Source organism: Veronia nyctiphanis, assembly GCF_004116385.1.
Classification (GTDB): Bacteria; Pseudomonadota; Gammaproteobacteria; order Enterobacterales; family Vibrionaceae; genus Veronia; species Veronia nyctiphanis.
Genome location: NZ_PEIB01000005.1, coordinates 1 through 57,671 on the forward strand (window position 1 = coordinate 1; position 57,671 = coordinate 57,671).

Genomic DNA, 57,671 nt, shown 5'->3' on the forward strand with positions numbered 1-57,671 from the left:
CGGACACTAGCACCTGAAGCTAGCGCGTCTACCAATTCCGCCACCGTCGCATCGTGTTCTTTTATAAGAACGGCACTAAAAGTAAATGGTGGCTACGACGGGATTCGAACCTGTGACCCCATCATTATGAGTGATGTGCTCTAACCAACTGAGCTACGTAGCCATCGCTTTCAAAACGGGTCCTCCCCGTAAGTGCGGGGCGCATTATGCGAATATGTCTAAGAGCCGTCAACCTTTTTTCTGTGGTTTTTTTATCTTGGTGATTTTGTCGCCGCCTTTTTGTTCAAGGTGATGAGTTTTAATACGAATTGCGTCCTGTGTCACGGATAAAAGACGTTTTAGGCGGGGGAATTAGGAATGAAAAAGCCAGCAGAGTGCTGGCTTTTTGAACTCATCTGATTGGAGTCGTAATCAGCGGTTATACGTTGAAGCGGAAATGGATAACATCGCCATCTTTCACGATGTATTCTTTACCTTCAAGACGCCATTTACCTGCTTCTTTTGCACCCGACTCACCGTTGTTTTCGATGTAATCGTCATAGCCAACGATTTCAGCGCGAATAAAGCCTTTTTCGAAGTCGGTGTGAATTTTACCTGCTGCCTGTGGCGCCGTTGAGCCAACAGGAATGGTCCACGCACGTACTTCTTTTACACCCGCAGTGAAGTAAGTTTGTAGTGTCAGAAGCTCATAGCCTGAACGAATAACACGGTTCAGACCCGGCTCATCAAGGCCCATTTCTTCAAGGAAAACTTCTGCTTCATCAGCATCAAGTTCAGCAATCTCGCCTTCGATTTCTGCACAAACGGCAACCACGGTTGCACCTTCTTCAGCGGCAATTTCACGTACTTTGTCGAGGTATGGGTTATTTTCAAAGCCATCATCGTTGACGTTAGCAATGTACATGGTTGGTTTCATGGTCAGGAAGTTCAGGTAACCAACCGCCGCGCGCTCTTCTTTCGTCAGTTCAACAGAGCGGAGCATCTCGCCTTCTTCAAGCACTGGCAGTAGCTTTTCGAGCACACTGATCTCGAATTTTGCATCGCGATCGCCGCCCTTGGCTTTTTTCGCTTGACGCTGAATAGCTCGCTCACACGCTTCCAAGTCAGCCAATGCCAGTTCAGTGTTGATCACATCAATATCTTCAGCTGGGTCAACTTTACCCGCAACGTGTACGATGTTCTCGTTCTCAAAACAACGAACAACGTGACCTATCGCATCGGTTTCACGGATATTTGCCAGGAACTTGTTACCCAGCCCTTCACCTTTAGACGCACCAGCAACAAGACCGGCGATGTCAACAAATTCCATGGTTGTCGGAATGATGCGCTGCGGATTAACGATCGCAGACAGAGCGTCGAGACGTAAATCAGGAACTGGAACAACGCCTGTGTTTGGTTCAATGGTACAGAACGGGAAGTTAGCCGCTTCGATACCAGCTTTCGTCAGTGCATTGAAAAGCGTTGATTTACCGACGTTTGGCAGACCAACAATACCGCATTTAAAACCCATGAGATGGTAACCTTTTCGTTAAAAAATACTGAGCGCTTACTGCGCTTTGAACGTGTGCAGGCGGTTTTGCGCCTTGGCCAGATCGTCCTTAAGCAGGATATCAATACAGCGGACGGCTTCATCGGCCGCCTGTTCAATCATAGCCTGCTCACGGGCGGGTGCTTTCGTGAGCACAAAGCCTGCCACTTTGTCTTTGTGACCCGGGTGACCAATACCCAGTCGCAGGCGATAAAAATCTTTGTTGTTGCCCAGTTTGCTGATGATATCGCGCAAACCGTTGTGGCCACCGTGGCCGCCACCTTTTTTGAATTTGGCCACACCGGGTGGCAAATCCAACTCGTCGTGGGCCACCATAATTTCTTCCGGTTTGATTTGGAAGAATTTTGCCAACGCGGCTACCGACTTGCCAGAGAGGTTCATAAAGGTCGTAGGAACCAGCAAGCGCAGATCCTGTCCTGCATGTGTGATTCTGGCAGTCAGGCCAAAGTACTTTTTGTCCTCTTTCAGCGTCACGTTATGAATACGCGCCAGCTCTTCAACGACCCATGCTCCGGCATTATGGCGGGTTTTAGCATACTCTGGCCCGGGGTTAGCCAGACCGACTAAAAGACGAATTTGATCACTCACGGCGAGATTCTCATTGTTATGGTGAAACGTGTTTGTGCGTCTGTATCCGGCTTCTTCCTGAAGGGGAGGAGACAAAAAGCGCATTATCCTAACACTAAGTGAACGGATCGCTCAAACTTCACGGATATCTGTTGCAGGTATTGTACAGAGATGAAAAATAAAAACGCCCCGCAAAGCGAGGCGTTTATCTCTGAAAACGAAGAATTAAGATTCAAACATTGCAGAGATAGATTCTTCGTTGCTGATGCGACGAATCGCTTCTGCCAGCATGCCTGACAGAGTCAGCTGTGAAATACGGCCAGTAGCTTGCATTTCAGGGCTCAATGGAATTGAGTCAGTGACAATTACTTCATCAATGACAGAGTTTTTGATGTTATCTGGCGCATTGCCAGAGAAGACAGCGTGTGTCGCGTAAGCAAATACACGTTTTGCACCACGGTCTTTCAGTGCTTCGGCTGCTTTACATAAGGTGCCGCCAGTATCAATCATGTCATCAACGATGATGCAGTCGCGGCCTTCAACGTCACCAATCAGATGCATAACCTGAGAAACGTTTGCGCGTGGGCGACGCTTATCGATGATAGCGATATCAGTGTCGTCTAGCAGTTTTGCTGTTGCACGTGCACGAACAACACCACCGATATCCGGTGAAACAACGACTGGGTCTTGAAGATCTTTCGCCAGCATATCTTCAAGCAGTACAGGTGTACCGAAGATGTTATCTACAGGTACATCGAAGAACCCCTGAATCTGCTCAGCGTGCAGGTCGACGGTCAGCACGCGGTCAACACCTACGTTAGACAGGAAGTCTGCGATAACTTTTGCGGTGATAGGCACACGGGTTGAACGTGGACGTCTGTCCTGACGGGCGTAACCAAAATAAGGGATGACAGCAGTGATACGGCCGGCAGAGGCGCGGCGCAGGGCATCGATCATAACAACCAGTTCCATCAGGTTGTCGTTTGTCGGTGCGCAGGTAGACTGGATAATAAATACGTCGCTACCCCGTACGTTTTCGTTGATCTCTACTCGTACTTCACCGTCAGAAAAACGGCTCACATTGCGTCACCAAGAGACATATAGAGACGGTTAGCGATGCGTTGGGCGAGTACAGGCGTGGCATTACCAGCAAACAGCTTCATATCAGGCACGGTGGAAAACCTCGGGGTTGAATCCATTGAGTATTTTCTGTCTCAATCAGCATAGTCGCTAAGGGCTGATAACAGTGGTGAACGGTTGACACCCTGAGCAACAAAGCCACTGAGCCAGTCGGGCAAATTTTTGTGGACTTCGCGGGCTTCCTGTTCGCTGTCAAATTCAGCAAAAACACAGGCACCAGTTCCGGTCAGTCTCGACGGCGCGTATTCTAGCAGCCACTTGAGAGCCTTATCAACCTCTGGAAATAACTCTCTGACTATCTTTTCGCAATCGTTTTCGTGTTTTGTTGATAATAGTTCAGTTAATGAACGATAGGGGGTGTTTCTGGGTAAATCGGAATGCCCAAAAACCGCCGCAGTGGGAATACTAATTGCTGGTTTTGTGACCAGGAACCATTTCTCTGGCGCATCGGCAGGCTGAAGCTTTTCGCCGACCCCTTCCGCGAAGGCCGCTCTGCCTCTGACGAAGACCGGGACATCAGCACCTAGCGCTAAGCCCATGTTTGCTAATGTATCTTCGTCAATATTTGTCTGCCAGAGGTAATTTAACGCCACTAATGTAGTTGCGGCATTGGACGAGCCACCACCGAGTCCACCGCCCATCGGCAATACTTTTTCAACATGAATATGGGCGCCCAGTGAGGAATTGGCATGTGTTTTCAAAGCACTGGCTGCGCGATAAATCAGATTATCTTCACAAGGGATCCCCTCAATGTCAGGCGATAGGGTAATTGTGCCTGATTCGTTGGGCGTGATGGTCAGCGTGTCGCCGTAATCAACAAATTGAAACAAAGTTTGTAGGTCATGGTAGCCGTTTTCTCGGCGGCCGGTGATATAGAGGAAAAGGTTCAGTTTGGCCGGCGAAGGCCAGACTGTTGATGGTGCATTCATTCTCAAAGAACCCAGTCTTTTATTTGGATTTTCACGCGCTGCTTACCGTTGTTCATATTGATACGCGCTGGCAGGGCGACTGTGTTTTCCATCGTGTACATCAGGTAGCTTAGTGACCAGTTAGCAGATGAGTCACTGCTGGTAATACTGCCTACACGTGCTTTGTCATCAAGTTCATAGTCTTCCATTTTGCCCGGAAGCCCCTTTAACCAGCCCGGTAGATTGCTTACTGGAAGGTCTATTCCAGTGAGTTCTTTCATCAGTGATTCCGCATCGGTACCTTGGTATATGTTCCCATCTTTATCGGTCACCTCGGTGACATCGTTAGCAGATTTGAGTGTCATCAGTGTGCCAGCAAGATCTTTGTACAAACGTAATTTCACGTTCTCGCCGTTTTGCTCCCAGATGAATTTTGCCGAAATACGTTGGTTAAGGCTGATGAAACCCACGACGCCCCGTGCTTCGAATTCAGTCAGTGCTTTGAGCTTTTGTTGTTGAGTTTCCCAACTGATATCGGGTGTTTTCGGTACCGATGAACATGCGGACAGAAAAAATAGAATGAAACAGGTTATCAATGCCGATTGCTGGCGGGACATTGTGAAACTCCTTTTACTCGAGACGGCGCTAGTATGTCTCTGAATGGGAAAAATATGCAAAGTACAGACGGTTTTTTTTTCGATTTGTCTAATATCTCGACGCGAAAACGAAAGAAATGAACCGAAAACCATAAAACCTTAACATTTATTGCAGTTAGCGAGATTCCCATATCAATGTTATCTTTAATTCGACGGGCCCTTAAAGTAAAATCCACGGCTCGGATTTCATCTGGTGCTGTCGGTAACACTACTTAATGAGCTTGTTAGTTCTTGGAATAAACCACAAGACCGCTTCGGTCGATTTGCGTGAGAAAGTTGCTTTTTCACCTGAACAGCTACGAGACGCTCTCCGCCAGCTCAAAGAGCAACCTGATGTGCGGAGCGGCGTGATTTTGTCCACCTGCAACCGCACCGAAATTTATTGTGAACTGAATAATACCGGGCAAGACGCTGTCGTTAACTGGTTATCTCAATTTCATCATCTCGATATTGATTCTCTGCTCCCATACCTTTATGCCCATCATGGACAAGCTGCCGTTGAGCATTTGATGCGTGTTGCATCAGGCCTTGATTCTCTGGTGTTGGGTGAACCACAAATTCTAGGGCAGGTGAAAAACTCGTATGCTGATGCTGCCGATGAGGCCATTATTTCTGGTGCATTAGACAAGATGTTTCAGAAGTCCTTCACCGTTGCAAAGCGGGTGAGGACAGAGACAGACATCGGGGGAAATGCTGTGTCCGTTGCCTTTGCCGCATGTACCTTGGCGCGTCAGATATTTGAGTCCCTCAGTGATACCACGGTACTTTTGGTTGGTGCAGGTGAAACCATAGAGTTGGTTGCTAAGCATCTCGTTGAGCATGAATGCAAAAAACTGATTGTGGCCAACCGTACTCACGAACGCGCACGAGACCTTGCCGACAACTTTGGCGCTGAGATCATCTCACTTGAATCGATTCCAGAAAATATGCATCGGGCCGATATCGTGATAAGTTCCACTGCTGCCCCTTTGCCACTTATTGGCAAAGGGATGGTCGAGAAAGCGATAAAAGCGAGACGGCACCAACCCATGTTATTGATAGATATTGCCGTACCGCGAGATATAGAAGAAGAGGTGGGCGAGCTTAACGATGCATACCTCTACACGGTAGATGATTTACAATCTATTGTTGAACGCAATATAGAACAACGTAAACTGGCTGCGATTAAAGCGGAAGCTATCGTCGGCCAAGAAAGTGACAGCTTTATGTCTTGGGCCAGAGGTCTGGAGTCTGTTGAGACAATCAAACAGTACCGCGCACACTCTGAAATGGTCAAAGCTGACATACTCAACAAAAGCCTTCATGCGCTGGCGAATGGTGCGGATGCCGAGAAGGTATTGACCGAGCTAAGCAACAGACTAACCAACAAACTCATACATGCACCGACGCAGGCGCTGCAAGCTGCAGCAAGCAAGGGCGACACCGCGACACTCGCGATTTTACGCCGTAGCCTTGGCCTCGATGTCGACAAGTAAAGCCTGAATATCCAAATATTATGAAATCATCAATTGTTACAAAGCTAGAAACGCTGGCAGAGCGTTACGAAGAAGTTCAGCATTTGTTGGGCGATCCTGAAGTTATTGGCGATCAGGATAAATTCCGCGCATTGTCAAAAGAATACAGTCAGCTTGAAGAAGTGACCAAGTGCTTCGAGTCATATCGTCAAGCGGAAGAAGATCTTCAGGCTGCTGAGGAAATGGCCAACGAAGATGATCCTGAAATGCGTGAGATGGCGCAGGAAGAAATCAAAGAAGCCAAAGCAGAAATTCTTCGCTTGAGCGACGAACTTCAGTTGCTTCTGCTGCCAAAAGATCCCAATGATGAGCGAAACAGCTTTTTGGAGATCCGCGCTGGCGCAGGTGGCGACGAAGCGGCGATTTTTGCTGGCGACTTATTCCGTATGTACAGCCGCTATGCTGAATCGCGAGGCTGGCGTGTTGAAGTGATCAATGCTAACCATGGTGAGCATGGTGGTTACAAAGAAATGATTGCCAAAGTCAGTGGCGACGGTGCGTACGGCGTAATGAAGTTTGAATCTGGTGGTCACCGCGTTCAACGTGTTCCTGCTACCGAATCTCAGGGCCGTGTTCATACATCAGCATGTACGGTTGCGATATTGCCTGAGATCCCAGAGGCTGAGATCCCGGAAATCAACCCAGGCGATCTGAAAATTGATACTTTCCGTGCGTCGGGCGCAGGTGGTCAGCACGTTAACACCACTGACTCAGCGATTCGTATTACTCACCTTCCAACGGGTACGGTTGTTGAGTGTCAGGACGAACGTTCTCAACACAAAAACAAAGCTAAAGCGATGTCTGTATTGGCAGCGCGCTTAATCAAAGCCGAAGAGGAGAAGCGAGCAGCGGAAGAAGCCAGCACCCGTCGTAACCTTTTAGGTTCCGGTGACCGTTCTGACCGTATTCGTACCTATAACTACCCGCAAGGCAGGGTATCTGATCACCGCATTAACCTGACGCTTTATCGTCTTGATGAGGTGATGCAGGGTGATTTAAACAGCTTGATTGACCCGATTGTTCAGGAGTTTCAGGCGGACCAGCTTGCGGCACTGGCTGATCAAAACTAATGTCATTAACTGTCGAGGCAGCTTTGAAAGAGGCTGCCGAACAACTTGCGTTGTCCCAAAGTCCCTCTGCCAAAATTGATGCTGCTGTTTTGCTGTGTCATGCACTTGATAAACCCAACAGTTTTCTTTTCACTTGGCCTGACAAAACCCTCAGTAAAAGCGAGTTAGCGTTATTTCAAACCCTCATTGAGCGCCGCTGTCAAGGAGAGCCTGTTGCTTACATTACGGGAACCCGCGAGTTTTGGTCTCTTTCCCTTGAGGTGGAGCCAAGTACGCTGATTCCTCGCCCTGATACAGAGCGCCTTGTTGAACTGGCATTAGATAAAATTACGGCAGAGACACGACGTGTGCTCGACCTTGGAACGGGGACTGGTGCAATTGCACTGGCGATAGCCACTGAATGCAGCCAACTCGCTGTGACAGGTGTTGACCTCAAACCAGAAGCGGTGGCATTAGCTGCGCGGAACAGAGAGCGGCTTGGGCTCAAAAATGTCGAGTTCCGCCAAAGTAGCTGGTTTGATTCGTTCGGGATTTCGATCTCTGAAGCATTTGATGTTATCGTTAGCAATCCTCCTTACATAGATCCGGATGATCCTCACCTTGCGCAGGGCGACGTGAGATTCGAACCGTCATCGGCGTTAACGGCCGACGATCATGGTCTCGCCGATATCAAAGTGATTTGCCAGCAAAGTCCATCTTATTTGGCTTCTGGTGGGTGGTTGTTGATTGAGCATGGCTACGATCAGCGTACTGCGGTTCAGCAGATATTCTCTGACGCTGGATTTACTGAGGTGGAAACAATAAAAGATTATGCAGGCCAGGATAGGGTCACTCAAGGCCGATTCTGCCGTAAGCAATAACTGGAGCTATGGACAATGTATTCTGCGCTGAAACACATTCATCTGTTGGCGATAGCCTCAGTGTGACGTTTTTTATCGTCCGATTTTCGTTGCAACTGGCAGAAAGCCAGATCATGCAGAAAAAGTGGGTGAAAATATCTCCCCACATTATCGATACCGTTTTATTAGGAACAGGTATCGCATTAATTGTGATCACTGGCTTTATGCCGTTTACCGAGAGCGGACAGTGGCTGACAGAGAAGATTACGTGTGTACTCGCTTACATCGCATTGGGAGTTGTCGCAATGCGTGCGAATGCGGGTAAATTATTTCGATTTTTTGCTTTTGCTGGTGCACTAGGTTGGGTGTATGCCGCCGCGACGCTTGCGATAAGTAAATCGTCATATTTGCTGTGATAAATATGTTTGAATTTAATGACCAGGAGCTGGAGTCGTTGCCTCTGGTAGAAGCTGCACTGGCACTCAATGCAGCGATAGCACCCTCAACACAGGCCATCTGGGTCAAGCACCAGCTTGAGCAGATGACTGCTGATTTAAAAGATGCGTTGGCCGCAGAGCCAAATGATGCGTTGCGTCTTGAAGGACTGCTCCGGATTTTCTACAAAGAGTGGGGCTTCCAGGGTGATAATAACCAGCATTTCTCATCAGACAATACCTTTATTGACAAGGTATTAGAGAGGCGTCAGGGGATTCCTGTTAGCCTTGGTGCGCTGCTGGTGTATTTTGGCCGTATGCTTGATTTGCCGCTCAGCGCCGTAGCGTTTCCGACCCAACTTGTCGTTCGTGCTGATTGGCCGGGTCAAAAGCCTGTTTTCGTTGATCCGTTTAATGGTGAGTTTATCACTGAGCGTGTTCTGCGTGGTTGGTTGGTCGGCCACAAAGGGCCGACTGTACAGCTGATGGATGAGGACATGGAACAGTCAGACAATGCAACCATCATCGGACGCTGGTTGGCTGTAATAAAGAGTGCTTACCTGCGGGAAGAAGACTATGCTGGCGCGTTGCGCTGCAGTGAACTGGCACTTTGGTTTAGTCCAGATGACCCTTATGAAATCCGTGATCGCGGTTATATCTTCCAGCAGCTTGACTGTGACTGGGTCGCGGTAAACGACTATGAATATTTTATTGAGCAGTGCCCTGATGACCCGGCGGCTGAGCTGTTAAAGATTCAGGTGAAAGTACTCACTGCCCAAGAACCAACATTCCACTAATCAGGAACCTACCATGACAGTGCAAAAAACTGTGCAGATTGGCGATATTGATGTCGCCAACGATAAGCCTTTCGTTCTGTTTGCCGGAATGAATGTTCTCGAGTCCAGAGATCTGGCAATGCAAATCTGTGAGCATTACGTTGAAGTCACGCAGAAGCTTGGGATCCCATACGTTTTTAAAGCCTCTTTCGATAAAGCAAACCGTTCATCTGTTCACTCTTACCGTGGACCGGGTATGGAAGAGGGTATGCGTATCTTTGAAGAGCTGAAGTCAACCTTTGGCGTCAAAGTGATCACCGACATTCATGAGATTCATCAGGCGCATCCTGTTTCTGAGGTTGTTGATGTTATTCAGCTTCCGGCGTTTCTTGCCCGTCAGACTGATTTGGTCGAAGCAATGGCGAAAACCGACGCTGTGATCAACGTGAAAAAACCCCAGTTCATGAGTCCGGGTCAGGTTGGTAACATCGTTGATAAATTTGCCGAGTGCGGCAACGAGAAAGTGATTCTTTGTGAGCGTGGTTCGTGCATGGGTTACGACAATTTGGTTGTCGATATGCTCGGTTTTGAAGTCATGAAGAAAGCCAGCAAAGGTAGCCCGGTTATCTTTGATGTGACTCACGCGCTGCAGTGCCGCGATCCATTGGGCGCAGCGTCTGGTGGTCGTCGTGAGCAAACGGTAGATTTGGCGCGCGCAGGTCTTGGTACCAAGCTTGCTGGCCTGTTTATTGAAGCACACCCGGACCCTGACAATGCGCGTTGTGATGGTCCATCAGCCCTGCCATTAGATAAACTTGAGCCTTTCTTAAAGCAAATGAAAGCGCTTGACGATTTGGTGAAGAGCTTCCACGACTTGGATATTGGTTAATCTGCTTTGGTATCCAAATAAACGAAAAGCCGGCAATAGCCGGCTTTTTTGATCTCGATACGATATCGACGATATGTAAAACGAGTCCTTGCACGGCAAAGACTCGGAGGTCGCGTTACAGGCCGAAGCGTGAGATTTCTTTATTCAGCTGACCAGAGAGGTTCGAAAGCTCTGTCGCCTGTGTAGCAGCAGTTGAAGCTTCTTCCGCCAATTGGTCTGATGCATCTTTGATCCCCTGCGTGTTGCGTGTAATTTCAGAGGTCACCAGAGATTGCTCTTCAGCAGCAGAGGCAATTTGGGTCGCCATATCGCTGATGGATGAAACCGCACTGGTAATCTGTGACAGGCTTGCTGTCGCGGAATTGGCATCATCAACACTGGTGTTAGCCAAGTGTTTGCTGTCATTCATGATGTTCACGGCTGAACCTGTTGTATTCTGCAGCGTTTCAATCATTGACTGAATTTCGCGGGTAGAGTCGTGAGTGCGTTGGCTGAGAACACGAACTTCGTCTGCAACCACGGCAAAGCCACGGCCCTGCTCACCTGCACGCGCAGCTTCAATTGCTGCGTTTAGTGCCAGCAGGTTAGTTTGCTCTGCGATGTCTTGAATTGTCGCCAGAATTGAGCTGATGCTCTGTGCATGCTGATTTAGCTCAGTGATCACGCTAGTGGCCATTTCGACTTCTTGTGACAGGTTGTTGATAGAGTTCTGGCTCTGGCTCACCTGACCTGCGCCAGACTCTGAGCAGCTCACCGCTTCGTTAGAAAGGTGCGCAGTGGTTTCAGCATTACCTGCAATTTCTTGTGTTGCCGCTGACATCTGGTTGATTGCTGTGGCAACCATATTGATTTCATCTTGCTGCAAACGAATGCGTTCGCTGCTTGAACGTGTGAAGTCGGCAGACGATTTTGCTTGCTCGGCAAGTGAATCACTCACGTGCTTGACTGCACTCAGTGTGGTGAAGATATTTTCGACAAATACGTTGAAGTTCCGTGCTAAGTCGCCGATTTCGTCATTACTGTGCGGCTCAAGACGCTGTGTCAGGTCAGCGTCACCACTGGCAATTTCTTTCATTGCTTCTGATACACGTTGCAAATCCTGAAGCAGGAAGTTCACTACCCATGCAGCAGCAATGATGATCACGACAGCAACGACAATACCGATCAGCGCAAGGTCAAGCAGCAAATCATTGTAGGCCGAGAGCTCTGTTTTCTGATCGAGCTCAATACCAATGATCCAATCAGAATTTGGGAAAGCAGCAAAATAATATAGTTTCTCTTGTCCGTTAAGAGGCAGATTGAGCAGCTCGCCCGAGCTCATGGCATCGGCGACATTGTTAGCATTCAGCTCACGGTTGTATTGAGAGATTGATTTGCCAGTCAGGCTGCTGTTTGGATGCGCGAGCAGTTGGAATTTTGCATCAAGCAGCATTGCAAAGGCATTTTGCCCTACATTAATTGTGCTGATGTTCTCTAGCAGTTTGTCCAATGGCAGGTCGCCACCGACAACACCTTCGACTTTGCCATTTTTCATGACCGGGTTAGCAACGGTCACCATTAATTTACCCGTTAACGCGTCCACATACTTATCGGTCACGATAGGGTGTTTGACTTTGCTGGCTTCTTGGTACCAAGGGCGAGAGCGCGGATCAATAGGAGGTTGTTCGCCATTGGCCAGATAAATCGTGCCGTCTGCCTGACCGAAAAAGGTCATTGAGAAGTCACCAGACAGCTGCATTTGCTTCAATGCTTTGATGACATCTTGTTGTGGAGAGGTTTTCGCGAACCCTTCAACTGTACCGATTTTCGAGCGGAAGAAGTTATCAATATTCTCACTGGTCAGCGATGTCACCATGCCGATACGCTCAGAAATACTATTCAAAGTGTGAGAGTGAAGTTGAGAAGCGGCAAGCGTGGATAGTACTGCCGCCATGAGAAGCACTGCAATCAGGCAGGCTGCGATCAGCTTTTTTTTCAGAGAAATAGTCATTGTAGTTTTTCCATACATCAAACGAAGGCGGCCGAGCTTGGGAAACGGAGCCAGGGAGTTATTGGAATTATTGTTTGTCGGCCATCAGTCCTGCCGTGGCGCTGGTTAATGTATCGTCAGTCTTTGAAGATTCTTTAAAGATTATTTTTATGTGCATCATAACTCTTATTTTTCATTGCAGTATTTTTCAGAAATAGGTTGATATTCTTCAAATAACAGGTGCTTATGATGTGTATTTATACTAGGTTGTCAATTTTATTACGTGATGCTTCACAAGCAACTTTGTAACAAAATGATTCATGTTGTCACGTGTCTTGAAAATTTATCTCATTATGACAAGCACTTAGTGACTCAAAATGAACATATAGACGTTTAGACGTCTATATGTTGACGCTTATCGCCAAAGTGATTAACCTGTGCCCCACATCATGAAAAATTGCAAGAATCACAATGGATACAAATAAAAAATCAGACATAAAACCTTCCTGGGTTGCGCTACTCCCGTTGCTTCTTTTTCTGACACTATTTATCGGGACCGGATTTTACCTCACGGCGCAAAACGTTGATTTTGCCTTCTATCAATTACCTGCGCCGATTGCCATCTTGCCTGCGATTGTGCTGGCAATATTGTTGAGCAAAGACAAACTGAATACGGCAATTTCCCAGTTCATCAGCGGTGTCTCTCACCCTGATATCATAGGTATGTGTCTGATATACCTGCTCGCTGGCGCGTTTGCGGCGGTTGCCAAGGCAAGTGGAGGTGTCGACGCCACTGTAAATCTTGGTTTGACGTTACTCCCGGGGTGGCTCATTTTGCCGGGCTTATTTTTAATTGCTGCTTTCATCTCAACATCTATGGGTACCTCGATGGGTACAATTGCGGCAATTGCACCTGTGGCTTTGGGTATTGCTGAAAAAACAGGGATTGACCCGGCGCTGATGGCTGGTGTGGTAATGAGTGGCGCGATGTTTGGCGATAACCTCTCAATTATCTCAGACACCACGATTGCTGCTACTCGCTCACAAGGTTGTGAGATGAAGGATAAGTTTCGTGAAAACTTCCGAATCGCCTTTCCGGCCGCAGTAGTTGCTTTCACTATCTTTGCGTTTGCCAATGAAGCGACAGAGACTCCAGTGGTGGGTGACTTAGATATTCTGGCTGTGCTGCCTTACCTCACTATTCTGGGTCTTGCTGTCTATGGTGTGAATGTATTCGTCGTGTTAGCGCTTGGGATTATTCTTGCGGCACTGGCTGGGTTTGCTGGTTCGGGTGAATTTTCTGCCATGACGTTTGGTAAAACGGTTTACGAAGGCTTCAGCAATATGCAGGAAATCTTCCTGTTGTCGCTGATGATCGGCGGGCTGGCTGAACTGATGCGTCGTCAGGGCGGGTTAGCATTCATCACCCAGAAACTGAACAATTTGATCAGTGGCTCAGGCAAAAAGAAAGAGAGCAAAAAAGCAGGGGAACTTGGCATTGCTGCCTTGGTGAGTCTCACCAATGTTTCTACAGCCAATAACACCGTTGCCATTATTGTATCCGGCGGGGTTGCGAAATCTCTCGCGGACGACAACAGCATTGATAATAAACGCAGCGCCAGCCTTTTGGATATTTTCTCATGTGTTGTTCAGGGATTGTTGCCATACGGTGCGCAGGCATTGTTGCTGGGCTCTACTTTTGGACTGTCACCGATGGAGGTTGTTGCTCACTCGTGGTACTGCGTGTTGCTGGCTATTTCGGCTCTCGCGAGTGTTTGGATTACTGGTAAAGCCAAGTCTAACTAGGTAGACGCTATGTGAGCCTTTGTACGCATAAATGACAGAAATGAGTGATCTAAAGCGCAGGTTTTTGAATCAGTACTGTCAGTGTAACAAGGTTTATTTAGACTCTGTTCGTGTATATGACCGCCAGGTGACAAGCCTGGCTTTCTCGTAGATGACGGACTTACTAGATAGGGTAATTCAATGATGCACGTCTCTCCCTAAAAGCGGCGATCAGCGCTGCATTACTGGCCTCACTCTCTGGCTGCGCAACAACTGATTCAGCTGCTGTTCCAGGTTGGAAACCAGACACCACATATAACCTGACTATTTTGCATACCAATGACCACCACGGTCGTTTCTGGAATAACAAATACGGCGAATACGGTATGGCAGCGCGTAAAACGCTGATCGATCGTCTTCGTGCTGAAGCTGCTGCAAATGGCACTGAGGTGCTTCTGCTGTCTGGTGGCGATATCAATACGGGTGTTCCTGAGTCAGATCTTCAGGATGCTGAGCCTGATTTTAAGGGTATGACGCAAATCGGCTACGATGCAATGGCACTGGGTAACCACGAATTTGATAACCCTCTTTCAGTGCTTGAAAAGCAAATGAACTGGGCCGATTTCCCAATGCTGTCTGCCAATATCTATGACATGAAGACAGGTAAGCGTAAGTTCCAAGCGTATGAGATCTTCGAGCGTGGCGGTCTGAAAATTGCGGTCATCGGCTTAACAACCGAAGATACAGCCAAGCTGGGTAACCCAGAGTACATCAGCGAGCTGGACTTCCGCGATCCGAAAGAAGAAGCCAAGAAAGTTATTGCTGAACTAAAGAAAACCGAAAACCCAGACATCATCATTGCTGCCACTCACATGGGTCACTATGTTGATGGTCGACGTGGTATCAACGCACCAGGCGATGTAGCTCTGGCGCGTTATTTACCAGAGGGCGATCTCGACATGGTTGTCGGCGGTCACTCCCAAGAGCCAGTGTGTATGGAAGGCATGAATGTCATCAAGAAAGGCTTCAAGCCGGGTGATGAATGTAAGCCTGACTATCAGAACGGTACTTGGATTGTTCAGGCCTACGAGTGGGGTAAATATGTTGGTAAAGCAGACTTCACTTTCCGAAATGGCGAGCTGAATCTGGTGTCTTACGATCTCATCCCCGTTAACCTTAAAAAGAAAGTGAAGGTTAATGGTGAGAAGAAGCGTGTCTTTATTCAGGAAGAGATTCCGCAAGATCCGGGCTTGAAAGCATTCCTTCAGCCTTATCAGGAAAAAGGACAGGGCGAGCTTACTAAGAAAATTGGTGAGAGCAACGGCAAACTGGAAGGTGACCGTAGTGTCGTTCGTTTCCAGCAGACCAACCTCGGCCGAATGATAGCAGCTGCGCACAAAGAGCGCGCAAAAGCAGACTTTGCTGTGATGAACTCTGGCGGTGTTCGTGATTCTATCGAAGGCGGTGATATCACCTATAAAGATGTCCTGACTGTTCAACCGTTTGGCAACATGCTGACTTACACTGACATGACAGGTAAAGAGGTCATGGAGTACCTGAATGTTGTAGCTACCAAGCCTGTTGATTCGGGTGCTTATGCGCAGTTTTACGGTATCTCGATGGTGGTTGATGGCGACAAAGTGAGTGACGTGAAGATTGGTGGTGAGGCACTGGATCTGGCTAAGACGTACCGCTTTACAGTACCAAGCTATAACGCTGCTGGTGGTGATGGTTATCCAAAACTTATCAACCATCCGGGCAATGTAAACACTGGATTCGTTGATGCTGAAGTGCTCAAAGAATACATTGAGAAGAACAGTCCGATTGATGTGAATGCCTTCGCGCCAAATGGCGAAATGGTATACAAGTAAATCGAGAGTGGTCGTTGTCTAACAAACGACAACACTTATGAGAAAAGCGCTGGAAACAGCGCTTTTTTTGTTTCAGTCTGATAAGAATAATTCTTCTGCAAAACTTCGTTTACTGAATTGCAATAGCAATGGTTATACTGGCGAAAAAGGAGGCGCCATGACACCTGCGGTAAAAGCTGCCGAGAAGGCACGTGTTTCGTTTAATATTCACAGTTACGAGCATGACCCGTCCAATGCAAATTTTGGTATGGAGGCCGTCGATAAACTGGGGCAGGACCCAGCAAGAGTATTCAAAACCTTGCTGTTCGCATTGAATGGTAATGAAAAATCACTCGCGGTCGCTGTTGTACCTGTTTCGTCAATGCTTGATTTAAAAGCTGCCGCTAAAGCTGTCGGTGCAAAAAAAGCGGAGATGGCTAATCCGTTAATTGCGCAAAAAGTTACTGGCTATCTAGTGGGAGGGATCAGCCTCTCGGACAAAAAAAAGCGTTGCCAACATTGCTGGATGCTTCCGCTGCGGACTTCGATACAGTCTTTGTCAGCGCAGGTAAGCGGGGGCTCGAAATTGAGCTGGCACCCTCTGACTTACTGACTATCACCCGAGGAAAATCAGCGTCCATCGCCAAGTAATCCATAATGCCTCTTTGTGAAAGGAAGCCCGCTAAGTACTGGATAGATACAAAGAACCAAGTCCCCCTGAGGATGAATCTGTGAAGAATGAACCAATGATATGGTTAAGGAGAGACGGTGTCTTTTTCAATTTGGTTAAGTCTTGCTCTTGTGTGTATGCTTGGCGCCATGTCACCCGGCCCGAGCTTAGTGGTCATGGCAAAACATAGCTTATCGGGCGGCAGGTTACATGGCATTGCTGCTGCATGGTCTCATGCGCTTGGTGTGGGCGTTTATGCCGTCGTTTCGCTGCTTGGCCTTGCCGTCTTACTTGAAGAATCGCCCATGGTATTCAGAATAATCTCGTATGCGGGTGCCTGTTATTTAGCGTGGCTGGGTATCAAGTCATTACGCTCGTCGGGAGGTATTGCCGCCAACATTGAGGCAGGAGAGCCGAGTAACATTGTTGATGCTATTCGCGATGGCGCGATGATCTCGATACTCAACCTAAACTCGCCTTATTTTTTCTTGCTCTCTTCAGCCAGTTTGTCGCTTTAGGCACGGATCTCGCCAGTCGTGTAACCATTGTGGTAACCCCACTGGTGATCGATGGGCTTTGGTATACCTTGATTGCATTCGCGTTGTCATCAATGACAGTCATCGACAAACTACGGGATCATGCCGTGTGGATTGATCGCGTTTGCGGCGTGTTGTTATTGGTACTCGCAGTACGGGTCATAGTGACGGTGTGAAGAGGCACCGGAGTGTTTCGGTGCCTTTTGCGAAGTGCTTATCCGGTTCGGTGTAAATGCCTTTCTCTGTTTTCCAGTTTTTTGTCCTGACTTTTCTTCAGCAGCACATAAAGTGCTCCTGTCCCTCCTTGATGACGCTGCGCGGAGTGGAAGCACATTACATCCGTGATCTGCTCAAGCCATTGACTGACGAAACTTTTTAGTTTTGCCGGGGGCGTTGAGCGCTCGCCTTTACCATGCACGATAATGACCGTTCGGATATCCATCTTCTGGCATTGCTTGAGAAATTTAAGGATCTCAGTACGTGCATCTTTCAAACTGAATTTATGTAAGTCGAGCCTTGCCTGAATATCATATTTTCCAAGTCGAAGTTTGCGGTAAACACCGTCCTGAACGCCGGGACGCTTAAAGGCGATAATATCGTCAGGTTTGAGCATACGTGCGAATTCGAGTGAGAGGTATTCGGGGTCCCCTTCATTGAGTGATTGGGCTGCCAGTTGTCGGGCAAGTTGAGCTTCTGATGGTTTGTGAGCCTTGGCTTCTGGCTCAACGATGTCGTTACTCATTGGAGCAACGTCTGCCATCATTTCTCTGAACAGGTCAGTATCATTATTTCCGTTCATTGTCTTTGACGCTTCGTTGGAACTTGAAGCCAGTATAGCGAACAAGTTTTCTCAGGTCTCGTGTTGAAATCGATGAGACAGCAGGAATCGAGGGATATTGAGGGCAAAACAACAGATAAAAAAAGAGCCAGTGATGGAGGGTCACTGGCTGCCTTAAATAAGTAGGCTGATAGTGATTGTTTATGGTGCTAGTACGGATTTTGTCTTTGACGAAAAATATCCAGCACAGAATGAAATTAAGGCCAGTATGCCAGTTAACATGGCAACCGAGGCGATTCCTATCGAGTCGCTCAACATGAGATGTAGCCAATATTCCATTATTACCTCCTCAGCCGTAACGTGGGGCTAGGATGCCAGCCTTTGATATGGGTGATACTGATTTAGATCAAGCCAGAACTGAATGAGAGCAAGTTTATGCTTGTGTCGCTATTTTTAAATTAGTACTCATTAATTGATGGATTAGGACAGCGTAGAAACGCATGTAACAGTGGGGTTTGTGCAAAAAATATCGCGTTTAAGCAATATATGATGACACTTTAACCGTTTGACTCGAATGAACCGAAAAACCGCATAAAACACTTGAGTCTGTCAGATGGATGGGTAATATAGGCGACCTCTGACGAACAAGCTTTGTCAGATACGTCGGTGAATAGCGCAGTTTGGTAGCGCATCTGGTTTGGGACCAGAGGGTCGGGGGTTCGAATCCCTCTTCACCGACCACTTAAAAAGCCTGCTCATCTGAGCAGGCTTTTTGCTCTCAGGTCGCCTGCGTTCTTTGACTCAGCATAGTCGGGCCGGAGGCTGGAAGGCCAGTCCCATCGAATCCTTCTTCTCCGAGCACTTAAGGATCCTACAAAGTCCGGCAGACTTTTGCTTTCAGAGCACTGGTTTTCGCAAAGTCAGTGCAATCGGGTCAGGGGCTGGAAGGCCAGTCCCATCGAGTCCCTCTTCACCGAGCACTTTAGGATCCTGCAAAGTCCGGCATACTTTTGTTTTCAGAGAACTGGTTTTCGCAAAGTCAGTGCAATCGGGTCGGGGGCTGTAAGGTCAGTCCGGTCTCAGCTCTCTCTAAGCAATTTAGAAACTTACCTATTCGAACGGGCTCTTTCGGTTATTAATAATAGTCAGTGTGAAAAGCGGATTGTTTTGGCATCTGGATAAAGGGCTTGTAGAGATATCAAAAAAGCCCACTCAAAAGAGCAGGCCTTTTAAATTTTTATCTTCAGTCAGGTTTTAGGTGTTGGTTGATGCCAGTCGTTCTTTCGGGAAACAACTCACTTTTCCACCTTTATTAAGCCTTCTGACAGAAAAGCCTTCTTTCTGAAGTAGGGACAAAACGCCTTGTTTGCCCCTAAAATGAAGATCGCCCGCGACTAAAAGGTATTTTCCTTTTTTGAATTTCTTGGGGTCACTGAGCTGTTCAACCCAATCACGGTTCCGCTCAAAAAGCATAGATTCAGCAAACTGTGTGGTGTTCTCGAAGTAGGTCGACATATTTGTCAGTGTCGTATCATCGCCTTGTTGCCACGCAGAGAGTAAACATTTCAAGTCAGCTTGCTTTTGTTCCCAGTCGTCCATTGTCTCCAGCAATAGGTTCTTACCGCCGTCTTCCATCGACGTCAATACACTGAACTGTTCCTCCATGCTTTCTAGAGCAATGACGGGTTTGTTGTAGGTATTACTTTTTTGGATGAAATGCACATCAATGCCGAAATCTGGCCTGAGTCCCAGAGACTTGGCTTGGGCCAGTTGTAAGGCCATTGCTGCTTGCCATGGCTGCATGGCATAAAGGAGCGACAGATCCACTCCAGCTTTGGGAGCAACCGTTTCAAGTTGTCGTTTTTCGCTGATGTTCAGGGCCTGATAGCTATTTCTACGGTCAGGAACTTGTGGCCTAGTAATAGTGTTTAAATCGACTTCAACGACCAGCGCATCTGCTTCAATGAACGCAGTTTCAACAATATCTGGGAGCGGGTAAAAGCTCGGTATACCCATGTGGATGGAGCCAAAAAGCGTAATGATGGTGCCATCTTTTTCTGCCTGCCAAACTGCGGGCGCTGCCTGAGAAAAAGAGGAAAGAGTGAGGAGGAAAAAGGTGATGACTCTGAGCTTTAGTTGTTTTGATACATCATTTGTTCGCTCATCGTGTTCTGTCATTTTTCCCCCAAGTTGCCTGTGAAGTTATTCGTGCTCGTTAAAAACCTCTGTTTTTCCGTCCTTAGAGAAGGACATCACACGATACTTTTGCTTCTTATTTCCGTACTCCATACCAGGCGAGCCAAGAGGCATACCGGGCACTGCTAAGCCGTCAACATTATTTGGTTTAGACGCAAGGAAGGAGTGTATGTCACTTGCGGGGATATGTCCTTCAAAAATATAGTCATCAATAACGGCTGTATGGCAGGAAGCCAGACGTGGCGTGATTCCGAGCTTTTTCTTGATAGGATGAAGATTATCAATATTCTCAACTTTAAGATCAAAACCGTTGTCTTTCATATGATTTACCCACTCTTCACAGCAACCGCAGCTGGCTGATTTATAAACAATACCCGACGCAGCTATGGCCGAGCTCGAGAGTATTGAGAGTGAGAGTGCAAGCAATGTAGATTTTTTCATCGTTGTAATCCTCAGTGATGATGTTGATTAAACATGAGTCGATTGTAGTGACTTGTGTCCATATTTTCGGGCTTAACCCTCCGGCTCGAAATGATTTATTTTGATTAACCTTGCTTTGGGGTAAACCAACGCAGTCGATTTGCATTGCTGACAACAGTAATAGAGGACAGCGCCATCGCTGCGCCAGCGATAACCGGGCTGAGTAGGGATCCCGTCAGCGGAAACAGCACACCAGCAGCGATGGGTATACCGAAAGCGTTATAAATGAATGCGCCCCAAAGGTTTTGCTTCATATTCGTAATGGTGGCTTTAGACACGGCCAGCGCATCAACTACGGAGTTTGCAGAATGACGAATTAAGGTCATTTGTCCGCTTTCAATGGCGACGTCACTGCCGCCACCCATTGCAATCCCCACGTTGGCTCGTGCTAATGCCGGAGCGTCGTTAATGCCGTCACCCACCATGGCGACTGTTTTGCCTGATGTTGAAGTTTTCTGATTTCTGCTTCTTTGCCATCCGGCATGACTCCCGCAATAACGTGAACAATACCGAGCTGACTAGCAATGGCATTGGCCGTTGACGGATGATCACCCGTTAGCATCACCACATGAATACCTGAGGTAATCAATCGCGACACAGCTGACGGGGAATCACTGCGAATGGGATCGCTGATACCCAAAAGTCCGAGAACACGCCGAGAATCTGCCACATATACTGGGGTTTCTCCGTTCTCTGTCATTTCGGTTACGAGGCTCTCAGCATGCTGACAATCAATATTGTTGGCGGAAAGTAGTGCTTTATTGCCAACAAAAAAGCGTTTCGAATTCATGCTGGCGCTGATGCCCTGACCAGGTACAGCAGTGAAATTCTCGACTGCTACGGGCTGGATGCCTTTGTCTTCGGAATAGCTGATTACAGCCGTTGCTAACGGATGCTCAGATCCTTTTTCGATACTCGCTGCAAGAGTGAGAAGCTCGGTTTCCTCGATATTAAGCGGGTAAATAGAAGTAATGGACGGTTTGCCCTCTGTCAGGGTACCTGTTTTATCGAGCACGACAGTATCAACTTTTGCTGCATGCTGAATGGCTTCCGCATCTTTAATCAATATACCCAACTCGGCCGCTCTGCCAACGCCAGTTATAACAGACATCGGTGTGGCCAGACCCAATGCACAAGGGCAAGCGATGATCAGCACCGTGGTCGCAGTGATTAGCATGTAGCTGACGGTTGGCTCTGGCCCTATCATATACCAAACCAGCGCCGTGAACGCTGAGATGGCAATAACAACAGGTACAAAGACCGCTGAGATGCTATCGGCCATTTTAGCAAGTGCGGGTTTACTGTTTTGAGCTTCACGAACAAGATGGATGATCCTTGCCAGCATGGTGTTTTCACCTACGCCTTCTGCGATCATCACTAGGTTACCTTTCTGGTTCAGCGTGCCAGCACTTAGGTTGTCGCCCGAGCGTTTGTGAACAGCGATCGGCTCTCCCGTTAACATCGATTCGTCAATGTAGCTTTCACCTTCGGAAACTTTTCCATCTACTGGAATGCGTTCGCCGGGTAGATGCGTAAAGCCACACCTACAGTGACTTCTTTCAGAGAGATCTCCTTTTCGCCTGAATCTGTCACCAGTGTTGTCGTCACAGGTTGTAAATCTAATAACTTATCCAGCGCAGAAGATGCTGAGGCGCGGGCCTTGGCCTCAATCGCATGCCCCAGTGTTATTAAGCCGAGAATCATTGCCGTTGCTTCAAAATAAACATGACGAGCGGACTCTGGAAAAAAAGCGGGTGCGAGAACGACAACGGTGGAATATAGCCATGCTGCACTTGTACCGAGAGCAATCAGTGAATCCATATTGGCTCTGCGATGTCGAATGGCGTTGAATGCGCCCTTGAAATAGGCTTTTCCTGTGGTGGCGAGCAAGGCGAAGCAAATTGAAGAAATGATGCCCCAGCTTATTTGGCTGGTCGTGGAGTTCACGGTCATACTGCCGCCAAATACACCCCATAACATCAAAGGGATACCTACGCCCAATGCGATAAGCGCATGCTTTAAGTGACGTTGATAAATCTCCGCTTGCTGCTGGTTCTGTTTCTCGCGTCGGGTTACATCATCCTCAATGAGTTCTGCACCATAACCAGCATCAATAATCGCGTTAATTAAAGAGTCCGCACTGACATCTTGCCCTTTTACTTGAGCAGTTCGCTCGGCGAGATTGACGTTAACAGACGTCACGCCATTAACAGCGGTGAGCGCTTTTTCGACAGAAGAAACGCAGCTGGCACAAGTCATTCCGGTCAGAATAAGTTGATTGGCCGTATCGGTTTTTAGGTTTACTTGGGCGTTATCTGAAGTCGATATATCTGGTTTATAGACAGGTGAAACATCTTTTTCTTGCTCTGTTAACACCTCGCATCAGCACCACTTGATAGCCGGCAGCATCAATGATTGAAATGACGTCGTCTTTTGCCAATACCCCTCTCACATCAGCCTGTGTTTTCGATACGTCGTGGGAGGCAATAAAAGGATTATCATCGAATGCTTTAGTCAGTTTTGCCACGCATTTTCCGCACCGTAAACCCGAAAGAGTCAGAGAAACATGATGACCAGCGGTATAACCAAGATTGTCGACAGCGCCAAAAACCTCGTTCAATGCGATCTTTCCGGTGACTGACATGGAATCTTTATCTGCACGAACACCCGTTACACCTGCAATCGCGTTGACCGCATTCGAGACTTTTTTTGCACAACCCATGCAGCTAAGGCCAGCAAGCGGTATCTCGAAAGTGTTTATCGAGTCTTGAGCAACTGATGATAGTTGGTCTTTGGTCTCTGACATCCTGTTGTCCTTGTCGGTTTGATGCTTTGTCTTCTGATTGGAGGCTTTTATTTGTGATGTTTTACCCTCATACTTTTCATCATAAACCTTCCACTAACTGTAAGGTCAATAGTGTTAGAGTCCATCTTATGAAGATTAATGAAGTTGCCCAGTTAACCGGGTTACCGTCAAAAACGATTCGTTTTTATGAGCAAAAGGCGATTCTGAGTGCACCTGATAGAAGTGAGAACGGATATCGTGCTTACAACCAACAGCACATCAACGAGCTTTTAATGATTAAACGCTCGCGTATGGTTGGCTTTTCGCTTGAGGAATGCAGGGAGCTGATCGCACTTTCACGTGACCCAAACCGCAAGAGTGCAGATGTGAAAAGCAAAGCCAAAGAAAAGCTCAGTGCGATTGATGAAAAAATAGAAGAACTCAAAGCAATGCAGAAAAGTCTGAAAGCACTCGTTGATATCTGCCCTGGTGATGATAGTAGTTGTTGTCCGATTATTGATGCTTTAACCGAGTCTGGGAAGGCGGAAAAGTAGAAAAGCGCCTGATGGCGCTTTTCTGTTGAGGGCTTTTTCTTACTCAGTAAAGCAATGCGTAAAGCTGTCGGCGGAATTTACTCGCAATCTCATTACCCTGTCCCAGAGATGACAAGATATCCATCATGGTTTTCTTTGCCTGCCCATCGGCAAAGTTAAGGTCTTTTCTTATCAGCTTCATCAAAAGCTCAAGTGCCTCTTCATGTTTATCTACCTGATTGAGCTGAACCGCCAAGTCAAACGCCAAGTCATCGTTTTCTGGATCGGCGTCATACGCCTCCTGAAGCTTACGCACTTCGGGTGAATCAGCAGACTGACGGTACAATTCGATTTTCGCCGTCAGTGATTTGTATCGGGCATCTTGATCTTGCATTAACACTGTTGCCAAGGTTGCATCAGCAAGATCAAATTGTTTGGTCTCTATCAAACACTCAGCAAGGGTAAGTTTGTATTCACCAGACTCGCCAAGGTCAGCTTCCAGAGTTTTGAGTATGGTCAGTGCTTCGGAATATTCACCCTGATCCATCTTTTCTAGTGCTTCTTTGAAAGCCAGCTCTGCTTGGTTAGGTAAATATTTATCTAAAAACTCAAGGACCGCATCTTCGCTCTGTGGGCCCATCAACCCGTCAACAGGTTTTCCGTTGTCAAATAATGCCATTGTCGGCAAGGCTCTGATACCAAACTGGGCTGCAAGCATCTGCTGCTGCTCACAATCTACCATTGCCACGGTGAGGTGACTTGCATGCTGAGCGGCCAGCTTCTCGACGAGAGGCTTCATATCGAGACTTTCCGGACTCATGTTGGCCCAGAAATAAAATAAGACAGGGGCGTTACGCGAACTCTCCAGCACTTGATGCGCATTTTGTTCCGTAAGGTCGATAAGATGATTGTTTTCCATAGCGTGACCTTGAATATGTGGGAATACCTAAAATGTGGGGGGCAAGTAAAGAAAATTCAAGATGATAATGCCCTTGTTTGTCACACAGTTGTCGGTATGAGAGATAAAGCCATCTTCAGAGTGTGTTACAAGATACCAGAAACACAAAAGCCACCTCAGAGTTGGGTGGCTTTTGCGCATTCCTGCTCGTGTTTATGACACTTTTGGTGGAGCTAGATAACAAGCAACACAGCTAAGGTCAGGCATAAACAGAGCCAATTGAGCTGTCTGAGGGACATTCGGCTGACTCCAATAAGACTTATCGTTTTTTTATCTACCGCCTGAACACTCTCTCCGACTGTGCAAAAGAACATCAAAGGGAGAGGTTTTCACGTTGATGATTTATCTTAGGTTCCGATTATTACAAGAATATGATCGCAAACTTTCACCGTTTTCTATCAATTGTTGCGAGCCATATCTATTATCCTTACTAAAGCGTTACTTATCAATTACTTGCGATTAATCTTGTCAGCTAAATATTCGCGGGTAAAAAGATAGCAAAATAAATTTATTTCTTATCGCTGTTTTCGAGCAAAAGAGTCATTTTATTTGCGACAAAATCGGCAATATAGGGTTGTGCAACTTCTTTGGGGTGAAGGCCGTCAGCCATAAGCCATCCCGGCGTTAATACCACTTTTTCCATAAAGAAAGGAATGAGTGGGATTTTCATTTCTTTACTTAATTCAGGGTAGATATCCGAAAACGCCTTGGTGTACCTTTTTCCATAGTTAGGTGGAATTTCAATCTGCATTATTGCGACTTTGGCCCCGCTTTGCTGGCTTAAATTGATCAGCTGTGTCAGGTTCTTACGTATTAAATCAGGTGACCAACCCCTCAGGCCGTCATTGGCACCGAGCTCAATGAGCACCCAGTCTGGCTGATAGGTGTCAAGAAGGGCAGGAAGTCTCGCTAAGCCATTCCCGGTGGTATCGCCAGAAATGCTGGCATTGACTACTTTTTCTACCTGACCTTCGTTTTGCAGGCGTTGTTCCATCAAGGTTGGCCAGCTCTTCTCTATGGGCATCTGATAACCAGCGCTTAGGCTGTCACCGAGTACCATCACGGTCTGCCCCAAAGCATTGAAAGAGAAAAACAAAATACAAACATAAAGGACTTTTAACATGAACACTCCGGTAATCAGGGTTGATAACGTTTCAAAACAGGTAGAGACACATGCACAACCTTTGACCATTCTGCAGGATGTTTCGCTTCAGGTCGAGCAAGGGGAAAGTATTGCTTTAATGGGAGTTTCTGGCGCAGGTAAGTCTACATTGATGACATTACTTGCTGGGTTAGACGTCCCGACTACCGGAGATATTGAGCTTCTGGGTGAGCCTTTAGCCAGTCTAAACGATGAGCAACGTGCAGCTTTGCGAGCGAGTTCAATCGGCTTCGTCTTCCAAAGCTTTTTGCTGGTGCCTTCGTTAACCGCACTCGAAAACGTCATGCTACCCGCAACAATTCGCGGTGAAGCAGAGGATAGCGAACGCGCCAGTGAACTACTTCGTTCTGTTGGGCTGGCGAGCCGGGAAACACACCTTCCGTCTCAGCTGTCAGGCGGTGAGCAGCAACGTGTCGCGTTGGCGAGAGCATTTATGTCCAAACCCAAAGTGCTGTTCGCGGATGAACCAACAGGTAACCTTGACCAGCATACCGCCGAAACGGTTATTGAACTCTTGTTTTCACTTAACCGCGACCATGGGACGACGCTGGTACTTGTCACTCATGACCCTGCGCTAGCGGAACGATGTGACCGTACTTTGCAAATTAATGCGGGTCGAATCGTGGAGGAAGCAGTATGAAAAAGCCTTCTTTGATTTGGCGGTGGGCATGGAGGGAGCTATTTCACGGTCAGCTGTGGCCAATAGTCGCCGCTCTCGCTCTCATCATCGCCTGCGTCTTTGCCCTCTCCGCATTAGCTAACCGCATCGAGCAAGGCCTGACCCAGCAGGGCAGGGCAATGATTGCTGCTGATTTGATTCTAAGAACTTCTGAACCTCTCCCTCCAGAATTAACAGCGAAGCTAGACTCACTAGACGTCGATCAATCAGTTCAGACCCGTTTTGGCACGATGGCATTCAGCCAAGACAAGATGCAGCTTGTCAGTGCGAAAGCCGTCGACAACAACTTCCCGCTCCGTGGTGACCTCGAATTACAGGGGCAAGGGATGCAAAACGTTGTGAAGCCGGGTGAACTCTGGCTTGCCGAGCGTTTGTTCGCATTACTGGATGTGAAAATTGGAGACAGTGTCGATATCGGTGATGTTACGCTCACCGTGTCTGGAAAAATTGTTTCTGAACCAGAATTGTCGTTTAACCCGTTTAGCCAGATGCCAGCGGTGCTGATGCACCAAGACCAAGTGGAAGAAGCTGGAGTTGTAAGGCCAGGCAGTCGCGTCTCTTATCGCTATTTGTTCCGCGGCAGCGAATCAGCATTGAGTGATGTGAGAGCCGTTGTCCCCGATCTACCGGGTTACAGTTGGATTGATGAAAATGACAGTGGTCGTACTGGCGATATGCTGGACAGGAGCCGTGGTTACCTATCACTCACTGTTGTGCTGGTCATTATCATGGCTGCAGGTACCTTGTTGCTCACCAGCCAGCATTATGTAGATAGTCGAACTGATGTACTCGCAATGGTGAAAAGTCTCGGCGCAAGGAAAGGCTGGGTCCGATCGTGGTTGATGCGTCAACTGGTGATGATGTTCTCGCTGGCGATCGCTATCGGCCTTGCATCTGGTGCGGCGCTAGAATACTTGCTACGTCTACCTTTAACAGATGTTTTGCCTGACCCGCTACCCGATTACGGCATCATGCCCTGGGTTCTCGGTCCGTTGGTAGCTGTGTTGGTTTCCTTGCCTGCATTGGGTATCCCTCTCATCAGGCTGATTAATGCGCCTGCCATTTCTGTGCTTCAGGCGCAGGCACTGCCACCTGTGTCGAAAAACCCTTGGAGCTGGATGCTGGCTGCGATTCCATGTGTCGCTTTGATTGCGTGGTCTTACGACAACCGTCTGATGTGGTTAGTGCTGGCTGCACTGGTACTGATGCTCAGCCTGTTGGCGGCGATGGGAGTCGGTATACTTGGTCTCGCAAGACGACATATTACTCATCCATCTCTGCGTCTTGCATTGAGCCGCATTACCCGAAACCCCGCGGCCAGTGGTGCCCAACTTGGTGCGCTTGCAACATCGTTTATGCTGTTGTCGATAATCTGGTTACTTCGCACAGATTTACTGGATGATTGGCAGAACACACTTCCAGCGGACGCACCGAACGTGTTCGCTATTAATATTGCCGAGAATGAGTTGGATGATTATGTCTCTCTCATTGACAAAGGTGGGCTTGAGCGCTCAGAGGCCTATCCGATTATCCGTGGGCGTCTTGTTGCTAAAAACGGCGAAGATTATGCGACCAGCGATGGTGATGGTCAGGGAAGAGATGAATCGCTACGCCGGGAGCTTAACCTGACATGGCGTGAAACCTTGCTACTCACAATGCACTTATTGAGGGTGATTGGCCGTCTGAAGGCGGTGTGTCGGTCGAGCAGGGGATCGCTGCTCGCCTTGGTCTTGAGCTTGGTGACACGCTAACTTTCATGGTCAATGGCCAGCGGTTCGATTCTACCATCAACTCTGTAAGGGAGGTTGAATGGCGGAATATGAAACCCAACTTCTACTTCATCTTCGCCCCGAGTCTGGTGGACAAGTTGCCCGCTAATTGGCTGATAAGTTTCCGGCTTGGCGATGAACAAAGCGGGATCATCAATGAATTGGGTCGTCAGTTCCCGACAGTCACCCTGCTTGACCTTCGCAGCATGAGTGGACGTATTCAGCTCATTCTTGGCCAGATAAGTCTCTCTTTGTCTGTATTGGCGGGGCTTGCCGTTGTGAGTGGTTTACTATTGCTGCTGACTTTGCTTCGAATCAGTCTGGCGGAGCGGGCGCGAGAGATCATGCTTTATCGCACGCTGGGTGCGAGCCGTAAGTCAATCAATACGACGTTGTGGGCTGAGTACGGCATCATGGCATTGGTGTCTGGGTGCATGGCAGTCGGTGGCGCAGAGCTGGCAATGGCAAGCTTACTGAAGTGGGGCGTGGAACTGCCTGTCAGATTCCACCCCGAGGTTTGGTTAAGCCTTCCACCGCTTGCGGTTGCGCTCGTGTTCATCACGGTTGCAATGATGATCAGGCAACTGCTTCAACCGCTGAAAAACTAATTCTTTAGCAAATCTTGTAATGCTGGGGCCAATTCAGGAAATCTGAATTGGTACCCGGCATCGGTTAACGCTTTTGGAATTGCCCGTTGGCTATCAAGCAACAATTGCCCAGCTTCACCCAACATAAGTTTGATGGCGAAAGCGGGGGTGAATAAGATATGTGGGCGCTTTAAGGTTTTGGCGAGCGTTTGGCTGAATTCTTTGTTCGTCACTGGATTAGGTGCACTGAGGTTAAAAGGACCGCTCTGGTCTTCATGGTCAAGCAAAAACACAATGCCTTCCACCATGTCATTAATGTGGATCCACGGAAAAAACTGACTGCCGCTGCCAATTGGGCCTCCCAGACCAAGTTTGTAGGGCAACAGCATTTTTGTCATCGCGCCGCCGTCGGCACTCAGCACAATTCCTGTGCGAAGAATACACACTCGCGTCTTGTCAGAGGCCGCTTTACCGGCAATTCTCTCCCAATTTGCACACAGCTGATGGGCGAAGTCATGCGCATCTACGGTAACGGATTCATCGAGAACTTTATCTTTCTGATCGCTGTAGTAGCCGACAGCTGAGCCACTGATAAACGTATGCGGCGGATTTGAGCTGGCCTGAAATTTTTCAACCAGTTGTTCAGTCAATCCCCAGCGACTGGTACTGATCACACCTTTTTGGTGTTCTGACCAACGTTTATCAACGATGGGCTCACCAGCTAGATTGATAACAGCATCAAAGCCATCGAAGTTATCAAGGTGATTGAGAGAGTCGATGATGCTGACATCTTCAGGAAACTGTTGTCTTGCTCGGGAAATATTCCGCGTCAACACAGTCAGTTGGTGGTCAGCGAGTCGTTTAGTCAATTGACGGCCAATCAGGCCGGTGCCGCCAGTAAGCAATATACGCATTGTTCAATCCAAAAAAATAAACCAGGCTGTGACAATGTTAAGTATTAACATCCACAGCGCTGATGGCGATGCGAATTTTTCATACCTGCAATTTTAGTCACTCTATTTTATATCCTGCTCTGATATGGTCGATTGTCATAATAGACACTGAATTCGATAGCAATACGTCGCAAGATCAATGTTTTGATCTGAATGAGATGAAAAAACTTCTCGGTGGCGTTGGTTATTTGAGGTATCGGGAGCAGCAGTAACCTTGAGCGACTTTTCAGCACTTGTGAAATCCATGCTAGGAAGCTTTAAAGATCTTCTTCCTATTATCGTTGTGATCGGCTTTTTTCAGGTGTTTGTTTTGAAACAACCTTTGCCTGACTGGCTATCAATCATGGTCGGGCTAGTGCTGGTTGTTCTCGGCCTGACTTTTTTCATCTTTGGCCTTGAGATGGGGTTGTTTCCGATAGGAGAAACACTGGCACATGCCCTTGCTCGTAAAGGCAGTGTGTTTTGGTTGATGGTGTTCGCATTTCTATTGGGGTTTGGCACCACCATCGCTGAGCCAGCATTGACGGCAGTATCCGGTGTGGCGGCTGATGTTGCTGCTCGTGGGGGTATGATAAGTAACACTGTCGATGTGAAAGAAAATTACGCGATGGGATTGAGGATCACTGTCGCACTCTCTGTCGGCTTCGCCATTATGTTGGGCGTGTTTCGTATCCTCAAAGGCTGGCCCATCCATATCCTGATTATTTCCGGTTATATTCTCGTCGTAATCATTACGCTTTTTGCGCCAGAGGCCATCATTGGTATTGCGTATGATTCGGGTGGTGTCACCACATCAACCATCACGGTTCCTCTCGTAACTGCCTTAGGTGTTGGTCTGTCTACTGTGATTAAAGGCCGCAATCCGATGATTGATGGATTTGGCCTGATAGCTTTCGCTTCGCTGCTTCCGATGATATTTGTGATGATCTATGGAATGGTCGTCGCATGAGTGTATTTTCAGAGTTACTGCCCCTCATCGCTGAAACTGTATTGACGACGGTGCGCGACGTGATCCCCATCGTATGCATCATTTTCGGTTTCCAATTTGCAATTCTCAGGCAGCCTGTTCCGCACTTGGGCAGAGTTATTCTAGGTTTCTTTTACGTTTTAATTGGCCTGTCACTCTTTCTTGTTGGCCTTGAACTGGCGCTGTTCCCACTCGGGGAGTCGATGGCGATTCAGCTAACTGCGCCCGAGTTTCTGTTCGGCGAAAATGGCCTGATCCCGAAAAATTTGGATTGGAGTGATTACTACTGGGTGTACATATTTGCCGCGGCGATAGGGTTTAGCACCACAGTCGCTGAGCCGTCGCTAATTGCTGTCTCGATTAAAGCGGCACAGGTTTCCGGCGGCGCAATTCATGCCAATGGTTTGCGCTTATCTGTTGCGCTTGGTGTTGCTATAGGCATTTCACTTGGCAGCTACCGTATTGTTGCTGGCGACCCCATTCATTACTACATCATCGCTGGTTATGTGCTGGTGGTGATTCAAACCTATTTTGCACCAAAGTTTATTGTTCCGCTTGCCTACGACTCTGGCGGCGTGACTACTTCTACCGTGACAGTACCGCTGGTAACCGCGCTTGGGCTCGGCCTTGCTTCTACTGTTCCGGGCAGAAACCCTATGATAGATGGCTTTGGTCTTATCGCATTTGCCAGCCTTTTTCCTATGATCACTGTGATGGGGTATGCGCAGATCACGGAGAAAATGGCTCAGGTTAGCGATAAGATCAGCGCACAAAAAACGGGAGATTCCTGATGCGGTTTAAGCTTATTGTCGCGTTTATCGAAGATTCGAAAACCGACGAAGTGTTAGATGCAGCGAGAGATGCCGGCGCAACGGGCGCAACGGTGATTAATAACGCCCGTGGTGAAGGCTTGACCAAGAAAAAAACCTTTTTTGGTCTGACACTCGATGTACAGAGGGATGTTGTATTGTTTTTGGTGGAGGAGCACTTGGCAAGAAGCATTCTAGAGACTATCAACCTGGCAGGTGAGTTTGACACGACGTCTGGCAAGGGTATTGCCGTTCAGCTGGATGTCGAAGATGCAGTGGGTGTGGCACATCAGGTTGAAGAGTTAAGAAATAAAATTAAGGAAGAGATATGACTGACAGTGCCAAAAAAGTCAGAGATGTCATGGCTGATAGCTTCGTATTGGTCGAGGGGATGACGACAGTTGAAGATGCTATTCGTATCGCCCGTGAAAAAGAGGTTAAAGCGCTTATCGTTAACAAACGTGATGAAAACGACGAGTATGGCCTTGTATTAATGAATGATATTGCCAAGAAGGTGCTTGCTAAAGATAAGTCACCAAGCCGTGTCAATGTGTATGAGATCATGACTAAACCTGCACTGTCAGTGGTGCCCGACATGCAGGTGAAATATTGTGCTCGGCTTTTTGAACGTTTTGGCATCAGTCGAGCACCTGTCATCGACAATGGCGAAATATTGGGGATGGTCAGCTATAACACGATTGTGATGTTCGGAATGTTAAACGACTGAACTCTCGAGTTGATATTCAACGGTCGATATGGCCCAGATCTTTTTCTGGATAAAAGTGGTCTCTGACTCTTTGTTTCAGAACCTTAGCATCCGGGAAGCCGCCGTCTTTCTTGCGCTCCCAGATTGTTTCTCCATTACAAAGGATCTCGAATCGTCCGCCTGTATCTGGGTGGAGTGATACGCGGCCCATTTCTTCGCTGAAGGTGGAGAGCAGTTCCTGCATCATCCAGCTTGCTCTTAGCATCCAGTTACACTGGCGGCAGTAGTGAATATCGATTGATACTTTTTCCATGTTTCTATGCTTTCCGCTTTTTGGCCATGGTCTGCTGTGAGAGAAACAGCAAACGTAAATTCAATAAGCACTCAATGGCGGATTTTGTGTCAGTAACCGTCGTCGAGTGCGACTTCTTTAATGATTAGCTGCTGCTTTTCTGCTGTAGCAGGGCTTTTATTTCACTCAGCTCGTTTTGAAGATGCTCAATTTGTTGATGTGTCGCCAGTATTTGTCTTGGTTCGCTTTTTTGTGCGGCCACAGTGACATCATCTTCTTCGCCTTGCTCTGCCAAAGCGTGTTCAGCTGTCATGGTTTCAATCACCACACCAATCATCATATTCAAAAACACAAAGGCCGTAAGGAAGATAAATGTTAGGTAATAAAGCCAACTGGTGGAGTACACCGCCATGGTCTCATACATGACGTCGGTCCAGTCCTCGAACGTAGCAATACGAAACAAGGTCAGCATGGATATGGATACATCGCCCCACAACACACTGTTAATATCAGAGAAAACGAGGCTGCCTATCACTGCATAGATATAGAAAATGATGAACATTAATACTGCGATATAACCCATCTTTGGAATGGATTTAAAAAGTGCATTAATCAGCAGTTTCAGCTGTGGAACCGCAGAGACCAGGCGTAACACCCTGAATACTCGGAGTAGCCTCGCAATCAGAACACCTTGCCCAGCAGTGGGTATCAAGCTGCCAATTACAATCGCGGCATCAAACCAATTCCATCCACTTTTGAAGAAATCCAGCTTATTTTGGTAAGAGAAAAACTTTATGACAATTTCAAAAAGAAAAAACCACAGGATAAATTGATCCAGCCAGTGAATTGCAAGGCTAACGCCCTCCGGCAATACAAACGTATTTGCGCCTATAGACAGAGCTGCGATGATAATGATCGCTACAGTGAAGGCTTGAAAATATCTGTGTTGATTAATGGCAGTCAAACGGACGTGCAATGACGAAATCACTGATGTAAATCCTTTTACTTGTATAAATTTTGGTGGTTAATGTGTTAGCGCAGGATACTATAGCGGATAAATGTTACCTGACAGATAGTCTCAGTCGGTAATTCTCTGATTATCAAGTTGGCATTTTTGCGGTTGCCGTCAGTATTTTCTCAACACCATGCTTTTAACTTCAATAACTGAGTATGCTCATAACCAAACACCAAGCAAAAGTTTGATGCCCACAGCAAAGGTGACCACTTCAAATACTGTCTTGATGAGGCGGTTACTGCCTTTGTTTGCTAGGTGTGCGCCGAGATATCCTCCCAATGCAGAACCAGCGAGCAGAACAGGTAACCACGGCCAGTAGATATCGCCACCTGCAAGGCCAAGTGTTAGGCCTCCCAGCCCATTCCAAAATAATCCGACACAGACCAGTGTCATTGCTACCGCCTGTTTGTAGTCGTAGCCGAACCAGCGAATTAGAAACAGGGTAACGAAAAGTCCAGTTCCTGCGGTCAGAGAGCCATTGAGTAGTCCTATTGCCGATAAGCCTACACAGCCAATTATTAGACCAGTTAAATGACGATTTTTGGGGTTGGCTTCCTGCCCCAGAGACTTTTGGGTTCGCGAGTATAAGCCAAGGAAAATAATGAAGCCTCCGAGTGCGGCTTCCGCAAAGGGGCCCGGAACGAAGAGGATCAGATTAGCGCCTGCAATGACACCCGTCGCTCCAGCAAGAATGACATAAATCGCAGAAAGAGGAGCGAGATTGCCCGTTCTGAGATGTTTTGCTGCTGCGCCTATTCCAAGTGCAACAGACGCAACTTTGTGAGTTGCCAGCGCAACAGAAAAGGGCAAACCAAGGAAAATAAGCAAGGGAAGCTGTAATAAACCAGCACCGCCACCGGCAAGAGATGACAATGTATTTGCGACGAGCGAACCCAGAAAAAGACCTATCGCGGGGAGAATATCCATTTTGACCCACAAAGCGAGAACCGAAACGGCTTGATAACATGGCACCTTGCGAGATGCCAGATTTCTCTTGGAATTATTGCACTTTTGCGGTCGCGGTGACTTTGATCGATATTCTGGCCATATTTAGTTTAAAGCTCTGTATTTATTTAGCTCATAATTCTAATCATTTTTGTCAAATCAAATTTATAGTCAATAAAGTGACAAAATACTAAAATTTATACCTAATTAATATTCTTTAAGGCAGTATAATCAACCAATGATTATTGGCTGTAAAGAAACACTGTCGCGCTATTTTCGACACTTTCTAATTGCATTACAGCTGACGTATTTGGCTATTCTGCAAGAGACTTTTAGATGGATCTTTCACTCTTACGAAACCATAAAGCGAACGCGGTAAATCCGGAGTTCGATAAATTATACCAATCTGTTTTTACCGACTTTTTCAGTCGTGATCCCGAGTTATGGCCAGTTTATAAAGATCCGGCTTTGCCGCGCATAACCAGTTCCGTCAGCTGCACTTAAATCCAGAGGAACGCCTGTCAGCTTACCCTGATGGTCAGGCATTACAACATCGTCTTCTTAATGATACTCATACCCCTAAACACCGTACGCGTCCAAACGGGAAACCTGATGACGTGTTGGCGTTTGCTGCGGCGATGTCGAAAGACTGGGAAAATCCCTCTTCAGTAGAGAATGTCATTACCATGCCATGTGACCCAAGCATCTACGGTGCCATGATGGGAACACTGGCAAACCCTAACCTTGTATACAGTGAGTATGCAGGTTTGGCTGAGCACCTTGAGAAAAATGTGGTGCGTCAGATAGCCAATATCGTAGGTTACGATCCAGATCAGTCGACCGGGTTGTTTACGCAGGGGGGGACCTTCTGCAACCTATATGGTTATTTGCTGGGGATCAGAAAATCGTTACCGGATGCGAAAGTGAATGGCCTTGGCTATTCACAGGATTATCGGATTCTGAACTCTCAGGCTGGCCACTATTCGAACATGACCAACCTGTCTTTACTGGGCGTTGACCTATCGGGTAAAACTATCCGGATCAAAGTCACACAGAGTCACGATATTGATCTCCATGACCTCGAGCTTAGCCTGCGCGCTTGCTTCTCGGTGAAAACGGCAGTGCCATGCATCATGCTGACCATGGGGACAACGGATACCTTCGCCATTGACCGCGTTAAGCCTGTTCACGACCTGCGTGACAGATTGTGTGAAGAATACGGCGTCAGCGTTAAACCTCATATCCATGTTGATGCGGCAGTGGGTTGGTCAATGATGTTCTTCATTGATTACGACTTTGCACGTAACCCACTTGCGATTAATGACTCAACGCTCAAAGGCATCGAAAGTGTTGTCGAGAAAATGCGTGAGCTGAAGTACGCAGATTCTTTCACTGTCGATTTCCAGAAGTGGGGTTACGTGCCATACACGTCGAGCTTGGTGATGATCAAGAACAAGCAAGACATGAAGGCGCTAGAAAATGACCCTTCAAACTTCTCGTATTTTGAAGATGATCTTCAGGGCAGCACACACCTTCAGTCGACGATTGAATGTTCACGCGGCGCGTCTGGTCTTTTCGGCGCTTATTCTGCGCTGAAGTTTATGGGGCTGGAGGGGTATCAGGCGGTACTTGCTCACTGCCTGCAAAATGCTAACTACATGCGTCATCGTCTGTTGTTGGATCCGTCGGTGAAGACGGTTGTTCCTGAAAATCAGGGCCCAAGTGTTAACTTCCGTATTTACGACAGAGATTTAGTGACCAATGCTGATGAAGAGTACCTGTTGGAAAAGCAGAGTATGCATCATCCTGAAATCATGGCGAGAATGGCGAAAAATACCGAGTATCATCGTCATATCTTTAAAAACCGTGGAAAAGTCGGTCTTTATACCAACTGGATTGAATCGATTGCACTAACAAACTATGCACAGCGTGGAAGCTGCGCGTACATTCCGGGTGAAAAAGCAGTATTCATGAATCCGGCTACACGCCGTGAACACATCGATACATACCTTGATAACCTAATGGTTGTTCGACGCTAATTGATGCATAAAAAGGGAGCCTCTCGCTCCCTTTTCTTTTCTCCGATATAAATCTTATTAGACTAAAGTCTAATGAAATAACGCAACTTTATCTCTACTTTCCCGCTTTTCAGCTTTCCTTTATAACAAACAGATTAAAATCAGATATTTCCTGTCTGTAGGCCTTTTTGACTCTGATTTCTGCTTATTGTTTGACCCGCTTCAAACAACCTCATCAATGGACTATTCAGTTTTGTGCAGTCTGGCTATGGTTGGTGTAACAAACTATTAACCTTGTGGTCAGTAAGTATGCAGTTTTCCGCAGGGTCGACAACAGCACCTGAACGGGTATCACATCTTGGACGTGCACTCACCCCGTTGAGCAAGCTGTGGAATTAACGTCAGAAAAGATCATGGAGATTTTACATGTTTAAACGTCGATCGATATTAGCCGCGCTGGGGCTTGCTATGGGTGTATTCGTTGCCGGTTGTGGTGACAAGCCTGAGCAGGCGGCGGAAGCTGCAAAAGTAGAACAGGAAAAAATCAGCTGGAAGATGGTCACGACTTGGCCTAAGAACTTTCCTGGCCTTGGTACTGGTGCCAATCAGCTCGCTGATTTGATAACCGAAATGAGTGATGGCCGCCTTGAAGTCAAAGTTTATGGTGCGGGCGAGCTGGTGGGTGCACTGGAAATTTTTGATGCAGTATCTCGCGGAACGGCTGAAATGGGCCATGGTGCGGGCTACTACTGGAAAGGTAAAGCGCCAGCGGGTCAGTTTTTCGCTGCAGTACCTTTTGGTCTGACGGCACAAGAAATGAATGGCTGGATATACAGCGGTGGCGGCCTTGAGCTTTGGCAAGAAGCCTATGAACCTTTCGGTATTATCCCGATGCCTGCAGGTAATACAGGCGTTCAGATGGGCGGCTGGTTCAACAAAGAAATCAATACGATTGATGACCTGAAAGGCCTGAAAATGCGTATTCCGGGCTTAGCCGGTGAAGTACTCAAGCGTGCTGGCGGTACACCTGTACTGCTGCCAGGCGGTGAAATTTTCCCATCACTTCAGTCTGGTGCGATAGATGCAACAGAGTGGGTGGGTCCTTACAACGATCTGGCGTTTGGTCTTCACAAAGCGGCCAAATACTATTATTACCCAGGCTGGCATGAGCCGGGCACAACGCTTGAAGCGCTGATCAACAAAAAAGCGTTTGAAGCACTGCCAAAAGACCTCCAGGCAATCGTTCTGGCCGCAACCAAAGTGGCAAACGTCAGTATGCTTGCCGAGTTTACTGCGCGTAATAATGCAGCACTCAAAACCTTGGTTAACGAACATAACGTTCAACTCAAACCTTACCCGAAAGAGGTATTGAGCGAGCTTCAGGCATTAGCTGATACGGTAGTGGCCGAAGAAGCCAATGCGGATGAAATCAGTAAGAAAGTCTACGAGTCTTACAAGGCCTTCCGTACCGAAGCGATTGACTGGCATGCGATTTCAGAGCAAGCCATGCTTAATGCTCGTAACCCTCAATAAGTTGTCATAAATAAACAGGGCGGCGCCTGTCGCCCTGTCATTTTTCTCTCTCAACTTTCATTGCTAATAAGAGTTGTAGCATGGATACCGCTTCCCCTTTTTTGATGTCTTTTGTGCGGTCGATTAATCGCCTGAGCGATTATATTGGTCGTTTTGTTTCCTGGTTTGTGCTGGCTGTTGTAATGATAACGTTTGTTGTCGTTGTGATGCGCTACGCATTCAACACAGGCTCCGTCTTCCTGCAAGAGTTGATTCTTTATTTCCATAATTACGTGATCATGTTGGGCGCTTCATATGCCCTATTGAAAGGCGCTCACGTCAGGGTCGATATTTTCTATCGCCCGATGAGCGAAAAGCGCAAGGCTTGGATTGATTTATTTGGCTTTCTGCTTCTGCTTTTACCCAGTTGTGCGTTCATTTTTTACATCGCGCTGGATTACGTTCAGCTGTCTTGGCAGATACGCGAGGGTTCTCAGGAAGCAGGTGGGGTTGATGCTCGATACCTGTTCAAAACCAGTATTTTAATTATGCCTGTTTTGGTTGCGATTCAAGGCGCTGCTGAAGCCTTAAAAGCTGTTTTGGTGCTGACGGGTCATCTGTCAGAAGCCAAGTTACTCGACGAACATGATGAGGAACATCCGCTATGACAGAGTTTCTTGCCTTAGCCCTGTTTCTGTTTACGTTCGGGGTTTTATTAATTGGTTATCCAGTCGCCTTCACCTTGTCGGGATGCGCACTGATTTTTGCGGGTATTGGCTACCTAACGGGTACGTTTGATCCGGTTTTTCTTGAGGCGATTCCAAATCGTATTCAGGGTACGTTGTCGAATGAGTTATTAGTGGCGATACCCTTGTTTGTCTTTATGGGCGTGATGCTAGAAAAGTCAAAAATCGCCGAAGATTTACTTGAGACGATGGGGCAGGTATTCGGTGGGCTTGCTGGTGGACTCGGTATTTCAGTAACCCTGGTAGGTATGTTACTTGCTGCGAGTACCGGAATTGTTGGTGCGACGGTAGTGACTATGGGCCTTCTGTCTCTGCCTACTATGCTCCGCCGGGGTTACTCACCACAGGTAGCCACAGGCACGATTTGTGCGTCTGGCACATTGGGACAAATTATCCCTCCTTCGATTGTACTGGTATTGCTGGGCGATGTGATTTCGTCAGCGTACCAACAGTCACAACTCGACCGCGGCATTTATTCGCCTGACAGCGTGACGGTCGGTGATTTGTTCTTGGGCGCTTTGGTGCCCGGTATTTTGCTGGTGTGTCTCTATATTGCTTACCTGATTATGGTTGCGATGGTATCGCCAGAAAAAGTACCGCCTATTCCCGAAGAGGAACGTAAAGTCAGTAAGGAATTGTGGTTTCAGGTCATCACTGTCCTGTTCCCGCCTGTGATGCTTATTGTGTTGGTGCTTGGTTCTATTCTGTCTGGTATTGCAACGCCAACGGAGGCGGCGTCGGTCGGCTCTGTCGGTGCAATCGTGTTGGCAATGTTCAAGCGTATGTTTAGCTTGAGTATCCTAAAAGAAGTGCTGCGGACGACCACCGAAGTCACGGCCATGGTCTTTCTGATTCTGATTGGTGCTGCGCTCTTCTCCTTGGTCTTCCGAGGCTTTGGCGGCGATGATATTGTCAGAGATTTTCTGACGTCTCTACCGGGCGGTGTATTTGGCGCAATGTTGCTAGTGATGCTGGTGATGTTCCTGCTCGGGTTCTTCCTCGACTTCATTGAAATCACTTTTGTGGTTGTACCAATTGTGGCGCCAATTCTGTTGACCATGGGGCTTGATCCGGTCTGGCTTGGATCATGATTGCACTGAACCTGCAGACGTCCTTCCTGACACCGCCGTTTGGCTTCTCGCTGTTCTACTTGAGAGGAGTGGCACCGGACTCGGTTGCGACGTCAGACATTTACCGCGGCGTCATGCCATTTATCGCGATTCAGCTGTTTGTTCTGATCATGCTTGCAATCTGGCCGCAGATGGCAACATGGCTACCTGACATGGTTTACGGTTAACTCATCAAAAAGGCACTCACTATGAGTGCCTTTTTCTTTTGTTGCATCGCTTTGGCAGTTTAAATGAGTTCTGCCAGCATCTCTTCACTGTAATCTTTTACGGGCTGACCTGATTTTACTCTTTCAATGTAATCAGGATTGGCGATAAAAGGTCGACCAATAGCAACTAAATCAAAACGATTATTCGAAATAGCGGCCTCGCCAGTTTCTGCACTGTAGCCACCTACACCCATCAGGGTCTTGGTGTAATTGCGACGAACAAAGTCTGTTGCGTTTCCGTCTAGGTAGTCGAACTCCATCGTGTCATCGAATAAGCCGATGTGGAGGTAAGCAAGGTCTCGCTTTTGCAGCTCACTCAATAAATACTCAAACACTTGCCTGTCTCTTGGGTCGCCTTCTAATAGAAAATACGCGCCCGGAGAAATCCGTAAAGCGGTTCGCTCTATGCCAATTCTCTTCGCAACAGCATCGACGACTTCAAGAGGAAAACGGGTCATATTCTCTGCTGAGCCGCCGTACTCATCGTCACGAGTATTCACGTTGTAATGCATAAATTGGTCGAGCAGATACCCGTTAGCACCATGAAGCTCAATACCGTCGAAGCCGGCCTCGACAGCATTCGCTGCTGCCTGCGCGTAGTCTTCCACCAATTCAGAAATTTCTTGTTGTGTCGCCGCTTTTGGCTTGGTGTAGCTGAGGTGACGCATACGTGGCAGTGAGCCTTGCAACCCTTCATCCGATGGCCCCAAAGCAAATTCGCCATTGTAATAATGCGGGTGAGCAACGCGGCCTGTGTGCCAAAGTTGGGCAAATATTTTACCGCCATTTTTATGGACAGCGTCTGTGACTTTACGCCAGCCATTCATTTGCTCTTGAGTGAAAAGCCCCGGGGTATTGGGATAGCCCTGCCCGTCAGAGCGAATAATAGCTGCCTCAGAAATAATGAGACCTGCATCTGCTCGACGGGCGTAGTAATCCGCCATTTGCTGGGTTGGTACAAGATCATCATCTGCCATACAGCGTGTCAGTGGCGCCATCGCTATACGGTTACTCAAGGTGATTTTTTCATTAAGAACAAACGGCTGGAACAAATTCCCAATCATATTCATATTCCCTAATTTGAATGCTTGCTCAAAATAGACGTATTTGAACAATCATTCAACTTCTTTTTTGAACAACAATTCAAGATTGATTACAATGTCGGAAAATCACAAAAAGAGAGCACGCATGCGCACAGCTGAGTTTGACAGGGAGAAGGTCTTAAGGGCTGCAATAAAAGCTTTTATCGAGAAAGGTTACAACAAAACCAGTATGCAAGATCTCAAACAGGCAACGGGCTTACATCCGGGGTCGATCTACTGTGCGTTTGAAAATAAACAAGGCTTGCTCATGGCTGCTCTCGAGCAATATAACCATGACAAAGCCGACGCTTTTCAGCAGTACTTTGAGGGCAATCAGAATATCTTAGATGGTGTGCGCCGCTATCTTAACTGCACCGTTCAGGAGTGCGCGGGTAACAGTTCAGAGAAAGTGTGTTTATCTCAAAAAGCCCTCAGTGAATTGGCATCGCAAGCGCCGGATGTTGAGAAGTTTATCGCCAATAATATTCGAGATTGGCAACAAGGTTTTGCTAATGTTTTTCAACAAGCTCTCGAGAAGGGGGAAGTAAACGGATCGCGAACCCCCATGCAAAGAGCACAAAGCTTGGTGATGGGTATTTACGGCTTGCGCTCGTACGCCAATACTGCCCCTGAAGATGGAGTTATCGCTGAGTTAGCTTCGCAGTTATTTGACGATGTCTGTCGCTGAACATTGCAGGATAAATCGTATTCTCCAATGTGGAGAATCGCCAATGTTTGGTCTTCTTTGAGTACTCCCTGTTTCTGATGTCTTATTGGCGTCCTTGCTCCTTAACGGCACCTTTTTCACTGGCAAATCAGGGGTAGCATTATGAGTTGTTCTTTTATCACTATTGATACATCAAAAGTGCTTGATTGTTTGTCGCACTGGCGATTAACTGGCTATTGGACTCTGCGTGTTATTAAGAGAGGTATAGCGTGGCTTTTACCATGGATTTGACTGTTATTGCCCTATTTATCCCGACATTCTTCTTAGTTTCGATTACTCCCGGTATGTGCATGACCTTGTCTTTAACGCTGGGCATGACGATTGGCGTGAGACGGAGCATGCATATGATGTGGGGTGAGCTTATTGGCGTTGGGCTGGTGGCTATTGCATCGGTTGTTGGTGTAGCTGCTGTCATGTTGAATTACCCAATGCTGTTTGTTGTTTTAAAGTACGCAGGCGGTGCGTATCTCATTTACCTTGGCATTCAGATGTGGCAATCAAAAGGGCAGTTAGCAATCCCCGAAAACCCTGAAGAGTTGCCAGAGAAGTCGCCGACAGCACTCGCCTCTCAGGGCTTCATTACCGCGATTGCAAACCCGAAAGGTTGGGCATTTATGGCGTCATTACTCCCGCCCTTTATTGACGCAGCAAAGCCGATGGCGGAACAAATGGGTGTGCTGGTCAGTATCATTTTGATCACTGAGTTCCTCTGTCTTATGTTGTATGCAAGTGGCGGAAAGACGCTGGGTCATCTGTTACAGAAAAGCAGTAACGTGAAAGTGATTAACCGTATCGGTGGCACAACCATGATGGGTGTAGGTGCTTGGTTAGCAAAAAGCTAATTTAGGCCGTATCCTTCAGTGGCATGTTGGCAAACTGATTAAAGAGTTGCAGGATATCCGCCTGCTTTTCAATGGCGATAGCGACTAAAAGTGGGTCAAGCTGCTGGTCGCTTCGCTCTTCTAATTTCGCTGATATTTGATCGGGTGACATGTTTTCCGCATCATTATCCAACAGTGTTTCCATTTCAATCGCGACGGCTAAGATCCTTGCGCTTAGCGGGATATCTTCGCCCTTGAGGCCTCTGGGGTAGCCACTCCCATCCCAATGTTCATGTTGGCAATACGCCATGTCTTTCGCTGCGCTCAATAGCGTCTTGTACTTCCCGCATGCCTGTTCAGCCCAACGTAATGCTTCATAGCCTCTCTCGGCATGTTTTGCCCCTTGGCTGATGCTGCTGTCGCTCTTGCTATCAGCACTAGAATCACCATTATCAGTCACAATCGCGGCATGCCCTATGTGATGAAGTGGCGTGCAACGAAAGAGCATGGTGATGTAATCGTGATTGAGAATATCTGTGTGTTTACCAGCTTGCAGTACTCCCTCTGCCAGCAGTTTGACCACATGTTGTAAACGTAAAATATGGTTAGCGGATGCGTTTTCCTTTTCGCACAGGTGGGCAAGCGCATAGATCGTCATTTCAAGCAAAGCTGTCGATTCAGTCAGTCGTTTTACAACGTCATCGTTTTCTTCATTCGCCTGACTGACAGAGGCATCGGGTAAATCAAATTCACCTGATTGTGACTTCAACTTTTGATAATCGAGATGAAGCTTTATACGGCTACGGGCTAATGCTGCACTTATCGCTTACTGATAAAATCAGCGGCCCCGGCTGCGAAACCAAGCTCCTGATCCTGCATTCCCGCTTTGGTAGAGAGAAAAATGATCGGCACTTGTCTACCCGTTTCTCTGCCTTGATCTGGCGGCAGACCTCATAGCCGTCCATATCCGGCATCACGATATCCAGAAGAATCAAATCAACCTGAAATCTATCAAAAATTGTCAACGCATTTTGGCCGCTGGTTGCGGCTTTAATTTCATAATTTTCTTTCAGTAACTCAGTCATATAAACCAAGTTTTCAGGCGTATCATCCACGACCAAAATGATAGGTTTTTTTTCACCGACCATTGCTGTTTCTGGCATCGGAATAACCTCGGTCTGTTTTCCACTTTTACAATCCTAGGTCTACTCTTAACAATGTTCCAATAGTGATTTTAGTGACTCATAGTTGAGTTTTTCGAGTGGGCAGACAAGGGGCTTTATCCCTTTGAGAGGCTGTTCAGACACTTACCATGCTTTTGACTGGCATGTTGTGGCAGCCGGGGTGATAGGTATGTACTTTCTGACAATAATGAGAAAAAAACGTATGTCAGCACTGGCATTGTTACCAACAGTTTTATTGTTGTATTTCTGGCCGTCTGTCGGTGCTGTCGCAGCGACTGAGGGAACGGGGAGCAGCCATCAGGCGTGGGCAGGGGATCAGTCTCTGTTGGTGTTACTTGTTATTCTTGTTGCGCTGATGGGGCTTGCAGTCGGCGTATTAAAAAATCGTAATCAGAAGCTTTTGGAAAAACTCGAAGATCATGAATATGAGTCCAAACGTGCGCCGAAGAACCCTGAATTTAACATGAAACCCCATCCGGTACCTGCATTCAGTTTTTCGTCTGATATTCGGCTGCGCACAGCGAATTCGCTGATGGGATTATCTAACATGCTGCTGAAAGATGAAGTGACGCCTGACAAGGTAGAGTGCCTCAAGCGGATCCGCTCAACCGCTGAGCAACTCTATGGCAACATGGACAAAAGCCATCAGTCAGCTAACGGCTGGCATGAGATGGAGCTTGAACCCTTGATCGCCAGTATGGTGACTGAAATTAACTTTGCTCATCCTAACGACACCCTGATTCTGGATATTGACCCCGACGTCAGCACCACAGTACTGATGGATATCAAAACGCTTCGTGAGCTGGTTGCTATGGTGTTCTCATGGCAGCCCGAAGACAAGCCAAAAGACATGCAACCCGCCGAAGTAATGAGCATGAGCGTGACCTGCATTGAGAGGCACGAAACTGATCTGGTGCTTAAGTTCACGATCAATCACGACGGTTTACGTCGTAACGTTGAAGGTCAGCCATCAGTGGGTAACGACGAACTTAAAGAGGCGTGGGCACTGGTCAGCAAAATGGGCGGTAGCCTACATTACGGGCTAATTGATTCGAATGTCGACTCCTTGTCGTTCACTGTCCGTTGCCAGCATGGCTTAAGTGGCATGGTCAAGCTGCGTGAAAATATGACTGGCAGAATGTCTGGTGCTGAAGTGCTACTGATTTCCCCTTGTATTACCCTCGACAATTTTCTTGGAAGATTGCTTGAGAATGCAGGGGCAACGGTAACGGTATGCCAGACAGAAAGCCGGGCGTTGGATTTGTTGCAGGCGTCTTCTGCGTACCAGCATGTCATCATCGACCAGATGGTATTCGAAAAAGGGGGAACTGAAACCCTCGAGCAACTGAAACAGCATTTGCATGAAGATAATCACGTGATGGTGTTGGGCAAGGAGCCTGTTGTTGTTGAGGCTCGGCAGCATGTACTGCCTGAGGTCCATACAGTAATGACGAAGTCGTTCCTTCCCGGGCAGCTTCTTTCGGTCATGAAACGTTCTCTGATGGAGCAAGCTGAACCCGATATGGAGCCAATCTCCCTTGAGAGCGAGGGAAGTGGTCGCGAACCAGAATCGCTGTCAACGCTGGACGATACCATGTTTGATTTGATGGTTGATAATGTGGCGGGTGTGAATCTGGGGGAAGGCGTGCATCGGTTGGGGGGAGACAAAACCAAGTACCTCAAAGTGCTCCTGTCTTTCCTTAATACCCAGTCAGATCAAATGATCTTTGCGCTCACTGATCCTGAGCGCGGCGAAAATATCATGGATTCATGCCGCGAGACGGCTGAGAACGTGGGGGCGTCAGAAATTGCCGACATGGCCTCAGTGCTCGAGCAAAAATATAAAGACGGCGAGAAGGTCAGCAACAAGGAATTACAAGGCCTGATGGATCTCATCAACCATGCGCTGTCGGATTTCAATCAGATCGTGAACAGCACCTTGGATCATATTGATATACCTGCTTCGCTGGCTGAGGAACATGAGCCACTAGAGCAGAAGCTGATGGACAGCTTGCTTGAGCTGGAGGAAAGCCTTCACAACTATGATGTGGGCGCACAGGACAAGCTCGCCAATATCTCCAAAGACCTTCCTGAGTGGGTTAACCAAATGGAAGAGTTCAGACAGCTCAAAGAAGCCGTTAATAAGTTCGACTTCTCAATTGCTGAGTCGCACTTGAAACACCTTCGTGATAAGGCGGGCTGAATACGTTGTTCTGCCACTGAAAACAAAAAGCCGATGCAATTTGCATCGGCTTTTTCATGGTCTCACTAGCGAAGATGAGCGCAAATGTTACGCTTCCGCGTCGTCTGCTTGCTTCGCCTGAATTGCTGTCAGGGCAACGGTATAAACGATATCGTCTACCAGTGCGCCACGAGACAGGTCATTTACAGGTTTACGCATGCCTTGCAGCATAGGACCGATCGATACCAGATCAGCAGAACGCTGAACCGCTTTGTACGTCGTGTTACCTGTGTTCAGGTCAGGGAATACAAAGACTGTCGCTTTACCTGCAACCGGAGAGTTCGGTGCTTTCGACTTGGCAACGTTTTCCATGATTGCAGCGTCATACTGAAGTGGACCATCGATAACCAGATCAGGACGTTTCTCCTGAGCGATTTTGGTCGCTTCACGGACTTTCTCAACGTCTGCACCTTGACCAGATGTCCCCGTCGAGTATGAAATCATCGCAACGCGAGGATCGATACCGAAGGCCAATGCTGAATCAGCAGACTGAATCGCGATTTCAGCCAGTTGCTCTGCATTTGGATCTGGGTTAATCGCACAGTCACCGTAAACCAGAACTTGGTCAGGCAGCAGCATGAAGAATACAGATGAAACCAGTGACGCACTTGGTGCTGTCTTGATCAACTGAAGCGGTGGGCGAATAGTATTAGCGTGGTGTGAACTGCACCTGAGACCAGACCGTCAACCTCATTGTTTTCCAACATCATGGTACCCAGTACCACAGTGTCTTCCAGTTGCTCGCGGGCAACCACTTCAGTCATACCTTTGTTTTACGCAGCTCAACCAGGCGAGCAACGTATTGTTCACGAACTACTTCAGGGTCGATGATTTCAACACCTGCACCCAGCGTCACACCTTGCTGTTCAGCAACACGCTTGATGGCTTCTGGGTTACCCAAAAGTACACATTCCGCGATTTTACGCTCGGCACAGATAGATGCTGCTTTAACGGTACGTGGTTCGTCACCTTCAGGCAGAACAACACGCTTGGCCGCTTTACGCGCCAACTCGGTCAACTGATAACGGAAGGCCGGTGGACTCAGGCGACGTGCACGGTTTGAACCCTCAGAGAGCGACTCAATCCAGTTGCCGTCAATGTGCGCTGCGACATGTTCATTGACGAATTCAACACGCTCTTTGTCGTCTGCAGGGACTTCGAGGCTGAAGCTTTGCAGGTTCAGCGACGTCTGCCACGTGTTGCCTTGTGTGGTGAATACTGGCAGGCCAGATTCAAAGGCAGGTGCGCATAGGTCTTTGATTTGTTCAGGGATGTCGTAGCCGCCAGTCAGCAGCAGAGCACCAATTTCCAGACCATTCATCGCAGCAAGGCAGGCAGCAACAATCACGTCAGGACGGTCTGCTGAGGTGACCAGCAGTGAACCCGGACGGAAGTGCTCAACCATATTAGGAATCGAACGCGCACAGAAAGTGATAGCACGAACACGGCGGGTGTTCAGCTCACCTTCATTGATGATTTCAGCTTTCATGTGCTTGGCAAGATCTGCGGCACGGGTAGCAATCAGGTCAATGCTCCATGGCACACAACCTAGCACACGAATAGGGCTGGAGTTGAAGATCTCCATCACTTCCAGGTTTGCTTTTTCGTTCGCAGCATCATCAAAGATGTCTGACAGATCAGGGCGTGTGCGGCCGTGATCATCAACAGGCGCATTCAGTTTATTGATGATAACGCCTGAGATGTTGCTGTTTTTAGTGCCACCGAAGTTAGAAACCGCAACCTCAATACGCTCTTTCAATTGCGCAGGGTTGTCGCTGCCCGGCGCTGTAACGAATACGATTTCCGCATCCAGCGTTTTGGCAATTTCGTAGTTAACCTGATTGGCGAACGGGTGGTTGCGAGTAGGCACCAGACCTTCAATCAGGGCAACTTCTGCATCCGCCGTGGCATCTTTAAAGCGGGCAATGATTTCTTCCATCAACACATCGTTCTGATCGTTGCAGATCAGGTTTTCAGCGTAAGTCATGCTCAGTGGGGTCGCCACTTTCATGTCGCTGTTGGTTTCGATGATGTTGGTGGTCAGATCAAACTGATTTTGACCCTGACGTGGCTGAGCAATCGGCTTGAAGAATGAAACGCGAACACCTTTTTGCTCCATGGTTCGCAACACGCCCAGGCTAACACTGGTCAGTCCGGCATCCTGGCCGATAGGAATAAGCATGATAGTACGAGACACAGGAATTCCCTCTTACTACAAATTCTTTGAGTGCAAACTGAAACGGCTGAACACAGGTCAGCCGTTTATCGAGTCAGCGAGATTAAATCTCAGCCAGACGAGCGGTGTCCTGAGCGATCACCAGTTCTTCGTTGGTTGAGATAACCATAGCAGGAACTCGGCTGTTGTCAGTTGTGATCACACCTTCGCCACCGAAGCGGGCTTTCAGGTTGCGCTCGCCGTCGACTTCAATACCCAGAAGGCCAAGACGGTTAAGCACCAGCTCACGGATTGGGCCAGAGTTTTCACCAATACCACCAGTGAACACGATAGCGTCAAGACGGCCGTCAAGACAGGCAGTGTAACCCGCTACATACTTCGCCAGACGGTGACAGAATACGTCCATTGCGCGTGTTGCTTCCTCTTTCTGGCCGTAGTTGTCTTCAACAAAACGGCAGTCAGACGTCACTTCAGTCAGACCTTGCAGGCCAGACTCTTTGGTCAGCATGGTGTTGATTTGCTCAACGCTGTAACCCAGAGCATCGTGCAGGTGGAAGATAATTGCTGGGTCGAGGTCACCAGAGCGCGTACCCATTACCAGACCTTCCAGCGGCGTCATACCCATTGAGGTGTCAACAGATTTACCGTTTTTGATGGCACACACTGATGCACCGTTACCCAGGTGGCAGTTGATGATGTTCAGTTCGTATACTGATTTGCCAAGACGCTCAGCAGCTTCTTGCGCGATGAAGTAGTGAGACGTACCGTGCATGCCGTAACGACGGATACCATTTTCTTTATAGAGCTTGTATGGCAGTGCATACAGGTAAGCTTCTTCAGGCATTGTTTGGTGGAATGCAGTGTCGAATACCGCCACGTTTTTCAGGCTTGGGAATGCCGCTTTTGCAGCTTCAATACCCACTATGTGTGCCGGGTTGTGCAGAGGTGCAAAGCTGGCAGAGTCTTCAATACCTTTCAGCACTTCGTCAGTGATAAGGCTGATGACGTGAATTGCTCGCCACCGTGAACAACACGGTGACCGATTGCTGCAAGGTTTTCAGCCAGCTCTGGCTTAGACGCAAGGATAGATTCAACGATGAACGCCAGCGCTTCTTTATGCGCTGCGCCGCCACCCAACTGGCTTCGTGCTTACCGTCCATTTTCCACTTAATGCGAGCTTCTGGTAGGTGAAGACACTCCGCCAGACCAGTCAGGTGCTCATCACCAGACTCGGCATCAACAATGGCAAACTTCAGAGAAGAGCTACCGCAGTTAAGTACTAGAACCAACTTCGACATTTGGGCTACCTATCAATATGAAATAGAGGGTGAAATTCTCAATACGACAAGCTGACTGTCCATAGCCAGAGTCAGCTTATTGCAGAAAAATAAGTCAGGTTTTGTCGCGGAATAGATACATCTATTAATCGGTCCATGAATTCAGCACAAAACGCTAAAATTCGGCCTTTTGGGGGTCGACTTGCACTACACTGTCTGGCTTTGAAACAGCAATCATAGCGTTTTAGTGGTTGCGAGATAATCAAATCCGAGCAACAATTGTGTTAAGCGCGCATGATAGCGATACTTGCCTTAGATCACAAAATTTTTTGAGCGTTTGTCGCAAATTTTTAATCTTTTTACTGGTCAAGATCAGTATTACTGTCTTATAAGCGTTTTAGGTGTTTTGGATATTGCCGCGAACCTTACTGTCCGGCAGAGCGAGGTACACGAAGTATGAGTAATAAATCAATGTGGAACAGTCTTCGTGATGGACAAAGATACATAGAAGAATGGCCGCTGCGTAAAGAGCTCGCGCCTATGTTTCCTGAGAATCGAATCATCAAAGCCACACGCTTTGCGATTCGCGTGATGCCGCCCGTTGCTGTTATCTGTATTTTGATGCAAATGGCGTTTCATAACCATTCGGGTTTACCACAGGCAATGATCATTGCGCTGTTTGCACTCAGCTTGCCGTTGCAAGGTCTCTGGTGGTTGGGTAGACGTCGCGACACACAACTTCCGCCTGCGCTTGCGGGGTGGTATCGCGATCTTCATGACAAAATTGTTAGTGAAGGTGGCGCAGTGCAGCCAATTAAAAGCCGCCCTCGATACAAAGAGCTGGCAGTCACGCTTAACAAAGCTTTTAAGCAATTAGACAAGGGTGCATTAGACCGCTGGTTTTAAACTCCAATTCCTAAATGCCAAGAAAGCGTCCTTTGTAGGGCGCTTTTTTATTTCCGTTTAAGTTGCTGTGGCTATGTGTCCCAGCATTTCATGAATCCTACTTTGGACACAAAATCTCTTTTTGTTATGAAATTGACCTTAAACATCGAAATAAAACCGTTTAATAGCGATAAAGTACGATTTTAATGCCGCTAAACGCATCATCAGAATATTTGCCTATCCCACGTATCGCCTTTCTCAATACAATCATCGACAAATACCTGTTATTTTCTAATATCTTGATTTTCATTGATAAAAAACAACCTTTAGCTTTAAGCGCTAAAGGTTGTAAGGGCATCTGTCAGTAAAACTGCCATGTCCAGCGGAATGAGAGAGTAAGCTTTCCTCCCCTTCAACAATCATTTTGGGCAGTGGGTTAACGATTAGCCGATAGCTGGAAGCATCTGCTACAACAGGATCTTGATAAGACTCAGGCACGATGATTGCAACCGACAGAGAGGCGTCACGCTTTTTCACTCTGCTGGCGATGCCCAGCCCGCCTTCAACATGGAAACTTCCTGCGATATGCATCACCTGACTGCTTGGTTGAAACACAAGGTGGTCGGTGATGGTTTCTGCCATGGTCTCGTCCCATGCAATCTGCGCGGCATAGAGGTTTTCTTTTTGCTGTGGGGTCAGGGCATCGCCCATACGGTCAAAGAATTTTTGTTTGTATTCGCTTTCCGAGGCATCTAGGTCCCTTGCAACAGCGCGGCGAGTCTGGGCTGGCATGACATTAAGAATGTCGATCCCTTTCTCTGATAAGCATTGAACGATCTGTTGAGTCGTGTTGGCACCCAGCACGGAGAGCCCGCGTTGGCGCGCAATTTCAATCAAAGGCCGGTAGTCACTTCTGTAATTTGGCCAAGCGTCAGTCTGACGGAGTAGGGCGGTTTCACCGATCTCTCCGGCAAGATACATGTTGAGCGTATTCTGATCGACCCGGGTGAACTGCTCCATTGATAAGGCGACTGCGGGTGAGCGGTCAGCGAGCATTGCCAGTAACTGTGCCTGAAAGAGGTGTATAGCAGGGTGGGTATGCCACTCACCGACTAACACCACATCAGTATCTGAAATGGCGTTGGTCAGCTCAGCCAATGTGAGTGGGAGTCCATCGGGAGACACTATCTGATAGTGATAAAGGGTATCCACCCTCACAGGCAACTCAGTCGAATTCTTTGAACCTGATGTTCCGTTGTTTCCACCTGTCGCCTGACATCCCATGTTGAAGGCTAATAATGAAGCCAACAACAGCGCAGTATTTTTCATGTGCTTACTCCCTAAAAAGAGCCACGATGCTAAACAGCTATTCAAAAAGACACTGTTTAATAACTGAGGCGTTATCGAAATCGAGACTATCTATCGGGTTATCAAATCAAATTGGAAATGCTGCTCGCCTTTGAAGGTTGTGTCTGAAGAAGGGGAGTGTAGGTGTCAACTTTTCTCTTGATCATTCTGGCGTCTCTCATTTTCACAATTGATTGATTAAACAATAGTTTGAGTATAGGAAAGATCGAGGTTATGAAGATATATTTGCGCTCTGCTGGCGAGTGAGCGGTGCTGATTTGATAGGCAGTTAGAGGCGACTTCATGGGCGCTATCAGCGACAGCCCCCATTGTTGAGCGGCAATAGACTCTGACTATTGCGAACGTTTGGCGTAAACACGAAGGGTAAAATCGGCCTCACAGTGAAAGGCGTCAGCGTTTTTTAATTGCTGCCAGAGCGCCTCAGGTGCCCGCCATGCAAAAGGCGTCATTTGAAGCAGTGTCGTGGCATCGGCGCTGTTGAGTGTCATGTTGTAGGCGACAGATTGTTCTGAGGCAAGTTCGAAGCCAGGAATCTCTTCTACGGGAATATCATGCAGCCTGACTTCGTCATAAATACCGGCTTTTAACTGATAGAGATGTCTAGGGCCCGGTGTCACGGTCACCACGATACCATCATGCTTCACCACTCGCTGCAATTCCTCTCCATTGCAAGGAGCATAAATACGGACCACTGCATCCATTTGGTTGTCGGCAAACGGCAAACGCTGGCTGGATGCGACAAGAAATGCAACGTCACGATAGCGTTTAGCTGCATAACGGATAGCGACTTTTGAAATGTCGAGCCCGTGAACAGACGCGTCAGGTAATGTGTGTTGAAAGTGGCTGGTGTAGTAGCCTTCACCGCAACCAATGTCCAACACATCAACATGCTTTGTTATCGCCAATTGCTGACTCAGCAACTCGCTTACAGCGTCTCGCATTGGCTGATAATGACCACCATCAAGAAACTGGCGGCGCGCCTGCATCATCTTTTTGTTGTCACCGGGATCTTTCGACCGTTTGTGCTGAACAGGCAGGAGGTTGACGTAGCCTTCCTTTGCGATATCGAACTGGTGGTTACTGTCACAGCGATAGCTGTTTTGGTGTTGGTTTAGCGGCGCTGAACATAGAGGGCAAAGGTAAGACATGATGAAACCGTCAATCTAAAACTGAGCGGCAAGGATACGGGCAGTTGAGATTGGCTGCAAGAGGCGAACTTATGGATGGATATCAGGAATAAAAAGGAAGTGTTCGTTTTTTCGTCGTGTTTCGTATTGCTGGCATACTTATGTTTACTGAAAAACAAACGCCCCGGTGAGGTGGCGCACACGATATGATGATAGCTCAGGTCCTAGCATGGCTTTTATGCCCCTTGGTTCTTTGGCTCTGCTGGTCAAAAGCGGGGTGGAGAAAGCTCAAATCCGAAAAGGATTATCAACACTTAGTGTTTGGCACTACTGTGTTGATGTGTTTTCTTTGGGCTGCCAAGGCTGGTATACGAGAGGGGCTGGATCTCCATTTTCTGGGGCTTGCGGTACTTACTCTCTGTCACGGTGCAAGAATCGCTGTGTGGATCTGTGCGCTTTTGTTGGGTTTATTACTCATGCTGAACTTTATTCCTTTGCTCGACGGCGGCCTCTTTTTCCTTTTAGCGATGGTGCTTCCGGCCTTATTCAGTTATGCGGTTTTCTGGCTCAGTTATCGATACTTAACACATCATCTGTTCGTATATATTTTTGTCGCGGGGTTTTTCAATGCTGGCTTTACGTTGCTTTTGCATCAAGGTCTGGTGGCGTTGTGGTTTTTGCTCGGTGGATTGCAACCATGGGAAACCATCTGGAATGATTATCTGAAACTTTCGCTGCTAATGTGGTTTCCAGAATCCTTGTTGAGTGGCATGGCGGTGACCTTGATGGCGATTTATCGGCCGCAGTGGCTGCGGACGTTCTACGACAGAGAATATCTGTCGCCGGAACGTTGATGCAACGAAAAAAATGGGGCAACGGTCGTCTCTACAAAACGCCTGCCGCGACTTTGGTGTGGAAATAAACGCTATGGAAATAAATATGCCAGCAGTAATGCGCAAAGGGATGGTTTTCTTTGTTCACTTGGTTACCCGATGAGAGAAATATTGAGGTCTCAAGACGAAGTAGGGCTTACGGAGGGAAAATAGGCACCTTTGTCGGTGCCTATTTAATAGACGGATTATTCCGCGTGTTTGGCTTTTGCTACCTGCAGCTTTTCATAAGCAGCGAACAACTTCTGATGCGCGGAGAAAGAGAGCAGGTTACCGCCTTCGATGCCCAAACCAGAGAATCGGGTATCCCCCGAAATGGACTGCCAGACTGCATCGCGAGTTGCTTCGCCATAGGTGAAGCCAAATGCCTGATGGTATTGGACTGCGTCGCGATTGTCGTCCATGGCCAGCTCAAGGCTTGCTACCAGACAACGCATAAAGATCATGCGCGATTGCGGGTAAATCGTCGCATTGTAATCGGCACACCACACCGCAAAGTCGTGGGTAGATTCCAGATCGCCCATCGCGAGGCTAAGTAAGCATTTAAGTTCGCCAATGGTCAGTGTTTTCCATGCTGTGCCTGCATCAGGGCAGATACCTATCAACTCAGCAACCATGTTGGCATCGTCAAAGTCAGCGTTATCAATCACATCAAACAGGGCCTCGCAGCTGTCGTCGTCCATTTGGCTGGCGAGCAGATTTTCCAGCGCATGGCGAAGTGCCGTACCACGGTTATTGTTGGCAATCTGAATTTCTTCCGGCGGGTAAATTTCTGACCAGCCCGGCACGATGATGCGGCAGCAATTGACATCAAGGTGCTGATAATCGGCGATGTAAGCGTCAGTATTTTCAGCATGGAGTTTTGCCAGCAGCCACGCACACTCTTCTTCCGAGGTTCCCTCAAAGTTCCAGTCGCTGAAGGCAAAATCAGCATCACTGCGGAACATGTCCCATGAGACAGTGCTGATGAATCGATGAAATGCGTCTCAAGGTTGTGGTGATCCGCGACATCCTCATCGTGGAATGACGGCGCTTCAAAGACATCGAGATCTCGCAGGCTGCGGCCTTGCAGAAGCTCTGTCACTGTGCGCTCAAGTGCGACCTGAAACTTAGGGTGAGCACCAAACGAGGTAAAACAGGTGCCGTTATTTGGGTTGAATAGCACCACACAAATTACCGGGTACTCACCGCCCAGTGACGCATCATAAGCAACAACCGGGAAGCCCTCTGCAATCAGAGCATCGATTGAAGCCTGAATTGACGGATAGCGCGCCATGACTTCTGCTGGGATTTGCGGCAGGCTGATACGCTCTGCGATGATACGGTTTTTTATTGCTCGTTCAAACACTTCAGACAGCGCCTGACTGCGCGCTTCCGTTTGCGTGTTGCCCGCTGACATGCCATTCGATACATACAAGTTGCCAATCAGGTTCATTGGCACGTAAACCGTCTCTTGGTCTTGTTGGCGCACAAACGGCAGGGCACAGATACCGCGTGCTTCATTCCCCGACTGTAAATCGATCAAATCACTTGCCGTCAGCAGATGGTCCGTGTCGTAAAACGCCTTCATATCTTGGTCAAGCAGACCCTCAGGCAGGCTGTCATCGTCTGTCAGTTCAAACCACTTTTCATTTGGATAATGCACAAATTGACTGGTTGCAACCTGCTCACCGAGGTAATAGTCAGCATAGAAGTAATTACACGATAAACGTTCAAAGTACTCACCGAGTGCTGATGCCAAGGCGGCTTTCTTGCTGGCTCCTTTGCCATTGGTGAAGTTCATTGGCGCGTCTTTGTCGCGAATATGTACTGACCAGACGTTAGGAACAGGGTTTAACCAAGATACGGCTTCAATATCGAAACCGTGGGAAACGAGTTTACTGTTGAAACGCTCAATGGATTCTTCCAATGCTGCATCTTTGCCGGGGATAAAGGTCTTCATCTTCTGATTTCAGGTAAGTGACTGAGGGCAGGAAGTGTATACCCTGATTCAGACAGATGCGAGATTAACCCACTTTTTGTAGCAAACAGTGAGTGTTAGTAATGGGACAGTGTACAAATCATATTTCCCATACCATCAAGTTTGAAAATAACAGATTCCCTAGATTATCGGGTCATGGACGATGAAAAGAGGCTTATGGTTAGCCCTGTTCTTCTTGCCCTTCTATGTGTTTGCCGCTGACACGGATACCCAGCCAATCACATTCGCCTCCGGCTATGAAACTATAAAGCAGGAACTCGCGGCACAGAATTATCAGGACGCCTTGCTACTCGTTGAAGCGACAATCAGCGAAAACAGGCAACACAAAGCAATCCTTGCTGCGCTTCGTGGAAAGGCCCTTTGGGGTCTCGGAAACATCATCGAAGCGCAAGAAACACTGCTGCTTGCTTATCAGTCGAGGGTACTGCCACCTGACGAATTAAGGGATGTATTGCGTTATCTTATTCGTATCGTCGGTGAGCGAAAAATGCACCGTGCATCTGCGGCATTCACCTCCCACTATTTGAAGCTTGAGCCGGACGATATGCAGTATCGGCTGGCTTATGTACGAACGCTGTTTAAGCTTGATCAGTGTAAACAGGTACTGATTCAGCATCGTATCCTGCTGAAAAGGCTTAAAGAGCCGACAGAAGATATTTGGATTATCAAAGCAAGGTGCCAAGAAAAGCTGGGTCAGTTTATCCCGCTATTGAATACCCTTACAGCCATTGAGAGCCGTTTTGGTTTGACGCCTGATCTCGTACGCACACGTGCCCGTGTTTTCTTCAAAGCGAAAGACTATCAAAAATCTTACCAAATCTTGCGTGGGCTCATTGCCAGCGGCCGAGGGTTGGTTGGCGAAGATTTTCTGATGATGGCTGATGCTGCGTATCGTAACGGTGAGATAGCCGTTGCGGCCAACGCTGTCGATATTGGTTTGGCGAGCAGAGTATTGCCACCAAGTCGGCAGCATTATAAGTGGCTATTGAAATATCAGTTTGAATCTCAGCAATGGCATAAAGCACTGGAAACCTCAATGTGGCTTAATGCCAAGCCGGAGATGCAGGTGCTGAAAGTCAGGGCGCACTCGGCACTGAATGTCGAAGAGTTTGAGACATGCAGTGATGCAGCGTCACTGGCTATTTCTATCGGTGCTGGTAGCGATAATGCGCTTTGGAAATTGCACGGCTACTGTGCAATGAAAGCAGGGCAATACAGTCAGGCAGAGAAAGCATTTCGAGAGTGGGGTAAACGAGAGCCCAATTCAGACGCGCAATACTGGTTATCAACGCTTGACGTATTAAAACGAAAGCGGTGAACGGAATTTATCCTGCCTGACCAACGTCTGATATGTCTTCCTGCGTTTCTTTGGGTTTCAGTGTCAGCACCTGCAAAAGCCGCATAGGCGAATTGGCCCAAATGGGAGGAACTTTGCTTTGGTTTTCTGCCGCTTCCCACCATCCGTCGAAACGCTTGGTGTTGTATTCGACAGTTTCCACTTTGTAATACAGCGGAATAGTCACCTGCACTTTC

At 47.8% G+C, this 57,671-nt stretch carries 42 protein-coding genes, 2 tRNA genes and 11 pseudogenes (1 of these 55 running past the window's edge); 28 read left to right on the forward strand and 27 right to left on the reverse strand.

The window, feature by feature from the left end:
• Positions 1 to 86: 86 nt before the first annotated feature.
• The 6 genes and pseudogenes from CS022_RS05980 to lolB form a co-directional block, all read right to left on the reverse strand.
• Positions 87 to 163 (reverse strand) — tRNA-Met (locus CS022_RS05980).
• 255 nt (positions 164 to 418) lie between these two features.
• The gene (gene ychF / locus CS022_RS05985; protein WP_129121537.1) at positions 419 to 1,510 is read right to left on the reverse strand and encodes a redox-regulated ATPase YchF; all 1,092 of its coding nucleotides are present in this window, start codon (positions 1,508 to 1,510) and stop codon (positions 419 to 421) included.
• Positions 1,511 to 1,546: 36 nt separating this feature from the next.
• Complete coding sequence (pth, locus tag CS022_RS05990) at positions 1,547 to 2,137, reverse strand: aminoacyl-tRNA hydrolase (RefSeq protein ID WP_129121665.1); 591 nt, start codon at positions 2,135 to 2,137, stop codon at positions 1,547 to 1,549.
• A gap of 204 nt (positions 2,138 to 2,341) precedes the next feature.
• Positions 2,342 to 3,288 (reverse strand): annotated as a pseudogene (locus CS022_RS05995) (ribose-phosphate pyrophosphokinase).
• Between the two features lie 42 nt (positions 3,289 to 3,330).
• Positions 3,331 to 4,185, reverse strand: a complete 855-nt coding sequence (gene ispE, locus CS022_RS06000; protein WP_129121538.1) for a 4-(cytidine 5'-diphospho)-2-C-methyl-D-erythritol kinase — start codon at positions 4,183 to 4,185, stop codon at positions 3,331 to 3,333.
• A gap of 2 nt (positions 4,186 to 4,187) precedes the next feature.
• Complete coding sequence (lolB, locus tag CS022_RS06005) at positions 4,188 to 4,781, reverse strand: lipoprotein insertase outer membrane protein LolB (protein ID WP_161569580.1); 594 nt, start codon at positions 4,779 to 4,781, stop codon at positions 4,188 to 4,190.
• A 254-nt stretch (positions 4,782 to 5,035) separates the two neighbouring features.
• On the opposite strand from lolB, the gene hemA reads away from it, so the two are divergent.
• The 6 genes and pseudogenes from hemA to kdsA all read left to right on the forward strand — a co-directional run bounded on the left by hemA (position 5,036) and on the right by kdsA (position 10,342).
• Positions 5,036 to 6,295, forward strand: a complete 1,260-nt coding sequence (gene hemA / locus CS022_RS06010; protein WP_129121540.1) for a glutamyl-tRNA reductase — start codon at positions 5,036 to 5,038, stop codon at positions 6,293 to 6,295.
• Positions 6,296 to 6,315: 20 nt separating this feature from the next.
• Complete coding sequence (prfA, locus tag CS022_RS06015) at positions 6,316 to 7,404, forward strand: peptide chain release factor 1 (protein WP_129121541.1); 1,089 nt, start codon at positions 6,316 to 6,318, stop codon at positions 7,402 to 7,404.
• A complete protein-coding gene (prmC, locus tag CS022_RS06020; RefSeq protein WP_129121542.1) occupies positions 7,404 to 8,264 on the forward strand; it encodes a peptide chain release factor N(5)-glutamine methyltransferase in 861 nt (286 codons plus the stop codon). Before prfA ends, prmC begins: the two co-directional genes overlap by 1 nt.
• 15 nt (positions 8,265 to 8,279) lie before the next feature.
• Positions 8,280 to 8,659, forward strand: a pseudogene (locus tag CS022_RS06025) (SirB2 family protein).
• Positions 8,660 to 8,664: 5 nt separating this feature from the next.
• The gene (locus tag CS022_RS06030) at positions 8,665 to 9,474 is read left to right on the forward strand and encodes a SirB1 family protein (RefSeq protein ID WP_129121543.1); all 810 of its coding nucleotides are present in this window, start codon (positions 8,665 to 8,667) and stop codon (positions 9,472 to 9,474) included.
• Between the two features lie 13 nt (positions 9,475 to 9,487).
• Positions 9,488 to 10,342: a 3-deoxy-8-phosphooctulonate synthase gene (kdsA, locus tag CS022_RS06035; RefSeq protein WP_129121544.1), complete on the forward strand. Its 855-nt coding sequence runs from the start codon at positions 9,488 to 9,490 to the stop codon at positions 10,340 to 10,342.
• Between the two features lie 115 nt (positions 10,343 to 10,457).
• Here the strand turns inward: kdsA and CS022_RS06040 are convergent, their stop codons facing one another.
• Positions 10,458 to 12,332 (reverse strand): methyl-accepting chemotaxis protein, encoded by a 1,875-nt coding sequence (locus tag CS022_RS06040; RefSeq protein WP_129121545.1) that lies wholly within the window; start codon positions 12,330 to 12,332, stop codon positions 10,458 to 10,460.
• A 450-nt stretch (positions 12,333 to 12,782) separates the two neighbouring features.
• On the opposite strand from CS022_RS06040, the gene CS022_RS06045 reads away from it, so the two are divergent.
• The 4 genes and pseudogenes from CS022_RS06045 (at position 12,783) to CS022_RS06060 (ending at position 17,328) form a co-directional block, all read left to right on the forward strand.
• A complete protein-coding gene (locus CS022_RS06045) occupies positions 12,783 to 14,117 on the forward strand; it encodes a Na+/H+ antiporter NhaC family protein (protein ID WP_129121546.1) in 1,335 nt (444 codons plus the stop codon).
• A 209-nt stretch (positions 14,118 to 14,326) separates the two neighbouring features.
• Entirely contained in the window at positions 14,327 to 15,967 is a 1,641-nt protein-coding gene (gene ushA / locus CS022_RS06050) for a bifunctional UDP-sugar hydrolase/5'-nucleotidase UshA (RefSeq protein WP_129121547.1), read from the forward strand.
• Positions 15,968 to 16,124: 157 nt separating this feature from the next.
• Positions 16,125 to 16,597, forward strand: a pseudogene (gene ybaK, locus CS022_RS06055) (Cys-tRNA(Pro) deacylase).
• A 117-nt stretch (positions 16,598 to 16,714) separates the two neighbouring features.
• Positions 16,715 to 17,328 (forward strand): annotated as a pseudogene (locus tag CS022_RS06060) (LysE family translocator).
• 38 nt (positions 17,329 to 17,366) lie between these two features.
• Here the strand turns inward: CS022_RS06060 and smrA are convergent.
• Together smrA and CS022_RS24815 are read right to left on the reverse strand one after the other, a co-directional pair.
• Positions 17,367 to 17,951, reverse strand: a complete 585-nt coding sequence (gene smrA, locus CS022_RS06065; RefSeq protein WP_129121548.1) for a DNA endonuclease SmrA — start codon at positions 17,949 to 17,951, stop codon at positions 17,367 to 17,369.
• The gene (locus CS022_RS24815; RefSeq protein WP_161569581.1) at positions 17,938 to 18,261 is read right to left on the reverse strand and encodes a hypothetical protein; all 324 of its coding nucleotides are present in this window, start codon (positions 18,259 to 18,261) and stop codon (positions 17,938 to 17,940) included. The genes smrA and CS022_RS24815 overlap by 14 nt, the downstream gene beginning before the upstream one ends.
• A 333-nt stretch (positions 18,262 to 18,594) precedes the next feature.
• Here CS022_RS24815 and CS022_RS06075 point away from each other — a divergent pair.
• Positions 18,595 to 18,671: transfer RNA gene (locus CS022_RS06075), tRNA-Pro, on the forward strand.
• A gap of 513 nt (positions 18,672 to 19,184) precedes the next feature.
• On the opposite strand, the gene CS022_RS06080 is transcribed toward CS022_RS06075, so the two are convergent.
• The 3 genes and pseudogenes from CS022_RS06080 to CS022_RS28020 all read right to left on the reverse strand — a co-directional run bounded on the left by CS022_RS06080 (position 19,185) and on the right by CS022_RS28020 (position 23,412).
• Complete coding sequence (locus CS022_RS06080) at positions 19,185 to 20,108, reverse strand: TraB/GumN family protein (protein WP_129121550.1); 924 nt, start codon at positions 20,106 to 20,108, stop codon at positions 19,185 to 19,187.
• 24 nt (positions 20,109 to 20,132) lie between these two features.
• Positions 20,133 to 20,567: a DUF411 domain-containing protein gene (locus tag CS022_RS06085; RefSeq protein ID WP_129121551.1), complete on the reverse strand. Its 435-nt coding sequence runs from the start codon at positions 20,565 to 20,567 to the stop codon at positions 20,133 to 20,135.
• 104 nt (positions 20,568 to 20,671) lie between these two features.
• Positions 20,672 to 23,412, reverse strand: a pseudogene (locus CS022_RS28020) (heavy metal translocating P-type ATPase).
• A 128-nt stretch (positions 23,413 to 23,540) separates the two neighbouring features.
• Here CS022_RS28020 and cueR point away from each other — a divergent pair.
• Positions 23,541 to 23,945, forward strand: coding sequence for a Cu(I)-responsive transcriptional regulator (gene cueR, locus CS022_RS06095; protein WP_129121552.1), 405 nt, complete (start codon positions 23,541 to 23,543; stop codon positions 23,943 to 23,945).
• 43 nt (positions 23,946 to 23,988) lie between these two features.
• On the opposite strand, the gene CS022_RS06100 is transcribed toward cueR, so the two are convergent.
• Together CS022_RS06100 and CS022_RS06105 are read right to left on the reverse strand one after the other, a co-directional pair.
• Positions 23,989 to 24,843, reverse strand: a complete 855-nt coding sequence (locus tag CS022_RS06100) for a thioredoxin family protein (RefSeq protein WP_129121553.1) — start codon at positions 24,841 to 24,843, stop codon at positions 23,989 to 23,991.
• Between the two features lie 547 nt (positions 24,844 to 25,390).
• Complete coding sequence (locus CS022_RS06105) at positions 25,391 to 26,005, reverse strand: arylesterase (RefSeq protein WP_129121554.1); 615 nt, start codon at positions 26,003 to 26,005, stop codon at positions 25,391 to 25,393.
• Between CS022_RS06105 and CS022_RS06110 the strand changes: the two genes are divergently transcribed.
• Both CS022_RS06110 and CS022_RS06115 read left to right on the forward strand, forming a co-directional pair.
• Positions 26,004 to 26,684, forward strand: a complete 681-nt coding sequence (locus tag CS022_RS06110; protein WP_129121555.1) for an ABC transporter ATP-binding protein — start codon at positions 26,004 to 26,006, stop codon at positions 26,682 to 26,684. The two genes, CS022_RS06105 and CS022_RS06110, sit on opposite strands and share 2 nt — an antisense overlap.
• A pseudogene (locus CS022_RS06115) lies at positions 26,681 to 29,100 on the forward strand (ABC transporter permease). The gene CS022_RS06110 and the pseudogene CS022_RS06115 overlap by 4 nt, the downstream one beginning before the upstream one ends.
• Here the strand turns inward: CS022_RS06115 and CS022_RS06120 are convergent.
• Positions 29,097 to 29,993 carry a TIGR01777 family oxidoreductase gene (locus CS022_RS06120; RefSeq protein ID WP_129121556.1) on the reverse strand — a complete coding sequence of 299 codons (897 nt, stop codon included), beginning with the start codon at positions 29,991 to 29,993 and terminating at the stop codon, positions 29,097 to 29,099. The pseudogene CS022_RS06115 and the gene CS022_RS06120 overlap by 4 nt on opposite strands.
• 283 nt (positions 29,994 to 30,276) lie before the next feature.
• Between CS022_RS06120 and CS022_RS06125 the strand changes: the two genes are divergently transcribed.
• Genes CS022_RS06125 through CS022_RS06140 form a run of 4 tightly spaced genes read left to right on the forward strand, consistent with a single transcriptional unit; the run spans position 30,277 to position 32,535 of the window.
• Positions 30,277 to 30,981 (forward strand): DUF1538 domain-containing protein, encoded by a 705-nt coding sequence (locus CS022_RS06125; RefSeq protein ID WP_129121666.1) that lies wholly within the window; start codon positions 30,277 to 30,279, stop codon positions 30,979 to 30,981.
• On the forward strand, positions 30,978 to 31,790 hold the full coding sequence (locus CS022_RS06130; RefSeq protein WP_129121557.1) for a DUF1538 domain-containing protein: 813 nt from the start codon (positions 30,978 to 30,980) through the stop codon (positions 31,788 to 31,790). The genes CS022_RS06125 and CS022_RS06130 overlap by 4 nt, the downstream gene beginning before the upstream one ends.
• Complete coding sequence (locus tag CS022_RS06135; RefSeq protein ID WP_129121558.1) at positions 31,790 to 32,140, forward strand: P-II family nitrogen regulator; 351 nt, start codon at positions 31,790 to 31,792, stop codon at positions 32,138 to 32,140. The genes CS022_RS06130 and CS022_RS06135 overlap by 1 nt, the downstream gene beginning before the upstream one ends.
• Positions 32,137 to 32,535, forward strand: a complete 399-nt coding sequence (locus CS022_RS06140) for a CBS domain-containing protein (RefSeq protein WP_235869294.1) — start codon at positions 32,137 to 32,139, stop codon at positions 32,533 to 32,535. The genes CS022_RS06135 and CS022_RS06140 overlap by 4 nt, the downstream gene beginning before the upstream one ends.
• 16 nt (positions 32,536 to 32,551) lie before the next feature.
• Here the strand turns inward: CS022_RS06140 and CS022_RS06145 are convergent, their stop codons facing one another.
• The 3 genes from CS022_RS06145 to CS022_RS06155 form a co-directional block, all read right to left on the reverse strand.
• Positions 32,552 to 32,827, reverse strand: a complete 276-nt coding sequence (locus tag CS022_RS06145; protein WP_129121559.1) for a SelT/SelW/SelH family protein — start codon at positions 32,825 to 32,827, stop codon at positions 32,552 to 32,554.
• Between the two features lie 124 nt (positions 32,828 to 32,951).
• Complete coding sequence (locus CS022_RS06150; protein WP_129121560.1) at positions 32,952 to 33,794, reverse strand: ion transporter; 843 nt, start codon at positions 33,792 to 33,794, stop codon at positions 32,952 to 32,954.
• A gap of 186 nt (positions 33,795 to 33,980) precedes the next feature.
• Positions 33,981 to 34,748: a sulfite exporter TauE/SafE family protein gene (locus CS022_RS06155; RefSeq protein WP_129121561.1), complete on the reverse strand. Its 768-nt coding sequence runs from the start codon at positions 34,746 to 34,748 to the stop codon at positions 33,981 to 33,983.
• 354 nt (positions 34,749 to 35,102) lie between these two features.
• Between CS022_RS06155 and CS022_RS06160 the strand changes: the two are divergent.
• The 4 genes and pseudogenes from CS022_RS06160 to CS022_RS06175 all read left to right on the forward strand — a co-directional run bounded on the left by CS022_RS06160 (position 35,103) and on the right by CS022_RS06175 (position 40,339).
• Positions 35,103 to 36,805: pseudogene (locus CS022_RS06160) on the forward strand (pyridoxal phosphate-dependent decarboxylase family protein).
• Between the two features lie 405 nt (positions 36,806 to 37,210).
• Positions 37,211 to 38,317 (forward strand): TRAP transporter substrate-binding protein, encoded by a 1,107-nt coding sequence (locus CS022_RS06165; protein ID WP_129121562.1) that lies wholly within the window; start codon positions 37,211 to 37,213, stop codon positions 38,315 to 38,317.
• A gap of 80 nt (positions 38,318 to 38,397) precedes the next feature.
• Positions 38,398 to 38,964: a TRAP transporter small permease subunit gene (locus CS022_RS06170; RefSeq protein ID WP_129121563.1), complete on the forward strand. Its 567-nt coding sequence runs from the start codon at positions 38,398 to 38,400 to the stop codon at positions 38,962 to 38,964.
• Positions 38,961 to 40,339 (forward strand): annotated as a pseudogene (locus tag CS022_RS06175) (TRAP transporter large permease). The gene CS022_RS06170 and the pseudogene CS022_RS06175 overlap by 4 nt, the downstream one beginning before the upstream one ends.
• Before the next feature lie 59 nt (positions 40,340 to 40,398).
• On the opposite strand, the gene CS022_RS06180 reads toward CS022_RS06175, so the two are convergent.
• On the reverse strand, positions 40,399 to 41,442 hold the full coding sequence (locus CS022_RS06180) for an alkene reductase (protein WP_129121564.1): 1,044 nt from the start codon (positions 41,440 to 41,442) through the stop codon (positions 40,399 to 40,401).
• A 124-nt stretch (positions 41,443 to 41,566) separates the two neighbouring features.
• Between CS022_RS06180 and CS022_RS06185 the strand changes: the two genes are divergently transcribed.
• Positions 41,567 to 42,148: a TetR/AcrR family transcriptional regulator gene (locus CS022_RS06185; RefSeq protein ID WP_129121565.1), complete on the forward strand. Its 582-nt coding sequence runs from the start codon at positions 41,567 to 41,569 to the stop codon at positions 42,146 to 42,148.
• 260 nt (positions 42,149 to 42,408) lie between these two features.
• Complete coding sequence (locus CS022_RS06190) at positions 42,409 to 43,029, forward strand: LysE family translocator (protein ID WP_201746233.1); 621 nt, start codon at positions 42,409 to 42,411, stop codon at positions 43,027 to 43,029.
• Between the two features lies 1 nt (position 43,030).
• Here CS022_RS06190 and CS022_RS06195 read toward each other — a convergent pair whose 3' ends face one another.
• Both CS022_RS06195 and CS022_RS06200 read right to left on the reverse strand, forming a co-directional pair.
• Complete coding sequence (locus CS022_RS06195; protein WP_129121567.1) at positions 43,031 to 43,777, reverse strand: HD domain-containing phosphohydrolase; 747 nt, start codon at positions 43,775 to 43,777, stop codon at positions 43,031 to 43,033.
• 31 nt (positions 43,778 to 43,808) lie between these two features.
• The gene (locus CS022_RS06200) at positions 43,809 to 44,171 is read right to left on the reverse strand and encodes a response regulator (protein ID WP_129121568.1); all 363 of its coding nucleotides are present in this window, start codon (positions 44,169 to 44,171) and stop codon (positions 43,809 to 43,811) included.
• Between the two features lie 124 nt (positions 44,172 to 44,295).
• On the opposite strand from CS022_RS06200, the gene CS022_RS06205 reads away from it, so the two are divergent.
• Positions 44,296 to 46,395 carry a response regulator gene (locus CS022_RS06205; protein WP_129121569.1) on the forward strand — a complete coding sequence of 700 codons (2,100 nt, stop codon included), beginning with the start codon at positions 44,296 to 44,298 and terminating at the stop codon, positions 46,393 to 46,395.
• An 87-nt stretch (positions 46,396 to 46,482) separates the two neighbouring features.
• On the opposite strand, the pseudogene pta reads toward CS022_RS06205, so the two are convergent.
• Positions 46,483 to 48,631 (reverse strand): annotated as a pseudogene (gene pta / locus CS022_RS06210) (phosphate acetyltransferase).
• Between the two features lie 82 nt (positions 48,632 to 48,713).
• A pseudogene (locus tag CS022_RS06215) lies at positions 48,714 to 49,908 on the reverse strand (acetate kinase).
• 435 nt (positions 49,909 to 50,343) lie between these two features.
• Between CS022_RS06215 and yfbV the strand changes: the two are divergent.
• A complete protein-coding gene (gene yfbV / locus CS022_RS06220) occupies positions 50,344 to 50,793 on the forward strand; it encodes a terminus macrodomain insulation protein YfbV (protein ID WP_129121570.1) in 450 nt (149 codons plus the stop codon).
• A gap of 318 nt (positions 50,794 to 51,111) precedes the next feature.
• On the opposite strand, the gene CS022_RS06225 is transcribed toward yfbV, so the two are convergent.
• Both CS022_RS06225 and rlmA read right to left on the reverse strand, forming a co-directional pair.
• Complete coding sequence (locus CS022_RS06225; protein ID WP_129121571.1) at positions 51,112 to 52,101, reverse strand: ChaN family lipoprotein; 990 nt, start codon at positions 52,099 to 52,101, stop codon at positions 51,112 to 51,114.
• Between the two features lie 371 nt (positions 52,102 to 52,472).
• A complete protein-coding gene (rlmA, locus tag CS022_RS06230; protein ID WP_129121572.1) occupies positions 52,473 to 53,288 on the reverse strand; it encodes a 23S rRNA (guanine(745)-N(1))-methyltransferase in 816 nt (271 codons plus the stop codon).
• Between the two features lie 185 nt (positions 53,289 to 53,473).
• On the opposite strand from rlmA, the gene CS022_RS06235 reads away from it, so the two are divergent.
• Positions 53,474 to 54,121: an energy-coupling factor ABC transporter permease gene (locus tag CS022_RS06235; protein WP_129121573.1), complete on the forward strand. Its 648-nt coding sequence runs from the start codon at positions 53,474 to 53,476 to the stop codon at positions 54,119 to 54,121.
• Positions 54,122 to 54,345: 224 nt separating this feature from the next.
• Here the strand turns inward: CS022_RS06235 and ycaO are convergent.
• A pseudogene (gene ycaO, locus CS022_RS06240) lies at positions 54,346 to 56,099 on the reverse strand (30S ribosomal protein S12 methylthiotransferase accessory factor YcaO).
• 181 nt (positions 56,100 to 56,280) lie between these two features.
• Here ycaO and CS022_RS06245 point away from each other — a divergent pair.
• Positions 56,281 to 57,456: a tol-pal system YbgF family protein gene (locus CS022_RS06245; protein ID WP_129121574.1), complete on the forward strand. Its 1,176-nt coding sequence runs from the start codon at positions 56,281 to 56,283 to the stop codon at positions 57,454 to 57,456.
• Positions 57,457 to 57,463: 7 nt separating this feature from the next.
• On the opposite strand, the gene CS022_RS27185 is transcribed toward CS022_RS06245, so the two are convergent.
• Positions 57,464 to 57,671, reverse strand: the 3' end of a protein-coding gene (locus tag CS022_RS27185; protein WP_268967869.1) for a periplasmic substrate-binding domain-containing protein. The gene runs 431 nt beyond the window's last position; 208 of the gene's 639 nt are visible here — the last part of the coding sequence; the start codon falls outside the window, past its right edge; it ends in the stop codon at positions 57,464 to 57,466.

Coding starts and splice junctions, on each gene's coding strand:
- ychF (WP_129121537.1), bottom strand. CDS start 1,510: ATGGGTTTTAAATGCGGTATTGTTGGTCTGCCAAACGTCGGTAAATCA.
- ispE (WP_129121538.1), bottom strand. CDS start 4,185: ATGAATGCACCATCAACAGTCTGGCCTTCGCCGGCCAAACTGAACCTT.
- lolB (WP_161569580.1), bottom strand. CDS start 4,781: ATGTCCCGCCAGCAATCGGCATTGATAACCTGTTTCATTCTATTTTTT.
- hemA (WP_129121540.1), top strand. CDS start 5,036: ATGAGCTTGTTAGTTCTTGGAATAAACCACAAGACCGCTTCGGTCGAT.
- prfA (WP_129121541.1), top strand. CDS start 6,316: ATGAAATCATCAATTGTTACAAAGCTAGAAACGCTGGCAGAGCGTTAC.
- prmC (WP_129121542.1), top strand. CDS start 7,404: ATGTCATTAACTGTCGAGGCAGCTTTGAAAGAGGCTGCCGAACAACTT.
- CS022_RS06030 (WP_129121543.1), top strand. CDS start 8,665: ATGTTTGAATTTAATGACCAGGAGCTGGAGTCGTTGCCTCTGGTAGAA.
- kdsA (WP_129121544.1), top strand. CDS start 9,488: ATGACAGTGCAAAAAACTGTGCAGATTGGCGATATTGATGTCGCCAAC.
- CS022_RS06040 (WP_129121545.1), bottom strand. CDS start 12,332: ATGACTATTTCTCTGAAAAAAAAGCTGATCGCAGCCTGCCTGATTGCA.
- CS022_RS06045 (WP_129121546.1), top strand. CDS start 12,783: ATGGATACAAATAAAAAATCAGACATAAAACCTTCCTGGGTTGCGCTA.
- smrA (WP_129121548.1), bottom strand. CDS start 17,951: ATGAACGGAAATAATGATACTGACCTGTTCAGAGAAATGATGGCAGAC.
- CS022_RS06080 (WP_129121550.1), bottom strand. CDS start 20,108: ATGACAGAACACGATGAGCGAACAAATGATGTATCAAAACAACTAAAG.
- CS022_RS06085 (WP_129121551.1), bottom strand. CDS start 20,567: ATGAAAAAATCTACATTGCTTGCACTCTCACTCTCAATACTCTCGAGC.
- cueR (WP_129121552.1), top strand. CDS start 23,541: ATGAAGATTAATGAAGTTGCCCAGTTAACCGGGTTACCGTCAAAAACG.
- CS022_RS06100 (WP_129121553.1), bottom strand. CDS start 24,843: ATGGAAAACAATCATCTTATCGACCTTACGGAACAAAATGCGCATCAA.
- CS022_RS06110 (WP_129121555.1), top strand. CDS start 26,004: ATGAACACTCCGGTAATCAGGGTTGATAACGTTTCAAAACAGGTAGAG.
- CS022_RS06105 (WP_129121554.1), bottom strand. CDS start 26,005: ATGTTAAAAGTCCTTTATGTTTGTATTTTGTTTTTCTCTTTCAATGCT.
- CS022_RS06120 (WP_129121556.1), bottom strand. CDS start 29,993: ATGCGTATATTGCTTACTGGCGGCACCGGCCTGATTGGCCGTCAATTG.
- CS022_RS06125 (WP_129121666.1), top strand. CDS start 30,277: ATGCTAGGAAGCTTTAAAGATCTTCTTCCTATTATCGTTGTGATCGGC.
- CS022_RS06130 (WP_129121557.1), top strand. CDS start 30,978: ATGAGTGTATTTTCAGAGTTACTGCCCCTCATCGCTGAAACTGTATTG.
- CS022_RS06135 (WP_129121558.1), top strand. CDS start 31,790: ATGCGGTTTAAGCTTATTGTCGCGTTTATCGAAGATTCGAAAACCGAC.
- CS022_RS06140 (WP_235869294.1), top strand. CDS start 32,137: ATGACTGACAGTGCCAAAAAAGTCAGAGATGTCATGGCTGATAGCTTC.
- CS022_RS06145 (WP_129121559.1), bottom strand. CDS start 32,827: ATGGAAAAAGTATCAATCGATATTCACTACTGCCGCCAGTGTAACTGG.
- CS022_RS06155 (WP_129121561.1), bottom strand. CDS start 34,748: ATGGATATTCTCCCCGCGATAGGTCTTTTTCTGGGTTCGCTCGTCGCA.
- CS022_RS06165 (WP_129121562.1), top strand. CDS start 37,211: ATGTTTAAACGTCGATCGATATTAGCCGCGCTGGGGCTTGCTATGGGT.
- CS022_RS06170 (WP_129121563.1), top strand. CDS start 38,398: ATGGATACCGCTTCCCCTTTTTTGATGTCTTTTGTGCGGTCGATTAAT.
- CS022_RS06180 (WP_129121564.1), bottom strand. CDS start 41,442: ATGATTGGGAATTTGTTCCAGCCGTTTGTTCTTAATGAAAAAATCACC.
- CS022_RS06185 (WP_129121565.1), top strand. CDS start 41,567: ATGCGCACAGCTGAGTTTGACAGGGAGAAGGTCTTAAGGGCTGCAATA.
- CS022_RS06190 (WP_201746233.1), top strand. CDS start 42,409: ATGGATTTGACTGTTATTGCCCTATTTATCCCGACATTCTTCTTAGTT.
- CS022_RS06200 (WP_129121568.1), bottom strand. CDS start 44,171: ATGCCAGAAACAGCAATGGTCGGTGAAAAAAAACCTATCATTTTGGTC.
- yfbV (WP_129121570.1), top strand. CDS start 50,344: ATGAGTAATAAATCAATGTGGAACAGTCTTCGTGATGGACAAAGATAC.
- CS022_RS06225 (WP_129121571.1), bottom strand. CDS start 52,101: ATGAAAAATACTGCGCTGTTGTTGGCTTCATTATTAGCCTTCAACATG.
- rlmA (WP_129121572.1), bottom strand. CDS start 53,288: ATGTCTTACCTTTGCCCTCTATGTTCAGCGCCGCTAAACCAACACCAA.
- CS022_RS06235 (WP_129121573.1), top strand. CDS start 53,474: ATGATGATAGCTCAGGTCCTAGCATGGCTTTTATGCCCCTTGGTTCTT.
- CS022_RS06245 (WP_129121574.1), top strand. CDS start 56,281: ATGAAAAGAGGCTTATGGTTAGCCCTGTTCTTCTTGCCCTTCTATGTG.